This window comes from Pseudomonas sp. COW5 (assembly GCF_026240005.1).
GTDB classification, from domain to species: Bacteria; Pseudomonadota; Gammaproteobacteria; order Pseudomonadales; family Pseudomonadaceae; genus Aquipseudomonas; species Aquipseudomonas kribbensis.
Window position 1 is genome coordinate 3,427,699 of record NZ_JAPHVP010000001.1, and the last position, 57,186, is coordinate 3,484,884.

Annotated in this window: 51 protein-coding genes, 1 other RNA gene and 1 riboswitch (2 of these 53 cut by a window edge); of the genes, 38 read left to right on the forward strand and 14 right to left on the reverse strand. The window is 60.7% G+C overall.

What is annotated here, in order from left to right; all coding sequences use genetic code 11:
* Positions 1–722, forward strand: partial view of a M48 family metallopeptidase gene (locus tag OQ248_RS15710; protein ID WP_119426448.1) — the 3' portion only. 97 nt of this gene lie to the left of the window's left edge; only the last 722 of its 819 coding nucleotides appear in the window; the start codon falls outside the window, past its left edge; the stop codon is at positions 720–722.
* Between the two features lie 44 nt (positions 723–766).
* On the opposite strand, the gene OQ248_RS15715 is transcribed toward OQ248_RS15710, so the two are convergent.
* The 3 genes from OQ248_RS15715 to OQ248_RS15725 form a co-directional block, all read right to left on the reverse strand.
* Positions 767–1,351 carry a TMEM165/GDT1 family protein gene (locus OQ248_RS15715; protein ID WP_085709323.1) on the reverse strand — a complete coding sequence of 195 codons (585 nt, stop codon included), beginning with the start codon at positions 1,349–1,351 and terminating at the stop codon, positions 767–769.
* An 88-nt stretch (positions 1,352–1,439) separates the two neighbouring features.
* A riboswitch (yybP-ykoY riboswitch) is annotated at positions 1,440–1,562 on the reverse strand.
* A 40-nt stretch (positions 1,563–1,602) separates the two neighbouring features.
* Positions 1,603–2,601 (reverse strand): class I SAM-dependent methyltransferase, encoded by a 999-nt coding sequence (locus OQ248_RS15720; RefSeq protein WP_085709324.1) that lies wholly within the window; start codon positions 2,599–2,601, stop codon positions 1,603–1,605.
* A 33-nt stretch (positions 2,602–2,634) separates the two neighbouring features.
* The gene (locus OQ248_RS15725) at positions 2,635–3,600 is read right to left on the reverse strand and encodes a 2-hydroxyacid dehydrogenase (RefSeq protein WP_265813270.1); all 966 of its coding nucleotides are present in this window, start codon (positions 3,598–3,600) and stop codon (positions 2,635–2,637) included.
* A gap of 91 nt (positions 3,601–3,691) precedes the next feature.
* Between OQ248_RS15725 and OQ248_RS15730 the strand changes: the two genes are divergently transcribed.
* Positions 3,692–4,321, forward strand: a complete 630-nt coding sequence (locus OQ248_RS15730; RefSeq protein ID WP_114885453.1) for a LysE family transporter — start codon at positions 3,692–3,694, stop codon at positions 4,319–4,321.
* Here OQ248_RS15730 and OQ248_RS15735 read toward each other — a convergent pair.
* The gene (locus OQ248_RS15735) at positions 4,305–5,078 is read right to left on the reverse strand and encodes a helix-turn-helix transcriptional regulator (RefSeq protein WP_265813271.1); all 774 of its coding nucleotides are present in this window, start codon (positions 5,076–5,078) and stop codon (positions 4,305–4,307) included. The two genes, OQ248_RS15730 and OQ248_RS15735, sit on opposite strands and share 17 nt — an antisense overlap.
* Before the next feature lie 96 nt (positions 5,079–5,174).
* Here OQ248_RS15735 and OQ248_RS15740 point away from each other — a divergent pair, with 96 nt between their 5' ends.
* The 5 genes from OQ248_RS15740 to OQ248_RS15760 all read left to right on the forward strand — a co-directional run bounded on the left by OQ248_RS15740 (position 5,175) and on the right by OQ248_RS15760 (position 14,694).
* The gene (locus OQ248_RS15740) at positions 5,175–6,359 is read left to right on the forward strand and encodes an MFS transporter (protein WP_265813272.1); all 1,185 of its coding nucleotides are present in this window, start codon (positions 5,175–5,177) and stop codon (positions 6,357–6,359) included.
* Positions 6,360–6,506: 147 nt separating this feature from the next.
* Entirely contained in the window at positions 6,507–8,189 is a 1,683-nt protein-coding gene (locus tag OQ248_RS15745; protein WP_265813273.1) for a fatty acid--CoA ligase, read from the forward strand.
* Between the two features lie 319 nt (positions 8,190–8,508).
* Positions 8,509–10,398 carry a DUF1302 domain-containing protein gene (locus tag OQ248_RS15750; RefSeq protein WP_119426442.1) on the forward strand — a complete coding sequence of 630 codons (1,890 nt, stop codon included), beginning with the start codon at positions 8,509–8,511 and terminating at the stop codon, positions 10,396–10,398.
* Positions 10,399–10,426: 28 nt separating this feature from the next.
* The gene (locus tag OQ248_RS15755) at positions 10,427–11,791 is read left to right on the forward strand and encodes a DUF1329 domain-containing protein (protein ID WP_085733654.1); all 1,365 of its coding nucleotides are present in this window, start codon (positions 10,427–10,429) and stop codon (positions 11,789–11,791) included.
* A 170-nt stretch (positions 11,792–11,961) separates the two neighbouring features.
* A complete protein-coding gene (locus tag OQ248_RS15760) occupies positions 11,962–14,694 on the forward strand; it encodes a LuxR C-terminal-related transcriptional regulator (RefSeq protein WP_265813274.1) in 2,733 nt (910 codons plus the stop codon).
* 108 nt (positions 14,695–14,802) lie between these two features.
* Here the strand turns inward: OQ248_RS15760 and OQ248_RS15765 are convergent, their stop codons facing one another.
* Positions 14,803–17,931, reverse strand: a complete 3,129-nt coding sequence (locus tag OQ248_RS15765; RefSeq protein ID WP_265813275.1) for a M10 family metallopeptidase — start codon at positions 17,929–17,931, stop codon at positions 14,803–14,805.
* A gap of 212 nt (positions 17,932–18,143) precedes the next feature.
* Between OQ248_RS15765 and OQ248_RS15770 the strand changes: the two genes are divergently transcribed.
* Complete coding sequence (locus tag OQ248_RS15770) at positions 18,144–18,788, forward strand: MBL fold metallo-hydrolase (RefSeq protein ID WP_265813276.1); 645 nt, start codon at positions 18,144–18,146, stop codon at positions 18,786–18,788.
* Positions 18,789–18,904: 116 nt separating this feature from the next.
* A complete protein-coding gene (locus OQ248_RS15775; protein WP_085709335.1) occupies positions 18,905–19,642 on the forward strand; it encodes an OmpA family protein in 738 nt (245 codons plus the stop codon).
* A 67-nt stretch (positions 19,643–19,709) separates the two neighbouring features.
* Here the strand turns inward: OQ248_RS15775 and OQ248_RS15780 are convergent, their stop codons facing one another.
* Positions 19,710–20,144: a DUF1043 family protein gene (locus tag OQ248_RS15780; protein ID WP_114885437.1), complete on the reverse strand. Its 435-nt coding sequence runs from the start codon at positions 20,142–20,144 to the stop codon at positions 19,710–19,712.
* A gap of 144 nt (positions 20,145–20,288) precedes the next feature.
* On the opposite strand from OQ248_RS15780, the gene OQ248_RS15785 reads away from it, so the two are divergent.
* The 3 genes from OQ248_RS15785 (at position 20,289) to zapE (ending at position 23,483) form a co-directional block, all read left to right on the forward strand.
* Complete coding sequence (locus OQ248_RS15785; protein ID WP_265815099.1) at positions 20,289–20,918, forward strand: alpha/beta fold hydrolase; 630 nt, start codon at positions 20,289–20,291, stop codon at positions 20,916–20,918.
* Positions 20,919–20,942: 24 nt separating this feature from the next.
* Positions 20,943–22,298, forward strand: a complete 1,356-nt coding sequence (locus OQ248_RS15790; RefSeq protein ID WP_265813277.1) for a tryptophan--tRNA ligase — start codon at positions 20,943–20,945, stop codon at positions 22,296–22,298.
* Between the two features lie 90 nt (positions 22,299–22,388).
* On the forward strand, positions 22,389–23,483 hold the full coding sequence (gene zapE, locus OQ248_RS15795) for a cell division protein ZapE (protein ID WP_085606932.1): 1,095 nt from the start codon (positions 22,389–22,391) through the stop codon (positions 23,481–23,483).
* Positions 23,484–23,545: 62 nt separating this feature from the next.
* Here the strand turns inward: zapE and OQ248_RS15800 are convergent, their stop codons facing one another.
* Positions 23,546–24,442: a GlxA family transcriptional regulator gene (locus OQ248_RS15800; RefSeq protein ID WP_170931599.1), complete on the reverse strand. Its 897-nt coding sequence runs from the start codon at positions 24,440–24,442 to the stop codon at positions 23,546–23,548.
* Positions 24,443–24,687: 245 nt separating this feature from the next.
* Between OQ248_RS15800 and OQ248_RS15805 the strand changes: the two genes are divergently transcribed.
* Positions 24,688–25,824: an acyl-CoA dehydrogenase family protein gene (locus tag OQ248_RS15805; RefSeq protein ID WP_085709339.1), complete on the forward strand. Its 1,137-nt coding sequence runs from the start codon at positions 24,688–24,690 to the stop codon at positions 25,822–25,824.
* Positions 25,825–25,930: 106 nt separating this feature from the next.
* Here OQ248_RS15805 and OQ248_RS15810 read toward each other — a convergent pair whose 3' ends face one another.
* A complete protein-coding gene (locus OQ248_RS15810; protein WP_265813278.1) occupies positions 25,931–26,971 on the reverse strand; it encodes an NADP(H)-dependent aldo-keto reductase in 1,041 nt (346 codons plus the stop codon).
* A 244-nt stretch (positions 26,972–27,215) separates the two neighbouring features.
* Between OQ248_RS15810 and rplM the strand changes: the two genes are divergently transcribed.
* The 7 genes from rplM to OQ248_RS15845 all read left to right on the forward strand — a co-directional run bounded on the left by rplM (position 27,216) and on the right by OQ248_RS15845 (position 32,102).
* Entirely contained in the window at positions 27,216–27,644 is a 429-nt protein-coding gene (gene rplM / locus OQ248_RS15815) for a 50S ribosomal protein L13 (RefSeq protein ID WP_007928449.1), read from the forward strand.
* 14 nt (positions 27,645–27,658) lie between these two features.
* Complete coding sequence (gene rpsI / locus OQ248_RS15820; protein WP_119427677.1) at positions 27,659–28,051, forward strand: 30S ribosomal protein S9; 393 nt, start codon at positions 27,659–27,661, stop codon at positions 28,049–28,051.
* Positions 28,052–28,320: 269 nt separating this feature from the next.
* A complete protein-coding gene (gene petA, locus OQ248_RS15825) occupies positions 28,321–28,914 on the forward strand; it encodes a ubiquinol-cytochrome c reductase iron-sulfur subunit (RefSeq protein WP_003228055.1) in 594 nt (197 codons plus the stop codon).
* Positions 28,914–30,125 carry a cytochrome bc complex cytochrome b subunit gene (locus OQ248_RS15830; protein ID WP_119427678.1) on the forward strand — a complete coding sequence of 404 codons (1,212 nt, stop codon included), beginning with the start codon at positions 28,914–28,916 and terminating at the stop codon, positions 30,123–30,125. The genes petA and OQ248_RS15830 overlap by 1 nt, the downstream gene beginning before the upstream one ends.
* Positions 30,125–30,907, forward strand: coding sequence for a cytochrome c1 (locus OQ248_RS15835; RefSeq protein WP_064383969.1), 783 nt, complete (start codon positions 30,125–30,127; stop codon positions 30,905–30,907). Before OQ248_RS15830 ends, OQ248_RS15835 begins: the two co-directional genes overlap by 1 nt.
* Positions 30,908–31,054: 147 nt before the next feature.
* The gene (locus OQ248_RS15840) at positions 31,055–31,672 is read left to right on the forward strand and encodes a glutathione S-transferase N-terminal domain-containing protein (RefSeq protein ID WP_265813279.1); all 618 of its coding nucleotides are present in this window, start codon (positions 31,055–31,057) and stop codon (positions 31,670–31,672) included.
* A 16-nt stretch (positions 31,673–31,688) separates the two neighbouring features.
* Positions 31,689–32,102 carry a ClpXP protease specificity-enhancing factor gene (locus tag OQ248_RS15845; RefSeq protein WP_065261496.1) on the forward strand — a complete coding sequence of 138 codons (414 nt, stop codon included), beginning with the start codon at positions 31,689–31,691 and terminating at the stop codon, positions 32,100–32,102.
* Between the two features lie 99 nt (positions 32,103–32,201).
* Here OQ248_RS15845 and OQ248_RS15850 read toward each other — a convergent pair whose 3' ends face one another.
* The 4 genes from OQ248_RS15850 to OQ248_RS15865 form a co-directional block, all read right to left on the reverse strand.
* Positions 32,202–32,780 (reverse strand): BON domain-containing protein, encoded by a 579-nt coding sequence (locus tag OQ248_RS15850; protein WP_085709343.1) that lies wholly within the window; start codon positions 32,778–32,780, stop codon positions 32,202–32,204.
* Positions 32,777–33,370, reverse strand: coding sequence for a phosphoheptose isomerase (locus tag OQ248_RS15855; protein WP_007928463.1), 594 nt, complete (start codon positions 33,368–33,370; stop codon positions 32,777–32,779). Before OQ248_RS15855 ends, OQ248_RS15850 begins: the two co-directional genes overlap by 4 nt.
* Before the next feature lie 102 nt (positions 33,371–33,472).
* On the reverse strand, positions 33,473–33,835 hold the full coding sequence (locus OQ248_RS15860; RefSeq protein ID WP_039766259.1) for a YraN family protein: 363 nt from the start codon (positions 33,833–33,835) through the stop codon (positions 33,473–33,475).
* The gene (locus tag OQ248_RS15865) at positions 33,835–35,646 is read right to left on the reverse strand and encodes a penicillin-binding protein activator (RefSeq protein WP_265813280.1); all 1,812 of its coding nucleotides are present in this window, start codon (positions 35,644–35,646) and stop codon (positions 33,835–33,837) included. Before OQ248_RS15865 ends, OQ248_RS15860 begins: the two co-directional genes overlap by 1 nt.
* Positions 35,647–35,823: 177 nt before the next feature.
* Between OQ248_RS15865 and rsmI the strand changes: the two genes are divergently transcribed.
* From rsmI to lpxC, 18 genes are all read left to right on the forward strand, one after another.
* Complete coding sequence (rsmI, locus tag OQ248_RS15870; protein ID WP_265813281.1) at positions 35,824–36,729, forward strand: 16S rRNA (cytidine(1402)-2'-O)-methyltransferase; 906 nt, start codon at positions 35,824–35,826, stop codon at positions 36,727–36,729.
* Positions 36,730–36,802: 73 nt separating this feature from the next.
* Positions 36,803–37,156, forward strand: an RNA gene (rnpB, locus tag OQ248_RS15875) — RNase P RNA component class A.
* Between the two features lie 403 nt (positions 37,157–37,559).
* Positions 37,560–38,015, forward strand: coding sequence for a division/cell wall cluster transcriptional repressor MraZ (gene mraZ / locus OQ248_RS15880; protein WP_003205355.1), 456 nt, complete (start codon positions 37,560–37,562; stop codon positions 38,013–38,015).
* A 2-nt stretch (positions 38,016–38,017) separates the two neighbouring features.
* Positions 38,018–38,959, forward strand: a complete 942-nt coding sequence (rsmH, locus tag OQ248_RS15885) for a 16S rRNA (cytosine(1402)-N(4))-methyltransferase RsmH (RefSeq protein ID WP_265815100.1) — start codon at positions 38,018–38,020, stop codon at positions 38,957–38,959.
* A complete protein-coding gene (ftsL, locus tag OQ248_RS15890; protein ID WP_007956777.1) occupies positions 38,956–39,249 on the forward strand; it encodes a cell division protein FtsL in 294 nt (97 codons plus the stop codon). The genes rsmH and ftsL overlap by 4 nt, the downstream gene beginning before the upstream one ends.
* Positions 39,249–40,988, forward strand: a complete 1,740-nt coding sequence (locus tag OQ248_RS15895; protein ID WP_170929662.1) for a penicillin-binding protein 2 — start codon at positions 39,249–39,251, stop codon at positions 40,986–40,988. The genes ftsL and OQ248_RS15895 overlap by 1 nt, the downstream gene beginning before the upstream one ends.
* Entirely contained in the window at positions 40,988–42,451 is a 1,464-nt protein-coding gene (locus OQ248_RS15900; RefSeq protein WP_248739347.1) for a UDP-N-acetylmuramoyl-L-alanyl-D-glutamate--2,6-diaminopimelate ligase, read from the forward strand. The genes OQ248_RS15895 and OQ248_RS15900 overlap by 1 nt, the downstream gene beginning before the upstream one ends.
* A complete protein-coding gene (gene murF / locus OQ248_RS15905; RefSeq protein WP_265813282.1) occupies positions 42,444–43,811 on the forward strand; it encodes a UDP-N-acetylmuramoyl-tripeptide--D-alanyl-D-alanine ligase in 1,368 nt (455 codons plus the stop codon). The genes OQ248_RS15900 and murF overlap by 8 nt, the downstream gene beginning before the upstream one ends.
* Entirely contained in the window at positions 43,811–44,893 is a 1,083-nt protein-coding gene (gene mraY, locus OQ248_RS15910; protein WP_015096766.1) for a phospho-N-acetylmuramoyl-pentapeptide-transferase, read from the forward strand. Before murF ends, mraY begins: the two co-directional genes overlap by 1 nt.
* A gap of 5 nt (positions 44,894–44,898) precedes the next feature.
* A complete protein-coding gene (gene murD / locus OQ248_RS15915; protein ID WP_265813283.1) occupies positions 44,899–46,245 on the forward strand; it encodes a UDP-N-acetylmuramoyl-L-alanine--D-glutamate ligase in 1,347 nt (448 codons plus the stop codon).
* 2 nt (positions 46,246–46,247) lie between these two features.
* On the forward strand, positions 46,248–47,459 hold the full coding sequence (gene ftsW, locus OQ248_RS15920) for a putative lipid II flippase FtsW (protein WP_170931601.1): 1,212 nt from the start codon (positions 46,248–46,250) through the stop codon (positions 47,457–47,459).
* Positions 47,449–48,519: an undecaprenyldiphospho-muramoylpentapeptide beta-N-acetylglucosaminyltransferase gene (murG, locus tag OQ248_RS15925; RefSeq protein ID WP_085709352.1), complete on the forward strand. Its 1,071-nt coding sequence runs from the start codon at positions 47,449–47,451 to the stop codon at positions 48,517–48,519. Before ftsW ends, murG begins: the two co-directional genes overlap by 11 nt.
* Complete coding sequence (murC, locus tag OQ248_RS15930) at positions 48,512–49,972, forward strand: UDP-N-acetylmuramate--L-alanine ligase (RefSeq protein ID WP_085709353.1); 1,461 nt, start codon at positions 48,512–48,514, stop codon at positions 49,970–49,972. The genes murG and murC overlap by 8 nt, the downstream gene beginning before the upstream one ends.
* The gene (locus OQ248_RS15935; protein ID WP_192552343.1) at positions 49,969–50,943 is read left to right on the forward strand and encodes a D-alanine--D-alanine ligase; all 975 of its coding nucleotides are present in this window, start codon (positions 49,969–49,971) and stop codon (positions 50,941–50,943) included. Before murC ends, OQ248_RS15935 begins: the two co-directional genes overlap by 4 nt.
* A gap of 4 nt (positions 50,944–50,947) precedes the next feature.
* Positions 50,948–51,814 carry a cell division protein FtsQ/DivIB gene (locus OQ248_RS15940; protein WP_248742697.1) on the forward strand — a complete coding sequence of 289 codons (867 nt, stop codon included), beginning with the start codon at positions 50,948–50,950 and terminating at the stop codon, positions 51,812–51,814.
* 15 nt (positions 51,815–51,829) lie between these two features.
* Entirely contained in the window at positions 51,830–53,089 is a 1,260-nt protein-coding gene (gene ftsA, locus OQ248_RS15945; protein ID WP_065261511.1) for a cell division protein FtsA, read from the forward strand.
* Positions 53,090–53,156: 67 nt separating this feature from the next.
* The gene (ftsZ, locus tag OQ248_RS15950; RefSeq protein ID WP_085709356.1) at positions 53,157–54,353 is read left to right on the forward strand and encodes a cell division protein FtsZ; all 1,197 of its coding nucleotides are present in this window, start codon (positions 53,157–53,159) and stop codon (positions 54,351–54,353) included.
* A gap of 112 nt (positions 54,354–54,465) precedes the next feature.
* Positions 54,466–55,377, forward strand: a complete 912-nt coding sequence (gene lpxC, locus OQ248_RS15955) for a UDP-3-O-acyl-N-acetylglucosamine deacetylase (RefSeq protein WP_065261513.1) — start codon at positions 54,466–54,468, stop codon at positions 55,375–55,377.
* Positions 55,378–55,467: 90 nt separating this feature from the next.
* Here the strand turns inward: lpxC and OQ248_RS15960 are convergent, their stop codons facing one another.
* Positions 55,468–56,973, reverse strand: coding sequence for a sensor domain-containing diguanylate cyclase (locus OQ248_RS15960; RefSeq protein WP_265813284.1), 1,506 nt, complete (start codon positions 56,971–56,973; stop codon positions 55,468–55,470).
* A 112-nt stretch (positions 56,974–57,085) separates the two neighbouring features.
* Positions 57,086–57,186: the end of an OprD family porin gene (locus OQ248_RS15965; protein WP_265813285.1), read on the reverse strand. 1,216 nt of this gene lie beyond the right edge of the window; the window shows 101 of its 1,317 coding nt (coding positions 1,217–1,317); the start codon falls outside the window, past its right edge; the stop codon is at positions 57,086–57,088.

Here is a 57,186-nt window from a genome sequence, read left to right on the forward strand (position 1 = left end):
AACGCAAGCAGTACATGTTCAGCATGCTGTCCTCGCAAGAGGTCGACCAGATGTATGCCCAGTCCTATCAGAAGACCGTTGGCGAGGCCTCCAGCAAAGGTGTGCTGGACAAGACCAGCAACGAAGCCAAACGGGTTCAGGCGATTGCCAACCGCTTGATCGCCCAGGCGCCGAACTTCCGTCCGGATGCCGCGCAATGGCAGTGGGAAGTGAACCTGATCAAGAGTGACGAGCTCAACGCCAACTGCGGTCCTGGCGGCAAGATCATTTTCTACACCGGGCTGATCGACAGCCTGAAACTGACCGACGATGAAATCGCCGCGGTCATGGGCCATGAAATCGCCCACGCCCTGCGCGAGCACGGTCGTGAAGCGATGTCCAAGGCCTATGGCATCGAGATGGCCAAGCAGGGCGCCGGCGCGTTGCTCGGCCTGGGTCAGGACAGCCTGGCGCTGGCCGATACCGTGGCCAACTACGGCATGACGCTGCCCAACAGCCGCGCCAACGAGAACGAAGCCGACCTGATCGGCCTGGAGCTGGCGGCTCGCGCCGGTTACAACCCGAACGCCGCGATCACCCTGTGGAACAAGATGAGCAAGGCGTCCGAAGGCGCGCCGCCAGAGTTCATGAGCACTCACCCGGCGTCGTCCAGCCGGATCGCCTCGTTGCAGGCGGCAATTCCGAAGGTCATGCCGCTGTACGAAAAAGCGCCCAAGTCCTGAAGCAATGACCGCTCCCGCACCGAGCGTGGGAGCGGTCTGCCGGATCAGACCCAGCCGCTGCTCTGCATCGCCTTGTACACCGCGACGATTGCCAGAATCATGAATGCCGAAGCCGCGAGGCGACGGATCAGGGTCAGCGGCAGTTTCTCCGCCGCAAAATTACCCGCCAGAACCACCGGCACGTTGGCAATCAGCATGCCCGCCGTGGTACCGATGATCACCAGCCACAGTTCCGGGTATTGAGCCGCCAGCATCACGGTGGCGATCTGGGTCTTGTCGCCGATTTCCGCGAGGAAGAACGCGATCAGGGTGGTCAGGAATGGCCCGAACTTGCGGGCGGTGCTGGCTTCATCGTCATCCATCTTGTCCGGCACCAGCGTCCACAGGGCGGTGGCGGTGAAGCTCGCGGCGAGAATCCAGTGCAGGACAGCATCGGAGAAGAAACTGCCGAACCAGGCGCCTACCGCACCGGCTGCCGCGTGGTTGGCCAGGGTCGCCGCGACGATACCGGCAATGATCGGCCAGGGTTTGCGAAAGCGAGCGGCGAGAATCAGCGCGAGCAGTTGCGTCTTGTCGCCGATTTCGGCCAAGGCAACGATTGCGGTGGGAACGAGTAACGAGTCCAGCATCAGGATTTCCTAAGGGGCGGGTCGACACGGCTATGACACGTACAGCCTTCCCGCCCCGGGTAAGGTGTGCGTGTCATAGGTCTTGTCAAACCCTGCGATCCGTCTGCTGCGGACGCTTGGGTCGCATACGCCATGATCTGAGGATCAAGTATGTTGACGTATGCCGGACGAGCATGGCGCTCGTGGGAGACTACTCCCCTAGGACGGAGCGGATTCTGCCTAGGCGCAATCCATTCGGCAAGTGCTAATTTTCAGCCGCGCTTGGCCCGGTAAATCCGGAAACCGTTGCCTTCGGCCTTGATCGCACACACGCCAAGATGCTCTTCAATCAACGGCTGGTACTTCAGGAAGCTGTTCGCCACCAAGCGAAGTTCGCCGCCGTTTTTCAGATGTTTGGCAGCTTTTCGCAGCAAATTCTCGGTGGCGAAATAATCGGTGTGAACGCCGACATGGAACGGCGGATTGCTCAGAATTGCGTTCAGGCCCATCGGTGCAGCGTCGATGCCGTCACCGGTCAACACTTCGGCTTCCAGACCGTTGGCCGCCAAAGTCAGGCGACTGCTGGCGGCAGCGAATGCGTCGACGTCCAGCAAAGTGACCTGATTGTGCGGGTAACGACGTTTGACCGCCGCGCCAAGCACCCCGGCACCGCAACCGAAGTCCAGCAGGTGACCGCTCGGCAGTTTGTCCAGATGCTCCAGCAACAGGGCACTGCCGCGATCCAGTCGGCCATGGCTGAACACGCCCGGCAGGCTGATGACTTTCAGCGGGCCTTCGGCCAGCGGCAGTTCGTAAGTCTGCGCCAGGCTTTCCAGGGATTTGGCTTCAGGTGCGTTGGCCACAGTCACTTGCCACAGTTGGCAGTGACGCGCGCTGTCGAGCTTGCGCGGCTTGCCAAACGGGTTGAGCTGCTTGGATGCACCCTCAATGCCGCTGCGCTTTTCCCCGACCAGAAACACTTCGCGCCCGGCCAGACGCGAGGCCACGGCATTGAGGATGTAGTCGGTCAGATCCTTGGACTTGGGCAGGAACACCACGGCGCTGTCGAACTCGCGCTCCGGCACATTCACGCCGAAATGGCTGCGGCCTTCGAAGCGTGCATCGAGCGCCGCCTGATCGCCGGCATGCCAGCACCAGCCGAAGGCGTTGGGCAGGCGCCCGAGCAAGTCGTCGGCGGGCAGACCGGCCAGCAACAGCGAACCCTGGAATAACTCGACCTGACGAAGCAGTACTTCACTGCGCGGATCCATAACTGCTCCTGTGAAAAAAAGTGCCGCAGTTTATCAACTGACGACCCGCAGCGCCTTACCGCTGTAGAACGCCTGGGTGTTTTCCACCAGTTGGCCGACGATTCGCTGCCGCGCTTCACGACTGCCCCAGGCGTTGTGCGGGGTGACGATCAGGCGCGGGATGTCGGCGGCCAGCAGCGGATTGCCCTGGGTTGGCGGTTCGACGCTCAACACATCGGTCGCCGCGCCACCCAGATGACCGTTGCGCAAGGCATCGGCCAGGGCCTCTTCGTCGATCAGCCCGCCACGGGCGGTGTTGACCACGAAAGCCCCCGGTTTCATCGACGCCAGCTCGCGGGCACCGATGAAGTGGCGGGTGTGTTCGTTGAGCGGGCAGTGCAGGGTGAGGGCGTCGATCTGCGGCAGCAGTTCCTCCAATGGCAAGCGGTCCGGACGGGCCGGACGCCCCGGAATCTGCCCCAGTAATACGCGCATGCCAAAGGCTTCCGCCAGGCGAGCAACCGCGCTGCCGAGTTCACCATGCCCGAGCAGCCCAAGGGTTTTGCCTTCCAGTTCGACAATCGGGTAATCCAGCAGGCAGAACTGTTTCGCCTGCTGCCAGCGGCCTTCGCCGACGGCTTTTTGATAATCGGTCAGACGCGTCGCGAGATTGAGCAGCAGCATGATCGTGTGTTGCGCCACCGACGGCGTGCCGTAACCCTGGCAGTTGCACACGGTGATGCCGTGGGCGCGGGCGGCGGCCAGATCGACGTTGTTGGTGCCGGTGGCGGTGATCAGGATCAGCTTCAGTTGTGGATTGGCAGCCATGGCGGCGGCATCGATCAGGATCTTGTTGCTGATGGCCACGGTCGCGCCTTGCAGACGTTCGGCAACCTGCGCAGGCAGTGTCCGGGCGAACAGTTGCAGGTCGCTGAAGCACGCACGCAACGGCGCGAGGTCAAGGTCACCGAGGTCCAGGGAAGGGTGATCGAGGAATACGGCGCGGTGGGCGTTCGTCATCAACTGTACCTGTTGTGCTTTGAAGGGAAGGCGTAATCTGCCGAGCCTAACAGATGAAACAAAACGTTACGCCTGGCCGAAAGGAGCCCCCATGTACTGGACCGAGTTCTTGACCGTTGCACTGATCCACCTGCTGGCCGTCGCCAGCCCCGGCCCGGACTTTGCCGTGGTGGTGCGCGAGAGCGTGACCCACGGGCGCCGCGCCGGCACCTGGACGGCACTGGGCGTGGGCACGGCGATTTTCCTGCACGTTGGTTATTCGCTGCTGGGCATCGGCCTGATCGTTTCCCAATCGATCGTGTTGTTCAACGCTTTGAAATGGGCCGCCGCCGCTTACCTGCTGTACATCGGCTACAAGGCCCTGCGCGCGCAACCGGCCAAGACTGTGACCGACGATCTGCACAAAGAGGCCGGCGAGCGCACTGCCCGTGGCGCGTTCACTTCAGGCTTTGTGACCAATGGTTTGAACCCGAAGGCCACGCTGTTCTTCCTGTCGCTGTTCACCGTGGTGATCAACCCGCACACGCCACTGGCAGTGCAGGCCGGTTACGGGATTTACCTTGCCGCCGCGACTGCAACCTGGTTCTGTCTGGTGGCGATGTTGTTCAGCCAACAGCGCGTGCGCGCCGGTTTCGCCCGCATGGGCCACTGGTTCGACCGCACCATGGGCGCTGTACTGATCGCCATCGGCGTGAAGCTCGCGTTCACCGAGATGCATTGATCGAACTGAGCTGATTCAGGGCGTTGAGGTACTCCCGGGGATTGTCCCCGAGCAAACGGCGAAACATCGCGCTGAACGCCCGCGCGCTGCCGTAACCCAGATCCCGCGCCACGCTCTGCACGCTGTCCCCGGCGAGCAGGCGGGGCAGGGCTTCCATCAGGCGCAGTTGCTGGCGCCAGGCATTGAAGTTCATCTGCAATTGTTGCTGGAACTGCCGCGCCAACGTGCGTGAGCTGGCACCGACCTGCTGCGCCCAGTCTTCCAGGGTGTTGGGGTGATCGGGTTCGCGCAGCAGCGCCAGGCAAATGTTCTGCAGGCGTCGGTCGCTCGGCATCGGGATGTGCAGCGGCAGGTTTTCGAGGCCGGCCAGTTCCTCCAGCATCAACTGCTGGATCAGTGGATTGTCGGCGTGGGGCGGGCCCTGCACCGCACGCAGGATCAGTTCGCGCAGCAATGGCGTCACCGCCAGCACGCAACAGTGTTGCAGGCTGGCCGGCGACAGTTCGGGCGCGATGAACAATGAACGCATCTGCACATCGCCGGACATGAAGATTTCATGACCGATCTCCGGCGGAATCCACACCGCGCGGGTCGGGGGAATCACCCACGCACCTTGCGCCGTGACTACTCGCATCACCCCGCTCACCGCATACAGCAACTGCGCCTCGCGATGCAGGTGCAATGGCTGGTGTGCGCCGTCCAGATAATCCCGGGGATAGGCACTCACCGGGCCGTGTTCGAAATGACTGATCAACATGTCCGGTTCACTGACTTGTATGGCAGGAATGCGCTTTTTTGCCAACTTAGCATAAGCGCTCACCCTCATCTGTTCACCACAAGAAAGCGTGCCGCGATGAATCAATCCAGAAATGTCATCCGCTACATCAACGCAGCCCATGTGATCGATCACATGTTCATGCTGATTTTTCCCGCCGCCGTGCTCGGCATGACCCAGGCCTTCGCCCTCGACTACGCCGCGCTGATCGGCCTGTCGCTGGGTGGCTTCATCGCGTTCGGCGCGTGTTCGCTACCGGCCGGTTGGTTGGGCGATCACTGGAGCCGGCGGCAGATGATGCTGGTGTTTTTCTTCGGTATCGGTGCCTCGGCGATTTTCACTGGCCTCAGTAACAGCCCGACGATGCTGGTCATCGGCCTGACCCTGATCGGCATTTTTGCCGCGATCTATCACCCGGTCGGCACGGCGATGCTGGTGGCCTATGCGCAAAATCGTGGCCGCGAAATCGGCATCAACGGCATGTGGGGCAATCTCGGCGTGGCGTTCTCGGCGCTGATTACGGGGTTGCTGGTGGCGCAGTTCGGCTGGCGTTCGGCATTCCTGATTCCGGGGGCCGTGGCCATCGTGCTGGGGATCGGTTTTGCCTTGCAGGTGCGTGAGGAGCCGATCCCCAAACGCCCGCACAACGTGCTCAAGGGCACCGGCGGCCAGCGTATTTCGATGGTCATGGTGTTCGGCGTGCTGGCACTGGCCACGGCCACCGGCGGCGTGGTGTTCAACGCCACCACCATGACTTATCCAAAGCTGTTCCAGGAGCGCCTGCATGACCTGTTCGCCTCGCCGCAGACCCTCGGCGTGGTGGTGAGCCTGGCATACGCGTTCGGTGCGGTGGCGCAGTTGAGCATCGGGCAATTGCTGCACCGGGTCAGTCTGAAATGGCCATTTGTGGTGCTGACGCTGTTTCAGGCACCGCTGCTTTATGCCATGGCTTACGTCGATGGCTGGGCGGTGATCGCGCTCGGTGCGGCGTTCATGTTCGTGGTGTTCGGCCAGGTGACGGTGAACGATTCGATGGTCGCCAACTTCGTTGCGCCGCAATGGCAGTCCCGGGTGTTTGCCTTGCGTTACTGTTTATCGTTCGGTGCCAGCGCGACGGCGATTCCGCTGATTTCCTATGTCGAACCGCGCCATGGTTTTGTGGGCCTTTACCTGATTCTGGCCGGATTTGGCGCTTTGACGTTCCTGGCGGCGGTGGTTTTCCCACGCACGCCTTCCGAAGCGGCTGTAGGGCAAACGGCCTGACCGGTGACGAAATCCGACAAATGCTGGCGCAAAGCTAGCATTTGTACGGCTCTGCAAATCATTCCTTTGGCTGATTTGGCTGGCGTATAAGGGTTCTAGAGTACAAAACTCCAACGCCAACACCGTGCAGTCAGAAAAGGGATTCTTATGTTGCAGACTCGCGTTATTCCGCCCGCCGAAGGGGCCTACCAGTATCCATTGCTGATTAAACGGCTGCTGATGTCGGGCGCCCGTTACGAGAAAACCCGCGAGATCATCTACCGTGACCAGTTGCGCTACAGCTATCCGACGCTGATCGAGCGGGTCGCGCGACTGGCCAACGTACTGACGGCAGCCGGCGTAAAGGCCGGCGATACCGTGGCGGTGATGGACTGGGACAGCCATCGCTACCTCGAATGCATGTTTGCCATTCCGATGATCGGCGCGGTGATTCACACCATCAACGTGCGCCTGTCGCCGGAACAGATCCTCTACACCATGAACCACGCCGAGGACCGCTTCGTGCTGGTCAACAGCGAGTTCGTCGGGCTGTACCAGGCCATCGCGCCGCACCTGACCACGGTGGAGAAAACCCTGCTGCTGACCGATCTCCCGGAAAAAACCGCGGAGCTGCCGAATCTGGTGGGCGAGTACGAGCAATTGCTGGCGGCCGCGAGTCCGCAATACGACTTCCAGGATTTCGACGAAAACTCGGTCGCCACCACCTTCTACACCACGGGCACCACCGGCAATCCGAAAGGTGTGTATTTCACCCACCGGCAACTGGTGCTGCACACCATGGGCGTGTCGACCATCATGGGCGCCATCGACAGCGTACGGCTGCTGGGCACCAACGACGTGTACATGCCGATCACCCCGATGTTCCATGTTCATGCGTGGGGTCTGCCGTATGTCGCGACCATGCTCGGGCTCAAGCAGGTTTATCCGGGACGTTACGACCCGGAGTTCCTCGTCGAGCTGTGGCGCAAGGAGAAGGTCACGTTCTCCCATTGCGTGCCGACCATTTTGCAAATGGTGCTCAACGCCAAGGGCGCGCAGGGCACCGATTTCGGCGGCTGGAAAATCGTCATCGGCGGTAGTGCGCTAAACCGCACGCTGTATGAAACGGCCAAGAGCAAGGGCATCCAGTTGACGGCGGCCTATGGCATGTCGGAAACCGGGCCGTTGGTTTCCTGCGCACATCTGAACGACGAGCTGATGGCGGGCACCGAAGACGAACGCACCACCTACCGGATCAAGGCCGGCGTGCCGGGGCCGCTGGTCGAAGCAGCGATCGTCGATGGCGAGGGCAACTTCCTGCCCGCCGATGGTGAAACCCAGGGCGAGCTGGTGCTGCGCGCACCGTGGCTGACCGAGGGCTATTTCAACGAACCGCAGAAGGGCGCCGAGCTGTGGGCCGGTGGCTGGCTGCACACCGGGGACGTCGCCACGCTGGACAGCATGGGCGTGATCGACATCCGCGACCGCATCAAGGACGTGATCAAGACCGGTGGCGAATGGATTTCCTCGCTGGACCTCGAAGACCTGATCAGTCGTCACGTCGCGGTACGTGAAGTAGCAGTGGTGGGGATCGCCGATCCGCAGTGGGGCGAGCGCCCGTTTGCCCTGCTGGTGATCCGCGAAGGGCACGCCATCGGGGCGCGCGAGCTCAAGGAACACCTCAAGCCGTTCGTGGAACTGGGGCACTTGAGCAAGTGGGCGATTCCGAGCCAGATCGCGCTTGTTACTGAAATTCCCAAGACCAGTGTCGGCAAGCTCGACAAGAAGCGCATCCGCCTCGACATCACCGAATGGCAGGCCAACAACAGCACCTTCCTCTCGACGCTCTGAGTGTCCTCTGGCGCGCCGAAAACGGCGCGCCAGCCCCACCAAGCAAGCGCTTGGCTTGTGAAATCGGAAAAATCAGCCATCCTTGCCGGGCCGACATGTGTCGGACTGGCGAAAGGACTGTTCCAGAGTGGCCGGCAGCTGCAAATCACACTTTAGAGGGATCAAGCAGTACCACCTGCTGGCTATAGTCCGCTCAAGGATTTTTAAGAACGGGGCAATGCAACATTGAAGCGATTTCGGGAGGCCTCTGGCGCCCGGTCCTTCAGGCGTTTTTAAAAGTACTCACTGCCATAACAATAATGCACATGGAGTAGCGTCGATGACCTCAGTAAACCAGTTCTGGCGCCGGGCGAAACTGCCTCTGGCGGTCAGTCTTGCCTCCACGCTCGCCGGGCCCGCATTCGGCGTCAGCTTCAACGTCGGTGAAATCGAAGGCCAGTTCGACTCCTCGCTCTCCCTGGGCATGAGCGTGTCGACCCAGCAGCCGAACAAGGATCTTATTGGTGTCAACAACGGCGGCCGGGGCCTGTCCCAGACCTCCGACGACGGTCACTTGAATTTCAAGAGCGGGCAAGCGTTCTCGAAGATCTTCAAGGGCATCCATGACCTCGAACTGAAATACGGCGACACCGGTGTCTTCGTCCGGGGCAAGTACTGGTACGACTTCGCGCTGCAGAACCAGGACCTGGAATACAAGGACGTCAGCAACCACAACCGCGACGTGGCAGCCCGCTCTTCGGGCGGCCAGATCCTCGATGCGTTCATCTACCACAACTACGCCATTGCCGATGAGCCGGGTTCGGTGCGTCTGGGCAAGCAGGTGGTGAACTGGGGTGAAAGTACCTTCATCGGTGGCGGCATCAACTCGATCAACCCGATCGACGTTTCCGCCTTCCGCCGTCCGGGCGCCGAGATCAAGGAAGGCCTGATCCCGGTCAACATGTTCTACCTGTCCCAGAGCATCACCGAAAACCTGTCGGCCGAAGGTTTCTACCAGATCGACTGGCAGAAGACCGTGACGGACAACTGCGGCACCTTCTTCTCCCAGCCTGACATCGTCACCACCGGTTGCGACGACAACCTGCGCGTGCTGAACAAGCGCTCGACCATTCCAGGTGTTGCCCTCGGCCCGTTGGCTGCCGCCGGTGTCGACGTCAACGAAGAAGGCGTGCTGGTACGCCGTTCGCCGAACCGCAATGCGCGGGACAGCGGGCAGTGGGGCGTGTCCGCCAAGTACATGTTCGATCCGCTGGCCACCGAGTTCGGTGCCTACTTCATGAACTACCACAGCCGTGCGCCGATCTTCAGCGCAACCGGCGCGCCACAGTCGATCTATAACGGCGTCAAGGCACTGCCAGGTCCGTTCCAGGCTCTGGGGCCGCTGGTGGTAGCGGGTAACTCCGAGTACTTCATCGAGTACCCAGAGGATATTCGCCTCTACGGTCTGAGCTTCTCCACCACCCTGCCTACCGGCACGGCGTGGAGCGGTGAGGTCAGCTACCGGCCGAACGCGCCGGTGCAACTGAACTCCACCGACATCCTGTTCGCCGGTGTGCGTCCATTGGGTGGCGCTCTGACCAACGCCTCGATCCTCAATGGCGTTCCTGGCCAGGACCTGCACGGTTACAACCGTAAAGAAATCACCCAGCTGCAAACCACCCTGACGCACTTCTTCGATCAGGTGATGGGCGCCAACCGTCTGACCCTGGTGGGTGAAGTCGGCGTGACCCACGTCGGTGGGCTGGAAAGCAAGTCCGAGGCCCGTTACGGCCGCGATCCGGTCTTCGGTCCGGGTGAACTGCCATCCACTGGCGGCCTGAACACCTGCTCGCAGATCCTCAACACCTCGACCATCAACGGTGCCGGCCCTGGTGCTTCGACCAGCAACCGCTCCAGCAATTGCGACAACAACGGCTTCACCACCGCTACTTCCTGGGGCTATCGCGCTCGTGCCATCTGGGATTACAGCGACGTGTTCGCCGGCGTGAACCTGAAGCCGAACGTGGCCTGGTCCCACGACGTCAAGGGTTACTCCCCTGGCCCTGGCGGCAACTTCGAGGAAGGTCGCAAGGCCATCAGCCTCGGGCTGGATGCCGAATACCAGAACACCTACACCGCAAGCCTGGCCTACACCAACTTCTTTGGTGGCGAATACAGCACGGTGGATGATCGCGACTTCGTTGCCCTCAGTGTTGGCGTGAACTTCTAAGCGCAGTTTTTTCAGGACGAACAAACCTATGAAAATAACAAAGAATCTGTTCCACGCCGGTGTTCTGGGGCTTTCGCTGCTGGCGACCAGCGTGATGGCGGCGGTCCCTGCCGCCGAAGCCGACAAACTGGGCAAGAGCCTGACCCCGATGGGCGCCGAGATGGCGGGCAATGCCGACGGTTCGATCCCGGCCTGGAAGCCGCTGGCGAAGAACGCCGGCACCGTCGACAGCAAAGGTTTCCTCTCCGATCCGTACGGCAGTGAGAAACCGCTGTTCACCATCACCGCGCAGAACGTCGACCAGTACAAGGACAAGCTTGCGCCGGGCCAGTACGCGATGTTCAAGCGTTACCCGGACACCTTCAAGATGCCGGTCTACCCGTCCCATCGCGGTGCCACCGTGCCGGATGACGTGTTTGCCGCCATCAAGAAAAACGCCACGACCACCACACTGGTGGCCGGTGGCAACGGTCTGGAAAACTTCCAGACCGCCATCCCGTTCCCGATCCCGAAGGACGGTCTGGAAGTCATCTGGAACCACATCACCCGCTATCGCGGTGGCAGCGTGACCCGTCTGGTGACCCAGGCGACGCCGCAGACCAACGGCTCGTTCAGCCTGGTGTATTTCCAGGACCAGTTCGTGTTCCGCGACAAGATGAAGGATTACGATCCGGCCAACCCGGGCAACGTGCTGTTCTACTTCAAGCAGAAAGTGACCGCGCCGGCTCGTCTGGCAGGTACCGTGCTGCTGGTGCACGAGACCCTCGACCAGGTGAAGGAACCGCGCAAGGCCTGGGTCTATGCGACCGGTCAGCGCCGTGTGCGCCAGGCACCACAAGTGTCCTATGACGGTCCGGGTACTGCGGCGGACGGTCTGCGTACCTCCGACAACCTCGACATGTACAACGGCGCCCCGGATCGTTATGACTGGAAGCTCGAAGGCAAGAAAGAGATGTACATTGCCAACAACAGCTACAAGATCGACTCGCCGACGCTGAAGTACGCCGACATCATCAAGGCCGGCCACATCAATCAGGACCTGACCCGTTACGAGCTGCGTCGCGTCTGGCATGTGGTAGCTACCCTGAAACCGGGCCAGCGTCACATCTACGCCAAACGTGACTTCTTCATCGATGAAGATACCTGGCAGGCAGCGGTCATCGACCACTACGACGGTCGCGGTCAGCTGTGGCGCGTCGCCGAGGCCCATGCCGAGGACTACTACGACAAGCAAGTGCCGTGGTACGCGCTGGAAACCCTGTATGACCTGCAATCGGGTCGTTACCTGGCACTGGGCATGAAGAACGAAGAGAAACAGGCTTATGACTTCGGCTTCTCTGCCACCAAGAGCGAATTCCAGCCGGGCAATCTGGGCCAGGACGGTATCCGCTAAGCTGTAACCCGAGGCCGCATCCTCGAAAAAACGCCCCGACTGGTTCGGGGCGTTTTTTTTGCGTGGTGATTTTGTAGCCATTTGTAGCAACAACTTCATATGTACGCCGTTTAAGGCTAGTCTGCGGACATCTGCTACGCCGCCAACAGCCATTCGAACAAGAGCCGGCCATGACTGATCTGTCCCCACTTCCGGGTCCTGCAAGCGTTGCCGTCGCGGCACTGGACGGACGTTTCTTTCGTCCCCCGCTGCCTGACGGATACGTATTGCGGCCACGACTTTGCGAGCGACTGCAGGCCGGGCTCGGTGGACGTCTGTTGCTGGTCTGCGCGCCAGCCGGGTTTGGCAAGAGTTCACTGGCGGTGGAGTTCTGCCAGAGCCTGCCGGCGCACTGGCAAAGCCTGTGGCTGGGCCTGAGCCCGCGAGACAACGATCCGGGGCGGTTTCTCGAGCGCCTGCTCGAAGGGCTGCAAGACTATTTCCCGCAACTGGGCAGCCGTGCACTCGGCCTGTTGAAGATGCGCCAGCGTCATCAGCCGTTCGCCTTCGAAGAATGGCTCGACGGCCTGCTCGATGAGCTGGCACTGCACCTGCAACCGACCTCGCCGCTGTTATTGGTACTGGACGACTACCACCTCGCCCAGGGCCCGGTGCTCGACCGCTGCCTGCAATTTTTCCTCAATCATTTGCCCGATGGCCTGTTGGTCATGGTCACCAGCCGCCAGCGGCCCGACTGGCATCTCGCCCGTCTGCGCCTTTCGCGACAGTTGCTGGAGCTGCATGAACAGGATCTGCGCCTGACCCACGACGAAGCGCTGGCATTGCTCGATCGGCACAGCAGCTCGCTACGCGGCGAGGCCCTGGAGAACCTGATCCAGCGCAGTGAAGGCTGGGTGGCGGGGCTGCGCTTCTGGTTGCTGGCGGTGGCCGAGGCCGGGAGCGATGCCGCATTGCCGCAGGCCTTGAACAGCGGGGAAGGGCTGATCCGTGATTACCTGCTGGAAGAAGTCATCGACTGCCTGCCGGCCGAGGTGCAAGCGTTTCTCTACGACACCGCACCGCAGGAACGCTTTTGCAGCGAGCTGTGCGACGCGGTGCGCGAATCCCACGACAGTGCCGAGATTCTGCGCTTCCTGCTGGCCCATCAGGTGTTTCTGGTGCCGCTGGATGAACACGGGCACTGGTATCGCTATCACCATCTGTTTTCCGATCTGTTGCGCAGCAGGCCGATCGCCCGGGCGATCGTCCCCGCGGCAACACTGCACCTGCGCGCCTGTCGCTGGTTCAATGCCCAGGGCCTGCTGGATGAGGCCGTGGAGCAGGCGTTGCGGGCTGGGCATCTGGACGTGGCGGCGAACCTGGTGCAGAACCTGTCCGAGGAACAACTGCTTGCCGAGCAGAACGTCGGCATGTTGTTGCGCTGGAAAATGGACTTGCCCGATAGCTTGCTGATCAGCACGCCGCGCCTGATCGTGCTGTACAGCTGGGCGCTGGGGCTGGCCTGCCAGCTCGATGCGGCCGAAGAGCTTGCCAGTCACCTGAGCCGGTTTCTGCCGGCACCATCGGCCACCGCACAGAAATCCATGCTCGCCCAGTGGCTGGCGCTCAAGGGCATCATCGCCCGAGGCCGGGGCCATCGCGAGCAGACCATCGAGTATTGCAGCGAAGCGTTGGAGAGCCTGCCGGCCAAGCGCTACGGCCAGCGCCTGATGTGCCTGTCGACCTTGTCCAACCTGGCGATTGCCGATGGTGATCTGTGGCGCGCCCGCGGATTGAATCGCGAGTCCCTGGAATTGGCTCAGCGGGTCGGCAATCCGTTGTTCGAGGCTCTGGCTCATTATGACCGTGCCCGGGTCCTGCAGGCGCGAGGGGAAATCCAGCGCTCGCTCGAAGAGGTGCACCAGGGCCTTGAGCGTCTACGCGGATTATCGGCACAGCGTCTGTACGCCGTACGTGCACGTTTGACGCTCTATGAGGGATTTTTGCTGGCCATGCGCTTGCTGCCGCAGGCGGCACGTTTGCGATTGCAGGCGGGCCTGACTGAAGCGCGGGCCTGTCGTGATATCAGTGTGTTGATCGGCCACTGCGTGATTGCCCGGCTTGACGGCAGCAGTGGCGATTACGCCAGGGCCTTTGCCGAACTGTCTGAAGCCGAGCGCCTGATGCACATCTGGGACGTTCCGCCGATCTACTACCTGGCGATGATTACCTTGGTCAAATGTGAGTTGTGGCTGGCCCAGGGGCGCATTGACCTGGCGCAAGCCTGGCTCGGGCGATTGGGCCAGACCTATACCGGTGAGCGCGCCGCTGCACCTCCGGAGTTTCATCCGCAATTGCCGCTGCATGTCGAGTTACAGCAGGCGCTGCTGGACGTCATTCAGGGGCAACCCATGCTCGCCGAGGGGCGGCTGAACGTGTTGCTGGAAAACGGTCAGCAGACCGGGCGTCAGTTGTTGAGCGTGATGGCGTTGACTCAGAAGGTGGCGTTGCTGTTGGCCGGTGGTCGCGAACCCGAGGCCCGCAAGGCTTTTTCCCAGGCGCTGGAGGCCGCGGCAGGCGGGGTGTTGCAGCCATTTGATGTTCTGGCGCGAGAGCATTCGGACTGGTTGCGCGGCCAATTGACGGGCGCGGCGAATCCGGTATGCCAACACTTGCTGGACTGCTTTGCACTGTCGGCCACTCGTCCGGTTACCGAAGTTTCGGCAACAGAGCAACTCAGCACTCGAGAGCTGGCAGTACTGCGGCTTATCGCTCAAGGGTGTTCAAATCAGGAAATCAGCGAGCAGTTGTTCATTTCACTGCATACCGTGAAAACCCATGCCAGCCATATCAACAGCAAGCTGGGAGTGGAGCGACGAACTCAGGCTGTGGCGCGGGCAAAGGAACTGGGCATGCTGAGTTGACAGCGGCAATCGTCGAACAAGAAAAACAAAACGCCCCGAACCAGTCGGGGCGTTTTGTTTTCTGTTGAAACGGCCTGCAAACACAGGCCGGGTATTTCGGTGAAGATGTCAGGCCACCAGATCGTTGGCGCTGAAGCTGTTGACACCGACCAGCTGGATTTCGAAGTCAGCACCGATGTTGCCGCTGACATTACCCGACAACACGTGGTCGACGAACCGCAGTTGACCTGCACCCGTGAAGTCATTTGCACCAATGAAGGTGAAGCCGTTGAAACCGGCGGACAACAGGTTGGCATCGAAGTGAGTCAGGTCGATTTTATCGCCCTGCAAACTGTTGAAGTCGGTGATGACGTCACGGTTGTTCCCCAACCCCATCTCGTTGACAGCACCGAAGACGAAGGTGTCGGCACCGCCACCACCCGTCAGCGTGTCTGAGCCTGCACCACCGTTCAGCACGTTGTTGGAGGCGTTGCCGATCAGGACGTTGTTCTGCGCGTTACCCAGCAGGGTGAATGCGCCAGTGCTGTACACAGTGATGTTCTCGACGTTCTGCAGGTTGCTCAGATTCAGGTCGATCACGTTGTTCTGCGCGGTGGCAGTGTAAACGATGGCCAGGGTGTCGTTGCCTTCGTTGGCGTTTTCCTGAACCAGGGCCAGTTCGCCGGCCTGATCGATGCCGTAGGCGTCATCGCCCTTGCCGCCGATCATGGTGTCCAGACCTGCGCCGCCGTTGAGCTGGTTGTTGCCGTCGTTGCCGATCAGCACGTTGTTCAGCGAGTTGCCGATGCCGTCGATGTTGGCGGTGCCGGTCAGGGTCAGGTTTTCGACGTTGGCGCCCAGGGTGTAGGTGATCGACGCTTTGACGGTATCGATCTCGCTGGCCAGGGTGCTGGTCTCGACCACGACATCACCGACGTTGTCGACGATGTAGGTGTCGTTGCCGGTGCCGCCGGCCATGTAGTCGGCGCCCAGGCCGCCATCGAGGATGTTGTTGCCGGAGTTGCCGGTGATGCGGTTGTCCAGCGAGTTGCCGGTGCCGTTGAGGTTGGCACTGCCGATCAGGTTCAGCCACTCGACGTTGGCACCGAGGGTGTAGTCGATCGAAGCGTTGACGGCGTCGATTTCCGAGGCCGAGGTGCCGGTTTCAATGACCACGTCGCCGATGTTGTCGACGTAGTAGCTGTCGTTGCCGGCGCCGCCGTTCATGATGTCGGCACCCGCACCGCCGTCGAGGACGTTGGAACCGCTGTTGCCGGTCAGTACGTTGTCCAGGTTGTTACCGGTCAGGTTGATGTGAGCGGAACCGGTCAGCACGCCGTCTTCGACGTTGGCGCTCAGGGTGTAGCTGACGGAGGCCTGGACCAGGTCGTGGCCTTCGTTGAGGTTTTCCACCACGGTGTCGCCGACGTTATCGACGATGTAGGTGTCGTCACCGGTGCCGCCGATCAGGGCGTCAGCACCTGCGCCGCCGTTGAGTACGTCGTTGCCGGCGCCGCCTTGCAGGGTGTTGGCATCGGCGTTGCCGATCAGCACGTTGTCCAGCGCGTTGCCCAATACGGTGAAGGCACCGGCGGCATACAGGCTGACGTTCTCGACGTTCTGCAGGTTGCTCAGGTTCAGATCGATCACGTTGTTCTGCGCGGTGGCAGTGTAAACGATGGCCAGGGTGTCGTTGCCTTCGTTGGCGTTTTCCTGAACCAGGGCCAGTTCGCCGGCCTGATCGATGCCGTAGGCGTCATCGCCCTTGCCGCCGATCATGGTGTCCAGACCTGCGCCGCCGTTGAGCTGGTTGTTGCCGTCGTTGCCGATCAGCACGTTGTTCAGCGAGTTGCCGATGCCGTCGATGTTGGCGGTGCCGGTCAGGGTCAGGTTTTCGACGTTGGCACCCAAAGTAAATGAAACCGAAGACCTGACTGTGTCGATTTCGCTGGCAATGGTGCTGGTTTCAACGACGTAATCGCCGACGTTATCAACGATGTAGGTGTCATTGCCGGTGCCACCCGCCATGTAATCGGCACCTGCGCCACCGTCGATGATGTTGTTGCCCGAGTTGCCGGTAATGCGGTTGCCCAGTTCGTTGCCGGTGGCATTGAGATTGGCGCCGCCGATCAGGTTAAGGTTTTCTACGTTGGCACCCAGGGTGTAGTCGATCGAGGAGTTGACCGTGTCGATTTCCGAGGCCAGGGTACTGGTTTCGACGACTACGTCGCCGACATTGTCGACATAGTAAGTGTCGTTGCCGGCACCGCCGATCATGGTATCGGCGCCCTCGTTGCCAACCAGCAGGTTATCCAGCGCGTTACCGGTCAGCACGTCGTCAAACGCAGAACCGACGGCGTTTTCAATCTTGGTACCCCAGGCGATGGTCAGACCATTGTTGATGGCCGTCAGCGTGTTGAGGTCGAGGAAGCTCTTGCCGATGTTGCTGAACTGGCCTTCATTCAGGTTGATTTTCACCCCGGCCAATTGGTTGCTGCCGTCGATGGTATCGATACCGCCCGAATCCCAGATTGTCTCGAACACCGACTGGGTAGGCGCCCAGCTGTAAGTTGTGTTGCCGGCCTGCCAGTGAGTATTGGCGCCATAAAGGTTCTGGATCGCGAGGATGTCCAGAAGCATCGGAGTGGTCGGCTGGTACGAATAGGAGTCGTTGTAGCTCATGATGGTGTAACGGACATCGTCCACGGACGGGTCGATGACCGTCGGGTTCAAGGCGCTCGCCGAGAAGGGGTGTTTGAGGCCGATCGCATGGCCGATCTCGTGCATGAACGTTAGGTAATCGTACGACCCCTTGACCGGCGACAGGCTGTTGGTCTCCGGGCCAATCCACACGTCCCCGCCCTTTGGGGTCTCGTCAGGCAGGTAAGCCCACGCGGCCGTTTTTTCGTCCATGGACGCGTAACCGCCGAAACGCAGGTCACCGACGTTGACGATGTTGTCACTGGTCTTGCTGAACAGGATGTTGGCGACGGAACTCCAGGAATCGAGTGCATTGGAAACGGCGGTCTGCTGAGCGGCTGTCAGCGAGTACGAATCCAGATACTCGTTTTTCGAGCTGTAGTTGATCGCGAAATACGAAACACCCGGCGTCATGAAACTGTAGGTCAGCGAAGTGACGGCGGTGGGATCGCTCCACTTGACGCTCTCCCATTTTGTACCGCCAATGAGGCTGTTGACGGGGGCAGAGCCAGTCAGGGACGCGGACCAAGTATCGGTGTAACCAGTAGGACGAGGCATGTGGATTTCCTGGATGGGCTGCGGTCCTTCCTGAATGCGACCGCTACAAAAAAAGGCGATTCTGCACCAGAAACGTTACGTTTGACATCATCTGGCCACTACTTTCTGATCGATGGCGTCAAATAACTGACCGGGCGAACTGTATCGGCGAGTCGAGTAGAATCCTGAAGCCCGTTTCACTGCATTTTGTCTATTACAGGCCATCCATATCCATGACCGTTCCCAGTTCCATACTGATCCGTGAAACCTTCCCCGTCGGTCCTTTGCAGTGCAACTGCACGATCATCGGCGACCCGATCACGAAGAAAGCCATCGTCGTCGACCCGGGCGGTAACCCTGATCTGATCATGGCCCGTCTCGATGCCCTGGGGCTGAAGGTGGTGAGCATCATCCACACCCACGCGCACCTCGATCACTTCCTCGCCTCCGGTCAGATGAAAGAGAAAACCGGTGCAACCCTGCACCTGCATAAAGAGGATCAGTTCCTGTGGGACAACCTGGAGATGCAATGCCAGATGTTCGGTGTGCCCTACACCCCGGTGCCATCGCCGGATCGCTGGCTGAGCGATGATGAAGAACTCGCCTGCGGCTGCGGCGTAGCGCTGCACACGCCGGGGCATACACCCGGTTCCATGAGCTTTTGGTTTTCCGAGGCTAAGCTGTTGATTGCCGGTGACACATTGTTCCGGCGCGGAGTAGGGCGCACGGATTTGTGGGGCGGCGATCAGGCGACCATCGTGCGATCGATCAAGCAGCGGCTGTACACACTGGATGAGGACGCGACCGTTGTGGCCGGACATGGCCCGGACACGCGTCTGGGCGATGAAATGCGGGAAAATCCGTTCGTGCGCGCCTAAACATTTTGTCACGAGTGCCCGGCGGAATTTTTGTGCATTGTCATGATCCAACGCCCGCAAAGGTCCAATGCCAAACGGCCGTTGCACCACAGAATGCAAAAAAGTAGGAGCTCTCCATGTTCACCACGCGTCGTTTGATTATTGTCGCTACTGCCGTAGCCGTACTGTCCGGCTGCGCCTCGCCCAACCCCTATGACAATCAGGGTCAGGCCGACGGTGGCTCCCAGGGCATGAGCAAAACCGCCAAGTACGGCGGCCTCGGTGCACTGGCCGGTGCGCTGGCCGGCGCCGCCATCGACCACAACAACCGCGGCAAGGGCGCCTTGATCGGCGCTGCCGTCGTCGGTGCTTCCGCTGCCGGTTATGGTTACTACGCCGACCAGCAGGAGAAGAAACTGCGCGCCAGCATGGCCAATACCGGTGTCGAAGTGCAGCGTCAGGGTGACCAGATCAAACTGATCATGCCGGGCAACATCACCTTCGCCACCGATTCGGCGAATATCGCGCCAAGCTTCTATCAACCGCTGAACAACCTGGCGGGCTCGCTCAGGGAGTTCAACCAGAACCAGATCGAAATCGTCGGCTACACCGACAGCACCGGCAGCCGTCAGCACAACATGGACCTGTCCCAGCGTCGTGCGCAGAGCGTGGCGACCTACCTGACTTCGCAAGGCGTCAGCGGTGCCAACCTGTCGGCCCGTGGCGCCGGCCCGGATAATCCTGTTGCCAGCAACGGTGACGTCAATGGCCGGGCGCAGAACCGCCGCGTTGAAGTCAACCTGAAGGCGATCCCGGGCCAGCAGTACGGTGGTCAGCAGCAACAGCAGCCGGGTACGGTTCAGCAGTATCCGTAACCGTCAGGTACAAAAAAGCCCCCGGACAAGTGATTGTCCGGGGGCTTTTTGTTGGTGCGAAGGCTGATTACTTCTTCAGACCGTAGTGCTCATCCAGCATGCCAGGTGAGTTAGGGGTCTTCGGCGCGTAGTCACGCGGCGGCTCCTGGCTGCGTGGTGGCGTCAGGCGCTCACGTGGAGCCTGAACCGCTTCGGAGTGCAAAGAGGCCAGCAGACGCTGACGGGTCTGTTCGTCCAGGGCCAGACGATTGGCGCCCTCGGCGAGGTGATCCTGCACTTCCTGGTAGCTCTGGGTCAGTTTCTTGACCAGATTGGCGGTGCTGTTGAAGTGGGTCACCACCTCATTCTGATAACTGTCGAAACGTTCCTGGATATCGTCCAGTTGACGCTGTGTGCGGCTGGGCGCGGCATTCGGCGCAACGCGTGCGATCAGGAAACCAATGGCGACACCCACAACCAGGGCAAGAGTCGGTAACAACCAAACTAAGAGCGAGTGTTCCACGAGTCCTTCCTCTATAAACGGCTTTGCTTTACGTTAACGGCTCGAACCTGCGCTGTATACCGCGATTCACTCGCAATAGATTGGCACAGACAATTTGCTAGACGAGTCGACCCGATTCGAGGTCACGGAGTTCCTTCCTTGCTGATGCGTGAAACCCCTGTAGTGATTGATGGCCCGGTGGGTCAACTTGAATCCCTGTATCTGGATAACGAGCAGCCACGCGGCATCGCGCTGATCTGCCATCCCAACCCGGTGCAGGGCGGCACCATGCTCAACAAGGTCGTCTCGACCCTGCAGCGCACCGCGCGTGACGCGGGCCTGATCACCCTGCGTTTCAACTATCGTGGCGTCGGTGCCAGCGAAGGTTCCCATGACATGGGCAGCGGTGAAGTCGATGACGCCCATGCCGCCGCCGCGTGGTTGCTGGAAAAGCACCCGGATCTGCCGTTGACCCTGTTTGGTTTCTCCTTCGGTGGATTTGTTGCAGCAAGTCTCGGCGGTCGTCTTGAGGCACAAGGCGTGGCGCTCAAGCATCTGTTCATGGTCGCGCCTGCGGTCATGCGCCTGGGCGATCAGGATCAGTTGCCGCAGCACGGTGAGCTGACCGTGATCCAGCCGGAAACCGACGAAGTGATCGATCCGCAGCTGGTCTACGAATGGTCCGACAAACTCCAGCGCCCCCATGAGCTGCTGAAAGTGGCAGAATGCGGACACTTTTTTCATGGCAAGCTGACCGATCTCAAGGATCTGATCCTGCCGCGTCTCTCGAATTGATTGCAGTCTGACAAGCGATTACCCATGACGAACCGTACCCGCATCCTCACCGGCATCACCACCACCGGCACCCCGCACCTGGGCAACTACGCCGGTGCCATCCGCCCGGCGATCGTCGCCAGCCGTGACACGAACGCCGATTCGTTCTACTTCCTGGCCGACTACCACGCCCTGATCAAGTGCGATGACCCGCTGCGCATCCAGCGCTCGCGTCTGGAAATCGCCGCGACCTGGCTGGCCGGTGGCCTGGATGTGGATCGCGTGACCTTCTACCGCCAGTCCGACATTCCGGAAATCCCCGAGCTGACCTGGCTGCTGACCTGTGTCGCCGCCAAGGGCCTGCTCAACCGCGCCCACGCTTACAAGGCTTCGGTGGACAAGAACGTCGAGACCGGCGAAGACCCGGATGCTGGCATCACCATGGGCCTGTACAGCTATCCGGTACTGATGGCGGCGGACATCCTGATGTTCAACGCGCACAAGGTGCCGGTCGGTCGCGACCAGATCCAGCACGTGGAAATGGCCCGCGACATCGGCCAGCGCTTCAACCACCTGTTTGGCCAGGGCAAGGAGTTCTTCACCATGCCCGAAGCGCTGATCGAGGAAAGCGTCGCCACGTTGCCGGGCCTGGACGGTCGCAAGATGTCCAAGAGCTACGACAACACCATCCCGCTGTTCACCAGCGCCAAGGATATGAAGGACGCGATCTCGCGGATCGTTACCGACTCCCGTGCGCCGGGCGAAGCGAAAGATCCGGACAACTCGCACCTGTTCACCCTGTTCCAGGCGTTCGCCACCCCGGCGCAGGCCGATGAGTTCCGCAGCGAGCTGCTGGGCGGTCTGGGTTGGGGCGAAGCGAAGAACCGTCTGTTCCAGTTGCTCGACAACGAGCTGGGTGAGTCCCGCGAGCGTTACCACCAGTTGATCGAGCGTCCGGCGGATCTGGAAGACATCCTGCAACACGGCGCCAAGAAGGCCCGTGCGGTGGCGACGCCGTTCCTTAATGAGCTGCGCGAAGCGGTCGGCCTGCGCTCGTTCGTCAATCAGGTTCAGGTGGCCGCGACCACCAAGAAGAAGGCTGCGAAAGCCGCACGTTTCGTCAGCTTCCGCGAAGACGACGGCAGCTTCCGTTTCCGTCTGCTGGCGGCCGATGGCGAGCAACTGCTGCTGTCGCGCAACTTCGCCGACGGCAAGACCGCCGGCCAGGTGACCAAACAACTGCAATCGGGTCAGGCGCTGGATGTACGCAACGAAGACCTGAGCTTCAGCGTCTGGCTGGAAGGCGAGTGTGTCGGTGACAGCCCGGCGTTCGCCGACGTTGCTGTGCGGGATGCGGCCATTGAGGCCTTGCGGATCGCTCTGACACCGGTTCAGGAATAATCAACGGGCCGGCCCGACCAAGGGCCGATTGCCATTCCCACGGGCCATCGCTACAGTGACGGCCCGTTTTTGTTGCCTTGCTAACGAATTATGACGCCCCTAGAACGATATCAAGCTGATCTGAAACGCCCGGACTTCTTCCATGATGCGGCGCAGGAAACTGCCGTGCGTCACTTGCAACGCCTGTACGACGATCTGATCGCGGCCGAGCAGAACAAGCCGGGTTTGCTGGGCAAGCTGTTTGGCAAAAAGGATCAGACGCCGGTCAAGGGCCTGTACTTCTGGGGCGGCGTGGGTCGCGGCAAGACTTACCTGGTGGACACCTTCTTTGAAGCGCTGCCATTCAAGGAAAAGACCCGTACCCACTTCCACCGCTTCATGAAGCGCGTGCACGAAGAGATGAAGACCCTCGGCGGCGAGAAAAACCCGCTGACCATCATCGCCAAGCGTTTTGCGACTGAATCGCGGGTCATCTGCTTCGATGAATTCTTCGTTTCCGACATCACCGACGCCATGATCCTCGGCACGCTGATGGAAGAACTGTTCAAGAACGGCGTGACTCTGGTCGCCACTTCGAACATCGTGCCGGACGGTCTGTACAAGGATGGCCTGCAACGCGCGCGCTTCCTGCCGGCCATTGCGCTGATCAAGCAGAACACCGAAATCGTCAACGTCGACAGCGGTGTCGATTACCGTCTGCGTCACCTTGAGCAGGCAGAGCTGTTCCACTTCCCGCTCGACGAAGCCGCTCATGAAAGCCTGCGCAAGAGCTTCCGTGCGCTGACGCCTGAATGCACGGCCGCCGTAGAAAACGATGTGCTGATCATCGAGAACCGCGAAATCCGCGCCCTGCGCACCTGCGATGACGTGGCGTGGTTCGACTTCCGCGAACTGTGCGACGGCCCGCGTAGCCAGAACGACTACATCGAACTGGGCAAGATCTTTCACGCCGTGTTGCTCAGTGGCGTGGAGCAGATGAGCGTCACCACCGACGACATCGCCCGCCGCTTCATCAACATGGTCGACGAGTTCTACGACCGTAACGTCAAGCTGATCATTTCTGCCGAAGTCGAGTTGAAGGACCTGTACACCGGCGGGCGCCTGACATTCGAATTCCAGCGGACCCTCAGCCGCCTGCTGGAAATGCAATCCCACGAGTTCCTGTCCCGGGCACACAAGCCTTAAGCGGATTCGGCAAACAAAAAGGGCCTGCAGATGCAGGCCCTTTTTTGTGTCTGGTCGAATTGTCAGGCAGCTTGCTGGAACTGCTGTCGATACTGGTTCGGCGACAGTTCGGTGTGCTGGCGGAACAGGCGTGCGAAGAAGCTCGCATCGTCGTAGCCGACTTCGTAACTGATGGTCTTGATGCTCTTGCGGCTGCCGGAGAGCAAGCCTTTGGCGGTCTCGATGCGCAGCCGTTGCAGGTAATGCAGCGGCTTGTCACCGGTGGCGGTCTGGAAGCGGCGCATGAAGTTGCGAATGCTCATGCCGTGCTCGCGGGCCACGTCTTCGAAGCGGAACTTGTCGGCGAAATGTTCTTCGAGCCAGTGCTGGATCTGCAGGATGATCACGTCCTGGTGCAGTTTCTGCCCGCCGAAACCGATGCGGCCCGGTGAGTAGCTGCGCTGCACTTCATAAAGAATGTCGCGGGCCACGGCTTGCGCCACATTGGCGCCGCAGAAGCGTTCGATCAGATAGATATAGAGGTCGCAGGCCGAGGTGGTGCCGCCGGCGCAGTACAGGTTGTCGGCGTCGGTCAGGTGCTTGTCCTGATTGAGATAGACCTTGGGGAAGCGCTCGGCGAAAGCATTGAAGAAGCGCCAGTAGGTGGTCGCTTCCTTGCCGTTGAGCAGACCGGCCTCGGCCAGCCAGAACACCCCGGTGGCCTCGCCGCAGAGCACGGCGCCACGGGCGTGCTGTTCACGCAACCACGGCAGCACCTGTGGATAACGTTGGCACAGCGTGTCGAAGTCATCCCAGAAGGCCGGGAGGATGATGACATCGGCGTTTTCCAGGCCACCGTCCACCGGCATGACCACGTCACTGAAGCTGTTCACCGGTTTGCCGTCGGGGCTGACCAGGCGGGTTTCGAACGCCGGAGTCAGGCCGTGGCCCAGTTGTTTGCCGTAACGCAGGCTGGCCAGATGGAAGAAATCCTTGGCTTGCATGAGGGTGGAAGCGAAAACCCGGTCGATCGCCAGGATGCTGACGCGCCGCAAGGGCGTGGAGACTTGCTTGGACATAATTCAACTTTTGTTTTTATAAGGGAAAGTGGTCACCAGACGGCTGGATCGTCTTATTTTTTGTCGGATGTGTCCAGTGTCCTGTAACGGGTGTGCGGCTTAGTCTCTGAAGGTCTGTTCCCTCCAACAAGAACGAAAGGTGACGCATGATTCCCAGAACCCTGTTCAGCTCCGAGCACGAATTGTTCCGCGACAGCGTGCGGACTTTCCTTGAAAAAGAGGCGGTGCCGTTCCACGGGCAATGGGAAAAACAAGGCTACATCGACCGTAAACTCTGGAATAAGGCGGGGGAGGCGGGGATGCTCTGTTCGCATCTGCCGGAGGAATACGGCGGGCTGGGGGCGGACTTCCTGTACAGCGCCGTGGTGATCGAGGAAGTGGGGCGACTGGGCCTGACCGGCATCGGTTTCTCGCTGCATTCGGACATCGTTGCGCCGTACATCCTGCATTACGGCAGCGAGGCGCTGAAGCAGAAATACCTGCCGAAACTGGTGTCTGGCGAGATGGTCAGCGCCATCGCCATGACCGAGCCGGGTGCCGGTTCCGACCTGCAAGGTGTCAAGACCACGGCGGTGCTGGATGGCGACGAATATGTGATCAACGGCTCGAAGACTTTCATCACCAACGGTTTTCTGGCTGATCTGGTGATCGTCGTGGCCAAGACCGATCCGAAGGCGGGTGCGAAGGGCACCAGTCTGTTTCTGGTAGAGGCGAACACACCGGGCTTCGACAAGGGCAAGCGCCTGGAGAAGGTCGGAATGAAGGCCCAGGACACGTCGGAGTTGTTCTTCCAGGACGTGCGAGTGCCGAAGGAAAACCTGTTGGGTCAGGCCGGTGCCGGTTTTGCCTATCTGATGCAGGAACTGCCGCAGGAGCGGCTGACGGTGGCGATTGGCGGGTTGGCTTCAGCCGAGGCAGCACTGCAATGGACGCTGGATTACACCCGTGACCGCAAGGCGTTCGGCAAGGCGATTGCCGACTTCCAGAACACGCGCTTCAAACTGGCGGAGATGGCCACCGAGATTCAGATCGGCCGGGTGTTCGTTGATCGCTGCCTGGAGCTGCACCTGCAAGGCAAGCTCGACGTACCGACTGCCGCGATGGCTAAGTATTGGGGCACCGACCTGCAATGCAAGGTGCTCGACGAGTGCGTGCAGTTGCATGGTGGCTACGGCTTCATGTGGGAGTACCCGGTGGCCCGGGCGTGGGCGGATGCGCGGGTGCAGCGGATCTATGCCGGTACCAATGAAATCATGAAAGAGATTATTGCGCGGTCGCTTTGAATTTTGCAGTGAATTGACTGGCCCCTTCGCGAGCAAGCTCGCTCCCACAGGTGATCACCATGCCTGTGGGGAGCGAGCTTGCTCGCGAAAGCGTTTTTTCTGCCAATCAAGGAGCCGGGTTCGGATGGTCCTTGTGAATCGCTTCAATCCCTTCAAGCACTTCGTCTGAAAGATTCAGATAGAAACTGGCAATGTTGCTGTCCAGTTGCTCCAGCGTTGTCGCCCCGATGATGTTGCTGGTGACGAACGGTTGCCGATTGACGAAGGCCAACGCCATTTGCGCCGGATCCAGGCCATGCTCCCGGGCGAGTGCCACGTAACGGCTGCACGCCGCTTCCGATTGTGCGTTGAAGTAGCGGCTGAAGCGGCTGTAGAGGCTCAGGCGACCTTTTGGTGGACGGGCGCCACCTTCGTACTTGCCCGACAGGAAACCGAATGCCAGCGGCGAATAGGCGAGCAGGCCGCACTGTTCGCGAATGGCGATCTCGGCCAGACCGACTTCGAAGCTGCGGTTGAGCAGGTTGTACGGGTTCTGGATCGATACCGCGCGCGGCCAGCCACGGGCTTCGGCCAGGGCGAGGAAGCGCATGGTGCCCCACGGGGTTTCGTTGGACAGACCGATGTGGCGGATCTTGCCGGCCTTCACTTGCTCATCGAGGGCTTCGAGGGTGTCTTCGAGCGGGGTGAGGTTGGCTTCGATCTTGTGCTTGTAGCCCAGTTGTCCGAAAAAGTTGGTGCTGCGCTCCGGCCAGTGCAGTTGATACAGGTCGATGTAATCGGTCTGCAGGCGCTTGAGGCTGGCATCCACGGCTTCGCTGATGTGCTGGCGGTTGTGACGCAGGTTTTTGTCGCGGATGTAATCGATGGTGTTGCCGGGGCCGGCGATCTTGCTGGCGAGGATCCAGTCGCCGCGGTCGCCGCGGCTCTTGAAATAATTGCCGATGTAGCGCTCGGTGGTGGCGTAGGTTTCGGCTTTCGGCGGCACCGGGTACATCTCGGCGGTGTCGATGAAATTGATCCCGGCGCCCTTGGCCCGCTCGATCTGGGCGAAGGCTTCAGCTTCAGTGTTTTGCTCGCCCCAGGTCATGGTGCCGAGGCAGATTGCACTCACGTTCAGGTCGGTACGGCCTAGCTGGCGATAGTCCATCGGGTGCTCCTTGGGCAAAACAAGCATAAAAGCAGGTTGAAATTTTTTTCGCAATCTGCATAATTGCCGACCTCTTTCTGCAGTGGAAGTGATGCCCCGCCGCCGAAGAATCTTGCCGTTGAACGGACGCGCCGACCCGAGCCCCCGAAAGCGTCTGTATCCGGCTGCCTTTGACTTGTCAAAGTACGCACTATTCAGTAAGATCCGCCGTCTTATTTACAGGCGGCCCCTGAGGCTATAAAGAATGAAAACTTTTACTGCTAAACCGGAAACAGTAAAGCGCGACTGGTTTGTCGTCGACGCTGCTGGTCAGACCCTGGGTCGTCTGGCCACCGAAATCGCGAGCCGTCTGCGTGGCAAGCACAAGCCTGAGTACACTCCTCACGTTGACACCGGCGACTACATCGTCGTGATCAACGCCGAGCAAGTTCGTGTAACCGGTGCTAAAACCACTGACAAAATGTACTACTCCCACTCCGGTTTCCCGGGCGGTATCAAGTCGATCAACTTTGAAAAACTGATCGCCAAGGCCCCTGAGCGCGTGATCGAGACCGCGGTTAAAGGCATGCTGCCTAAGAACCCGCTGGGTCGCGACATGTACCGTAAGCTGAAAGTCTATGCGGGCGCTGCACACCCTCATACTGCTCAGCAGCCCCAAGAACTGAAGATTTAACGGAATAGTTCATTATGTCGGCGACTCAAAATTACGGCACTGGCCGTCGCAAGACCGCAACCGCACGCGTTTTCCTGCGTCCGGGTACTGGTAACATCTCCATCAACAACCGTTCGCTGGAAACCTTCTTCGGCCGCGAAACTGCCCGCATGGTAGTTCGTCAGCCGCTGGAGCTGACCGAGACTGTCGAGAAGTTCGACATCTACGTCACCGTGATCGGCGGTGGTGTAAGTGGTCAGGCTGGCGCAATCCGCCACGGTATCACTCGCGCTCTGATGGACTACGACGAAACCCTGCGTAGCGCTCTGCGCAAAGCTGGCTTCGTTACCCGCGACGCCCGTGAAGTTGAACGTAAGAAAGTTGGTCTGCGTAAAGCGCGTAAGCGTCCGCAGTACTCGAAGCGTTAATTCCGCTTCCACGTTCAAAAAGAACGCCCGATTCCTCACGGAACCGGGCGTTTTTTTATGCGTGCGATTTCTCGAATAATTGCGCTGTGACAACTTGCCACATTCGTAGACCCCCTATACTACAAGGCTTGAGGGCCAGCCCTCCGGGTAATTACCTTGTCAGAATTGGGGGTTTTCATTACCATTCGGCAAAATTTTTATAAGTACATTGTTTCATATTTAGTAGATGCCTGATTTAACAGGCCACAAAGCTGATGGGAGAGGACTGAATGAGCAATGACGGCGTGAATGCAGGCCGGCGTCGCTTCTTGGTAGCGGCCACATCCGTGGTGGGTGCTGCAGGAGCGGTGGGGGCTGCGGTCCCGTTCGTGGGGTCATGGTTTCCCAGTGCCAAGGCGAAGGCTGCCGGCGCACCGGTGAAAGTGAATGTCAGCAAGATCGAGCCCGGACAGCAGATGATTGCTGAATGGCGCGGCCAGCCGGTATTCATTGTTCGCCGTACTGCGGAAATCCTGGGGAATCTCAAGAAGATCGAGGGCCAGCTCTCCGATCCGACCTCCAAAAACTCCACGCAACCCACCTATGTCGACCCTGAAGTGCGTTCGATCAAGCCGGAAATCCTGCTGCTGATCGGGATCTGCACTCACCTGGGTTGCTCACCAACCTTCCGTCCCGAAGTGGCACCCGCGGATCTGGGCAAAGACTGGGTAGGCGGCTATTTCTGCCCTTGCCACGGTTCCCACTACGATCTGGCTGGCCGCGTCTACAAGTCGCAACCTGCGCCTTTGAACCTGCCAGTACCCCCGCATTCCTATGAGACCGATGACCTGATTGTCATTGGCGTCGATACGGAGAAAGCGTGATGAGCAAGTTCATGGATTGGGTTGATGCGCGCTTCCCCGCCACCAAAATGTGGGAAGACCATCTCAGCAAGTATTACGCGCCAAAAAACTTCAACTTCTTCTACTTCTTCGGCTCGCTGGCACTGCTCGTTCTGGTCAACCAGATCGTCACCGGTGTCTGGCTGACCATGAGCTATACCCCGTCGGCGGAAGAGGCGTTCGCCTCCGTCGAATACATCATGCGCGACGTCGAGTACGGCTCGATCCTGCGTTTGCTCCACTCCACCGGCGCTTCGGCGTTCTTCATCGTGGTCTATCTGCACATGTTCCGTGGCCTGCTTTACGGTTCGTACCAGAAGCCGCGTGAGCTGGTGTGGGTGTTCGGCATGCTGATCTACCTGGCGCTGATGGCTGAAGCCTTCATGGGTTACCTGCTGCCATGGGGTCAGATGTCCTACTGGGGCGCCCAGGTGATTATCTCGCTGTTCGGTGCGATTCCGGTCATCGGCAACGACCTGACTCAGTGGATCCGTGGTGACTACCTGATTTCCGGGATCACCCTGAACCGCTTCTTCGCCCTGCACGTGGTGGCCTTGCCGATCGTGATTCTCGGTCTGGTGGTGCTGCACATTCTGGCGTTGCACGAAGTGGGTTCGAACAACCCGGATGGCGTGGACATCAAGAAGCACAAAGATGAAAACGGTATCCCGCTGGATGGCATTGCCTTCCACCCGTACTACACCGTGAAGGACATTGTCGGTGTTGTGGTGTTCCTGTTCATCTTCTGCTTCATTGTGTTCTTCTTCCCGGAAATGGGCGGCTACTTCCTCGAAAAACCAAACTTCGAGCAAGCCAACCCGTTCAAGACGCCAGAGCACATTGCACCGGTCTGGTACTTCACACCGTTCTACGCAATCTTGCGTGCGGTTCCTGACAAACTCATGGGCGTTATCGCCATGGGAGCGGCCATCGCGGTGCTGTTCGTTCTGCCGTGGCTCGACCGCAGTCCCGTCAAGTCGATGCGCTACAAAGGCTGGATGAGCAAAATCTGGCTAGTGGTGTTCTGCATTTCCTTCGTGATCCTCGGCATTCTGGGGGTTCTGGCTCCGACGCCGGAGCGCACGCTGGTGTCGCAGATCTGCACCTTCCTGTACTTCGCCTACTTCATTCTGATGCCGTTCTACACCAGGCTCGAGAAGACCAAACCGGTTCCGGAAAGGGTGACTGGCTGATGAAAAAGTTATTTTTTGCTCTGATTTTTGCTGCTCTGCCTGTGCTGTCCTTTGCTGCGGAACACGGTGGTCCGGAACTGGAAAAAGTCGACATTGACGTTTCCGACAAGGCCGCCCTGCAGGATGGCGCGCGTACCTTTGCCAACTATTGCATGGGTTGCCACAGCGCCAAGTTCCAGCGTTACGAGCGTGTTGCCGATGACCTCGGCGTTCCGCACGAAATGATGCTGGAGAAACTGGTGTTCACCGGTGCCAAGATCGGCGATCACATGAACATCGGCATGCAGCCGGCCGACGCCAAGACCTGGTTCGGTGCGGCGCCGCCGGACCTGACCCTGGTGGCGCGTGTTCGTGGTACCGACTGGCTGTATGGTTATCTGCGTTCGTTCTATGAAGATCCGGCGCGTCCATGGGGCGTGAACAACAAGGTCTTCCCGAACGTCGGCATGCCTAACGTGCTGGTCGGCCTGCAAGGTCGTCAGGTCGTGGGTTGCAAACAGGTGCAGATCGTCGAGGATGGCAAGAAGCAGTACGATCCTCTGACTGGTACGCCTTTGACCCATGAGGCCTGCGATCAGCTGACCATCGTGCCGAAAACCGGCACCCTGAACGAAGAGCAGTTCGATGAGAAGGTCAAGAATCTGGTAACCTTCCTGGCTTACTCGGCTAACCCGGTTAAGCTGCAACATCAGCGCATCGGTACTTACGTCTTGCTGTACCTGGCGTTCTTCTTTGTGTTCGCCTACCTGCTCAAGCGTGAATACTGGAAAGACGTGCACTGATACGCTTCAAGCAATTGCTGTTAATCGCGCGCGCCCAAGGGCGCCTCTGAAAACGCAAGGCCTGGTCAGCCAGGTTTTGCGGGAGGCGCCCTCTGGGCGCGCGCGTTTTTCCGGCTCCGACTATTTCAACAAGCGAGGAGGATCGCCATGGGCGTGACCAATCGGTTGGCCTGTTACTCCGACCCCGCCGACCACTATTCCCACCGAGTGCGCATCGTGCTTGCAGAGAAGGGTGTCAGCGCCGAAATCATTTTTGTGGAGGCTGGTCGTCAGCCGCCTAAACTGATTGAGGTGAACCCTTACGGCAGTCTCCCGACACTGGTCGATCGTGACCTGGCGTTGTGGGAGTCGACCGTGGTGATGGAGTACCTGGATGAGCGTTACCCGCATCCGCCATTGATGCCGGTGTACCCGGTGGCGCGTGCCAACAGCCGTCTGTTGATACACCGTATCCAGCGTGACTGGTGTGGTCTGGTGGATCTGATTCTGGATCCACGCACCAAGGAGGCTGCGCGCGTGGTGGCGCGAAAGGAATTGCGCGAAAGCCTGACTGGCGTGTCGCCGCTGTTCGCCGACAAGCCGTTTTTCCTCAGTGAGGAACAAAGTCTGGTGGATTGCTGCCTATTGCCAATACTCTGGCGTTTGCCGATTCTGGGTATAGAACTGCCGCGGCCGGCCAAGCCGCTGCTTGATTATATGGAGCGTCAATTTGCGCGTGAGGCTTTCCAGGCGAGTCTGTCTGGTGTCGAACGCGACATGCGCTAAGGCTTAAGGAGCCGCTATGAACTCCAGTCGACCTTATCTGGTCCGCGCGCTCTACGAGTGGATTGTGGATAACGATTGCACCCCGCACATGCTGGTCAATTCCGAATACCCGGCAGTGCAGGTACCACAGGGATTTGCCAGTGACGGGCAGATTGTCCTGAATATTTCACCGAGTGCCGTGCGTCACTTGCACATGGACAACGACGTCGTGACCTTCGAAGGTCGCTTCGGTGGTGTCCCGCACAGCCTGTACGTGCCGATTGCTGCGATTCTGGGTATCTATGCCCGGGAGAACGGTCAGGGCATGGTGTTCGATCTGGAGTCGCCGATGGATGACGAAGACGAGATCGAGCAGGATGACGATATTCCGCCACCAGACAGCGAACCACCGCGCCCAAGCGGCCGGCCAAGCCTGAAAGTGGTGAAGTAATAAAAAAGGCGATCCAACCGGATCGCCTTTTTTTGTGCCCGTGGGAGCGAGCCTGCTCGCGATAACGCTTTCGTAAGTGCCACCGAGGGCAGATCGTACTCAGTCGATGTATTCGAACAACTTCACAATCTTCTGCACGCCGGACACACCCTGTACCAGATTGGTGGCCTGGGCCGCTTCCTGCTTGGTCAGCAGGCCGAGCAGATAAACGATACCGTTCTCGGTCACGACTTTGATGCGCGAGCCGGGGATGCTGGCGTCGGTGAGCATCTGGGTCTTGATCTTGGTCGTCAGCCAGGAATCGTTCTGGCGGGCGAGGAAGCTCGAAGGCGCAATCACTTGCAGTTCGTTGTGCACCTTCTTCACGCGTTGCACGTTGGCGGCAGCCTGTTCGGCCTTGGCCTTGAGGTCTTCGCGCGGGGTCTGGCCGGCCAGCAGCACAATGCCGTTGAAGCTGGTAACGACGATGTGCGAGTCATTGTCCAGGCCCGGATCGGCCTTGGCTACGTTGACGCCGACTTTGGTTTCGATCAATGAATCGTCGATCTTGCTGCCGAAGGTGCGGGTGCCGCGATCGTCTTCGATCGGTGCCTCGCGGCTGGCATTCACCACGGAGGTGCAGCCAGTAATGCCGAGGCACAGGGTCAAGGCCAGAAGGCCAAGGCGATTAGGGGTCATTCTTCACTCCCGAACAGTTGGCTGTCGATCAGATCACAAAGGCAATGGATCGCCAGCAAGTGGACTTCCTGAATACGTGCGGTGACATTGGCCGGTACGCGAATCTCGACGTCCTCGGGCAGTAGCAGTGACGCCATGCCGCCGCCATCGCGTCCGGTCAAAGCTACGACAATCATTTCGCGATCATGTGCGGCCTGGATCGCCTGAATAATGTTCGCCGAGTTACCGCTGGTCGAAATTGCCAGCAACACATCACCCGGCTGGCCGAGTGCACGGATCTGCTTGGAGAACACTTCGTTGTAGCTGTAGTCGTTGGCGATCGAGGTGATGGTCGAGCTGTCGGTGGTCAGGGCGATGGCCGGCAGGCTCGGACGCTCGCGCTCGAATCGGTTGAGCAGTTCCGAGGAGAAGTGCTGGGCATCGCCGGCCGAGCCGCCGTTGCCGCACGAGAGCATTTTCCCTTCGTTGAGCAGGGCGTTGACCATTACCTGGCTGGCTTGCTCGATGTGCGGTGCAAGTACGTCCATCGCCTGTTGCTTGGTGTCGATACTGGCCTGAAAAAGCTGGCGAATTCGGGATTGCATGTCCATCTGTGTGACCTTAATTAGCGCGGCTGTCCGGCACGTGAATGTGCAGCCCGCAAAGCAAAGAGCAAAAGTGTTGAGTGAAAATGTCCAGGTCGGCGCAGGCGCTCAACTGTCGAACGCATTCTGCAACCAGTTCAGCTGACCCTGGTGGCTGTCGATGGCCACCACGTCGAAGCGGCAGGGGGAATTGGCCCAACGCGACTCGCGCTGAAGAAAATACTGTGCGGCGAAAATCAGTTTCTGCCGTTTGCGCTCGTCGATACTGTCGAGCGCTCCACCCCATTGAGTGTTCTTTCGGTAACGTACTTCGACGAATACTACTGTATCGCCATCAAGCATGACCAGATCAAGCTCGCCGCGTTTACATAACCAGTTCTGCGCCAGCAGGCGCAGACCCTGGTGTTGCAGATGCTCGAGCGCCTGGCGCTCGGCATCCTTGCCGCTTTGCAGGTGTGACCTGTCGGGCATCAGCGCGGGGTGTCCGGCAGGCGCTGGATCTGGCCGCTGACAAACTGGGCCCATGGCAGCTGACGTACGACGCGTTGGCTCTGGGTCATGCCCAGGCTGCCCGACAGACCGTCGATGCGGCTGTCCGGCAGGGTCTTGAGCTGGCTCAGGCGTGGTGCCAGGCGGTAGGCGTCAACACCCATCGCGTACAGACGGCCGAGGCTGCCGGCGGCTTGTGGCCACTGAGCAGTGACCTGTTTGCGCAGTGGGTCGTTGGCATCCAGCAGCCATGGGGTTTCGCAGAAGCGCACGCCGTTCATGTCGTTGTACTGGTTCACGTCGCCGCTGGCGCTGAACACGTGGGAGGTCGCGTAGACCGGAACGTCGCCGGCGTACTGGAAGTTCAGGGTCGGCTTGATCTGCTGCGCCTGCTGCGGAGTGGCAGCCAGGAAGATGAACTCGATGTCCTGGCGACGCGAAGGCTGGGCGGCGACGTTGGTGCCGGCAGCATTCTGCAGGCTCTTGGCGCGGGCTTCGCTCTGGCGCAACTGGAACATGTCGGCGATCTGCTGGGCCAGTTGCACAGGTTGATCGACACGCTCGGTGGCGACAATGCTGCCGCCGTTGGCTTGCCAGTCCTGGCTGAATGCGCGCAGGACGCGGTCACCCCATTCGCCTTTCGGCACCATGATCGCAGCGCGGTGCAGGCCGTCGGCGCGGGCGCGACGGGACACTTCGCGGGCTTCGTCTTCAGCCGCCAGGCCGAACTGGAACAGTTGCGCCGGGCCCTGGTCGCCTTCGCTGTAGTTCAGCGCCAGCGTGGTGATCGGCAGTTGCGGGCGGGTGCTCAGCTGTTTGACCAGTGGTTTTTCCAGCGGCCCGACTACCAGTTGTACACCGTCGGTCTGGGCCTTGCGGTAGAACTCGTCCATGCTGGTCAGGTGCGAGCTGTCGTAGAACACGATGGCCGGTGGTTTCTGGCCGGCTTGCTGGGCCTGGTAGTGCGCGGCCATGAAACCGTCACGCAGGGCCTTGCCGACCGAGGCCAGCTGGCCGTCCTGTGGCAGCAGCAGGGCAATCTTGCTCAGGGGTTGGCTGGCCAGTTCCTTGAGTTTGGTCAGAGGCAGCGGCAGATTGATCGCGGCCGGGTGTTTCGGGTGCTGCGAGCGCCAGTCGTCGATTGCCGCCTGTTGCTGTTCCAGGGTGCCGGCGGTTTTCACGGCCAGGGCCAGGCTCATCCAGCCTGCGAGGTCGTCGGTCCCGTTGGGTTGCAGTTGATCGGTCGGCAGCGACGCAATCAGGGTCCAGATCGCTTCGTGGTTCTTGCTGGCGGCTTCACCTTCCAGCATCGGTGCGATGAAGATGCGCTCGCGAGCGGCAGCCAGTGTCTGGCCATCGGCTTCAAGGGCGCGGGCGTGAACGGTGCCGGCGCGAACCTGCAGTGGAATCGACATTTCGCTCAGGCGCTGCAGGCTTGGATGGTTCAAGGCTGCCAGCGCGGCTTTCGGCTGGTTGCGGGTCATCGCCAGCTCGGCAGACAAAGTGCTGGCGAATGCCTGCTGGCCTGGCTGGAGTTGTTCCATCGGCACTTGTTGCAGGATTTGCGCGGACTGTCCGGCATTGCCCTGGCGGTAAGCCATGTCCGCCGCGCTCAGGCGCAGCAGTGCAGCCTTGTCCGGCGATTTGGCCTGGGCGGCCTGTTCGAGCAGTTGCTCGATGCTGGCATCCGGAGTCCGTGGAAGTTCGCCAAGGCTGGAGGAAGGGGAGCTGGCGCAAGCCGCCAGCAAGGCAGCGAGGCAGAGGGCAGTGAACAGCCGCAGGCAAGCGATCATGTAAGTGTTCCTGATACTCGATCAAATTAGCGTCGAATTGTACCCAAGCGCTGGCCGGGGCGCGATGTTACTGGTGTGAAACCGTCAATTTAGCTGATGTAAATGTTGCGCGACCGCACAATGGTGCGACAAACCGTGTCTGCCGCGAGCGCATCGCCGGGCGCGTGACGCGCTACAATGGCGGCTTTTACCGATCATGAGGTGTGCGCTTTGACTGCTCCAGGTGCTTTGAATTCCGCTGCGGGCTCGCTTTATGTGGTGGCGACGCCCATCGGCAACCTGGATGACATCAGCGCCCGGGCGTTGAAGATCCTGCGCGAAGTGGCGCTGATTGCCGCCGAAGACACGCGCCATTCCCAGCGTCTGATGCAACACTTTGGCATCTCCACGCCGCTGGCGGCCTGTCATGAGCACAACGAACGTGATGAAGGCAGTCGTTTCATCACTCGCCTGATGGCTGGCGACAACGTCGCGCTGATTTCCGATGCCGGTACGCCGTTGATTTCCGATCCGGGTTATCACCTGGTGCGCCAGGCGCGTGCCGTCGGGATCAACGTGGTGCCGGTGCCGGGTGCCTGTGCGTTGATCGCGGCGCTGTCGGCGGCCGGTCTGCCATCCGACCGTTTCATCTTTGAAGGCTTTCTGCCGGCCAAGGCTGTTGGTCGCAAGGCGCGCCTGGAAGCCATCAAGGAAGAGCCGCGCACGCTGATTTTCTACGAGGCGCCGCATCGTATTCTTGAGTGTCTGCAGGATATGGAAGCTGTGTTCGGTGCAGATCGTCCGGCATTGCTCGCCCGTGAAATCACCAAGACCTTTGAAACCCTCAAGGGCCTGCCACTGGCCGAGTTGCGGGCATTCGTCGAGGCGGACAGCAATCAGCAGCGTGGCGAATGTGTTGTTGTGGTGGCTGGCTGGACTGCGCCGGAATCCGAAGATGCCGTCAGCAGCGAGGCGATGCGCATCCTCAATCTGTTGCTTGAAGAGATGCCGCTCAAGCGCGCCGCAGCTTTGGCGGCGCAAATCACCGGTGAGCGCAAAAACGTGCTGTATCAGGTGGCGCTGGATCAGCAAAAAGGCGCGTAACCCGTCGCGCAGACCGGTTTGAGGGCTATTAGCGCTTGTTCTTCGGGCGCTCTGCCGTTAACCTGCGCGGCGGAGAGTCGATCGGACAGTCGCTGCCCTCTATGAAAATTAGAGGGGGGAGGAAAGTCCGGGCTCCATAGGGCGAAGTGCCAGGTAATGCCTGGGAGGCGTGAGCCTACGGAAAGTGCCACAGAAAATAACCGCCTAAGCGCTTCGGCGCCGGTAAGGGTGAAAAGGTGCGGTAAGAGCGCACCGCACGTCTGGCAACAGTTCGTGGCTAGGTAAACCCCACTTGGAGCAAGACCAAATAGGGTCCCAAGGCGTGGCCCGCGCTGGGACCGGGTAGGTTGCTAAAGATGTCCAGTGATGGCCATCGTAGACGAATGACTGTTCAAGACAGAACCCGGCTTACAGATCGACTCTCCACCTTTTTCTTTTCCCTGCTTGAATTAAAGGCGACAGGGCTGTTTATTATCAGCAGGCCTGCTCTGGAAATCCGGCAGCGGCAACCGCAGTAATAGCCATTTCCCACCTTGCTTCAATCAACAGCAGAAGCGCTTTTGTAATACCGAAAAAATCTTACTCTTAACAAATTACTTTAACTTTCGAGCGCAGCTTTCAGTGCTGCATCAAGTTATTGGATAAAAGCATCCGCCAGATTCTCGTTGCTCCTCCCTTTATGCTCCTAAATCTCCGTTCTGTAAGGGTTTTCCTTTGATCCGCGCCTTGACGGTGTGGTGGGCGCATTCCTATAGTGTGCGCAAGTGGCGGAAAGTGGCATGAAGTGGGTTTTTTGAGCTCAAAACGATAAAAATTGGAGAAACGCAGACGTGTTTCGCGGAGCTAACGCTATCAGTCTCGACGCAAAGGGCCGTCTCGCCATGCCGAGCCGGTACCGTGACGAGCTCGTTTCGCGTAGTTCCGGCCAGTTGATCGTGACCATTGATGCCGTTGATCCGTGCCTGTGTGTCTACCCGCTCGATGAGTGGGAAATTATTGAAACCAAGTTGCGCGCGCTTCCTTCGCTCCGCGAAGAGAACCGTCGTCTGCAACGTTTATTGATTGGTAACGCCGTCGACCTCGAACTCGATGGCAGTGGTCGTTTTCTGGTGCCGCCGCGCCTGCGCGAATACGCAAAGCTGGACAAGCGCGCGATGCTGGTCGGTCAACTGAACAAGTTCCAACTGTGGGACGAAGATGCCTGGAACGCGGTTTCTGCCGCTGACCTGGCTGCCATACAACAACCGGGCGCCATGCCTGATGAACTGCGTGATCTGATCCTGTGACTATTGATAGCGGCTTTAACCACATCACCGTACTGCTTGACGAAGCCGTCGAGGCTCTCGCCGTACGTCCTGATGGCTGCTATCTGGACGGTACGTTCGGGCGCGGCGGGCACAGCCGGTTAATCCTCAGCAAGCTCGGGCCTGATGGCCGGCTCATCGGATTCGACAAAGATCCACAAGCGATTGCCACCGGGCAAACGCTAGCGGCCGAAGACGGCCGCTTTGTCGTTGTGCAGCGCAGCTTTGCCGAGCTCGGCTCGGTGGTTGCCGAACGTGGTCTGGCCGGCAAGGTCAGCGGCATTCTGCTCGACCTCGGCGTGTCTTCGCCGCAGCTCGATGATGCCGAGCGCGGTTTCAGTTTCCTCAACGATGGCCCGCTGGACATGCGCATGGATCCGTCCCGTGGCATCAGCGCAGCCGAATTCGTCAACACCGCGCCGGTGGAAGAAATCGCCCGGGTGTTCAAGGAATATGGCGAAGAACGTTTCTCCGGTCGCATGGCCCGTGCCGTGGCCGAGCGCCGTGACATCACGCCGTTCGAGCGCACCGCCGATCTGGCTGAAGTGCTGAAAGTCGCCAATCCGGCGTGGGAAAAGGGCAAGAACCCGGCCACCCGTGCATTCCAGGGGCTGCGCATTCACGTCAACAACGAACTGGGCGATCTGGAAGCGGGCCTTGAAGCCGCGCTCGAATGCCTGGAAGTGGGCGGCCGTCTGGTCGTGATCAGCTTCCACTCGCTGGAAGACCGCATCGTCAAACTGTTCATGCGCAAGCTGGTGAAAGGCGAAGCCGACAACCTGCCGCGCAACCTGCCGGTTCGCCACGTTGCGTTCGAACCGAAAATCAAGATCCATGGCAAAGCGCAGACGGCCTCCGACGCCGAACTCAAAGCCAACCCACGTTCCCGTAGCGCCGTCATGCGCGTCGCGGAGAAGTTGCGGTGAGCAAGCTTTTCGCCAAGCCACTGCCTGGCGGCAGCTTTTTCATGCTGCTGCTGTTCATCGGCGTGCTCGTGTCGGCCATTGGCGTGTCCTATAGCGCCCACTGGAACCGGCAGTTGCTCAATACCCTTTATAACGAACTCAGCGTGCGCGACAAGGCGCAGGCCGAGTGGGGGCGCCTGATCCTGGAACAAAGTACCTGGACCGCCCACAGCCGGATCGAAGTGCTGGCCACCGAACAACTGAAGATGCACATCCCCGGCGCAGCTGACGTGAAGATGGTGGCGCCATGATGAAACTCGAAGGCGCACTGTTCCCGTGGCGCTTCCGTCTGGTCGTCGGTTTGCTCGGCGTGATGGTTGCCGCGATCTGCTGGCGGATCATCGACCTGCAGGTTATCGACCGTGACTTCCTCAAGGGTCAGGGTGATGCGCGCAGCGTTCGTCACATTCCGATCCCGGCACACCGTGGCTTGATCACCGACCGCAATGGCGAGCCTCTGGCCGTGAGTACGCCGGTGACCACCCTGTGGGCCAACGCCAAGGAAATGCAGCTGGCCAAGGAAAAGTGGCCGGCACTCGCCGCTGCCCTCGGTCAGGATCCGAAAGCCCTGGCCGAACGTCTTGAGGCCCAGGCCAACAAGGAATTCATTTATCTGGTGCGCGGGCTGACCCCCGAGCAGGGCCAGGCCGTGCTCGACCTTAAAGTACCGGGCGTCTACGGCATCGAAGAATTCCGCCGGTTCTATCCGGCCGGTGAAGTGACCGCGCACATGGTCGGGTTTACCGACATCGATGACCATGGCCGTGAAGGTGTCGAACTGGCCTACGACGAGTGGCTGGCCGGCGTACCCGGCAAGCGGCAGGTCATCAAGGATCGGCGCGGTCGGCTGATCAAGGATGTCCAGGTCACCAAGAACGCCAAGGCCGGCAAGCCCTTGGCGTTGTCCATTGACCTGCGTCTGCAATACCTGGCCAACCGCGAGCTGCGTAACGCGATCATCGAGAACGGCGCCAAGGCCGGCAGTCTGGTGATCATGGACGTGAAGACCGGCGAGATCCTCGCCATGGTCAACCAGCCGACCTACAACCCGAACAACCGTCGCAACCTGCAACCGGCGATGATGCGTAACCGCGCGATGATCGACGTGTTCGAGCCGGGTTCGACCATGAAAGCGATCTCGATGAGCGCCGCGATCGAAACCGGCCGCTGGAAACCGAGCGACACCGTCGAGGTGTATCCGGGCTCCCTGCAGATCGGCAAATACACCATCAAGGACGTATCGAAGACCGAAGGCCCGGTACTCGACCTGACCGGGATTCTGATCAATTCCAGTAACGTCGGCATGAGTAAGGTTGCGTTCGATATCGGTGGCGAAACCATTTTCCGCCTCGCGCAGAAAGTCGGCCTCGGCCAGGACACCGGCCTCGGTTTCCCGGGCGAGCGTGTCGGCAACCTGCCGAACTACCGCGAGTGGCGCAAGGCTGAAACCGCAACGCTGTCCTACGGCTACGGTGTTTCGGTGACTGCGATCCAGCTGGTGCACGCGTTCTCGGCACTGGCCAACAACGGTCGTCTCGCACCGCTGACCCTGATCAAAACCGACAAGGCGCCGCAGACCACCCAGGTACTGCCGGAAGCCGTGGCGAAAACCATGCAGGGCATGTTGCAACAAGTGATTGAAGCTCCGCGCGGGGTATTCCGTGCACAGGTTCCGGCCTATCACGTGGCTGGCAAGTCGGGTACGGCGCGCAAGACCTCGGTGGGCACCAAGGGTTATGCCGAGAACTCTTATCGCTCGCTGTTCGCCGGTTTCGGCCCGATGAGCGATCCGCGTTATGCCATCGTCGTGGTGATCGATGAACCGACCAAGGCCGGTTACTTCGGTGGTCTGGTTTCGGCGCCGGTGTTCAGCCGTGTGATGTCCGGCACCCTGCGCCTGATGAACATCACCCCGGACAACCTGCCGAATACCCAGCAGGCCAATGCCACCCCGGCTGTTCCGCTGAAAGCCAATGGAGGGCGCGGCTGATGTCTCTTAGTCTGAACAAGATTTTCCCCCACGCCGGCCACGATCTGTTGATCCGTGAACTGGCACTCGACAGCCGCAACGTGCGCGCGGGCGACCTGTTCCTCGCGGTGCCGGGCGGCAAGTTCGATGGTCGTGCCCACATTGCCGACGCACTGGCTCGTGGCGCAGCAGCGGTCGCTTATGAAGTGGAAGGCGCCACCGTGCTGCCGATCACTGATGTGCCCTTGATTCCGGTCAAGGGTCTGGCAGCGCAGCTGTCGGATATCGCCGGTCGTTTTTACGGTGAACCGAGTCATCACCTGAACCTGGTGGGCGTGACCGGTACCAACGGCAAGACCAGCGTGACGCAGCTTGTTGCCCAGGCGCTGGACCTGCTTGGTCAACACTGTGGCATCGTCGGCACCCTGGGTTCCGGTTTCCATGGCTCGCTGCAAAGCGGCCTGCACACCACGCCGAACCCGATCGCCATGCAAGCGACCCTGGGCGACCTGAAAAAGGCCGGCGCCAAAGCCGTGGCCATGGAAGTTTCGTCGCACGGTCTGGATCAGGGCCGGGTCACTGCGCTGGCGTTCGATGTGGCGGTGATGACCAACCTGTCCCGCGATCACCTCGATTACCACGGCACCATGGAGGCCTACGCCGAAGCGAAGGCCAAACTGTTTGCCTGGAATGACTTGAAGTGCCGCGTGGTCAATCTGGATGACGATTTCGGCCGGCAACTGGCCGCCGAAAAACGTGAGTCGCGCCTGATCACCTATAGCCTGCTCGACAGCAGCGCCTATCTGTATGTCCGCGAAGCACAGTTCGATGACCATGGCGTGCGCGCCACGCTGGTCACGCCGCAGGGCGAACATCATCTGCGCAGCACATTGCTGGGTCGTTTCAACCTGAGCAACGTGCTGGCTGCCGTCGGTGCCTTGCTCGGTCTGGACTACGCCCTCGACGAAATTCTCAAAGTGCTGCCGAAGCTCGAAGGCCCGGCCGGACGCATGCAGCGTCTCGGCGGCGGCACCCAGCCGCTGGTGGTGGTCGATTACGCCCACACCCCGGATGCGCTGGAAAAAGTTCTCACTGCGTTGCGTCCGCACGTCAAAGGCCAGTTGCTGTGCCTGTTCGGTTGTGGCGGTGATCGCGATCGCGGCAAGCGCCCGCTGATGGCCGAAGTGGTCGAGCGTCTGGCCGACCGCGTGCTGGTCACCGATGACAATCCGCGTACCGAAGACCCAGCGGTGATTTTCGATGACATCCGCGCCGGCTTCACGGCTGTGGATAACGTGACATTCGTGGCCGGGCGCGGCCAGGCCATCGCACAACTGATCGCCAGTGCCTCGGCGGATGACGTAGTCGTCCTGGCCGGCAAAGGTCACGAGGACTATCAGGAAATCAACGGCGAGCGCCACGCGTTCTCTGATCTGGTCGAGGCCGATCATGCCCTGACCGCGTGGGAGGTGGCCCATGCTTAAGGCCCTGAAACTCAGCGAACTGACCAATGCACTCGATGCGCGGCTGATCAGCGCGGACGCAAGCTTCGACGGCGTGAGCATTGACAGCCGCGCCATCAAGGCCGGCCAGCTGTTTATCGCCCTGACCGGTCCGCGTTTCGACGGTCATGACTATCTGAATGAAGTCGCCGCCAAAGGTGCCGTTGCTGCATTGGTCGAGCGCGAAGTCGCCGACAGCACGCTGCCGCAATTGCTGGTCAAGGACACCCGCCAGGCCCTCGGCCAGTTGGGGGCGTTGAACCGTGCCGCGTTCACCAAACCGGTCGCGGCCGTCACCGGTTCCAGCGGCAAGACCACGGTCAAGGAAATGCTCGCGAGCATCCTGCGCACACGCGGCTCGGTGCACGCGACCCGTGGCAACCTGAACAACGACCTCGGCGTACCGCTGACCCTGCTCGAACTTGCCCCGGAACACAGCGCGGCGGTAATCGAACTGGGTGCTTCGCGTCTGGGTGAAATCGCCTACACCGTCGGGCTGACCAAGCCGCACGTGGCGATCCTCAACAACGCCGGTACTGCTCACGTTGGCGAGTTCGGCGGGCCGGATAAAATCGTCGAAGCCAAAGGCGAAATCATCGAAGGGCTGGCCGCCGATGGCGTCGCCGTGCTGAATCTCGATGACAAGGCGTTCGGTATCTGGAAGACCCGCGCTGCCGGTCGCAAGGTGCTGACCTTCGCCCTGAGCAACGCGCAAGCGGATTTCCACGCCAGCGATCTGGCCACCGATGCCCGTGGCTGCCCGGCGTTCAACCTGCACAGTCTTGAAGGTGTGGAACGGGTTCAACTGAACCTGCTCGGCACCCATAACGTCGCCAATGCCCTGGCCGCCGCCGCTGCCGCTCACGCCCTGGGCGTGTCGCTGTTCGGCATCGCCACCGGGCTTGGCGCGGTACAACCGGTCAAGGGTCGCACCGTCGCGCAACTGGCGAAAAACGGCATGCGCGTGATCGATGACACTTACAACGCGAACCCCACCTCCATGTGCGCGGCCGTTGATATACTCGCCGGCTTTTCCGGCCGCACCGTCCTGGTGCTCGGGGATATCGGCGAGTTGGGCGACTGGGCGGAGCAGGGGCACCGCGACGTGGGCGAATACGCCCGGGGCAAGGTTTCCGCGCTTTACGCCGTCGGGCCGAACATGGTCCACGCCGTGAACGCATTCGGCCAAGAGGCGCATCACTTCGGCACGCAGGCCGAACTGATCCAGGCCCTCGGTGCCGAGCAGGACAAAAACACCACCATTTTGATCAAGGGTTCGCGCAGCGCGGCGATGGAAAACATCGTTGCGGCCCTGTGCGGGTCCAGTCTGGAGAAACATTAATGCTGCTGCTGCTAGCGGAGTATCTGCAACAGTTCTACAAAGGCTTCGCGGTCTTCCAGTACCTGACCCTGCGCGGGATCCTCGGTGTGCTGACCGCGCTGGTCCTGTCGCTGTGCTACGGCCCGTGGATGATCCGCACCCTGCAGAACCGTCAGATCGGCCAATCGGTTCGTAACGATGGTCCGCAATCGCACCTGTCCAAATCCGGTACGCCGACTATGGGGGGCGCGCTGATTCTGTCTTCCATCGGCGTCAGCACCCTGTTGTGGGCTGACCTGAGCAACCGTTACGTGTGGGTCGTGCTGCTGGTGACCCTGCTGTTCGGCGCCATCGGCTGGGTCGACGACTACCGTAAGGTGATCGAGAAGAACTCCCGTGGTCTGCCAAGTCGCTGGAAATATTTCTGGCAGTCGGTGTTCGGCCTCGGTGCGGCGATCTTCCTTTATATGACCGCTGCCACGCCGGTGGAAACCACCCTGATCCTGCCGATGCTCAAGGACTACAGCATTCCGCTGGGCGCCGGCTTCATCGTGCTGACCTACTTCGTGATCGTCGGCTCGAGCAACGCGGTCAACCTGACCGACGGCCTCGACGGTCTGGCGATCATGCCGACGGTGATGGTCGGCGGTGGCCTGGGCATCTTCTGCTACCTGTCGGGTAACGTGAAATTCGCTGAATACCTGCTGATCCCGTATGTACCGGGCGCGGGCGAGCTGATCGTGTTCTGCGGCGCATTGATCGGTGCCGGCCTGGGCTTCCTGTGGTTCAACACCTACCCGGCACAAGTCTTCATGGGTGACGTCGGCGCACTGGCGCTGGGCGCAGCCCTGGGCACCATCGCGGTGATCGTCCGTCAGGAAATCGTCCTGTTCATCATGGGCGGCGTGTTCGTGATGGAAACCCTGTCAGTCGTCATTCAGGTGGCTTCCTTTAAGCTGACCGGTCGCCGTGTGTTCCGCATGGCGCCGATACACCACCACTTTGAACTCAAGGGCTGGCCCGAGCCGCGCGTGATCGTCCGTTTCTGGATCATCACCGTGATTCTCGTGCTGATCGGCCTTGCCACCCTGAAGCTGAGGTAGAACGAGTGTCTCTGATCGCTTCTGACCACTTCCGCATCGTTGTCGGCCTCGGCAAGAGCGGCATGTCCCTGGTTCGCTTCCTGGCGAACCGGGGCGTGGCGTTTGCTGTGGCCGATACGCGGGAAAATCCACCGGAACTGGCCACGCTCCAGCGTGACTATCCGCACGTGGAAGTGCGTTGTGGCGAGCTGGACGTCGAGTTCCTGTGCCGTGCCGACGAGCTCTACGTGAGCCCCGGTCTGGCGCTGGCGACCCCGGCCCTGCAAGCCGCCGCGGCCCGTGGCGTGAAGCTGTCCGGCGACATCGAGCTGTTCGCGCGTAACGCGAAGGCGCCGATCGTGGCCATCAGCGGTTCCAACGCGAAAAGCACCGTCACCACCCTGGTCGGCGAGATGGCGGCTGCGGCCGGCAAGCGCGTGGCGGTCGGCGGCAACCTCGGTACGCCGGCGCTGGATCTGCTCAGCGATGACGTCGAGCTGTACGTGATGGAGCTGTCGAGCTTCCAGCTGGAGACCACCGATCAGCTCAACGCCGAAGTGGCGACCGTGCTCAACATCAGCGAAGACCACATGGATCGCTACAGCGGTCTGCCGGCCTATCACCTGGCCAAGCACCGGATCTTCCGTGGCGCGAAGCAGTTCGTGGTCAACCGTCAGGATGCGTTGACCCGGCCGCTGATGGGCGAGGGCCAGCCATGCTGGACCTTCGGCCTGACCAAGCCCGATTTCAAGGCGTTCGGCCTGCGCGAAGAGAACGGCGAGAAATACCTGGCCTTCGAATTCCAGAACCTGATGCCGGTGCGTGAACTGAAGATTCGCGGCGCCCACAACCAGTCCAACGCCCTGGCGGCACTGGCGCTCGGGCATGCGGTCGGTCTGCCGTTCGACGCCATGCTCACGGCCCTGCGCAACTTCGCCGGCCTCGAACACCGCTGCCAGTGGGTGCGTGACCTGGATGGCGTCGGTTACTACAACGATTCCAAAGCCACCAACGTCGGCGCCGCGCTGGCCGCCATCGAAGGCCTGGGCGCGGACATCAGCGGCAAGGTCGTGCTGATCGCCGGTGGCGACGGCAAGGGTGCCGAGTTCAAGGACCTGCGTGACCCGGCGGCGGCCCATTGCCGTGCCGTGATCCTGATGGGCCGCGATTCCGACAAGATCGGCGAGGCCATCGGCGATGCGGTGCCGCTGATTCGCGCCACCACACTGATCGACGCCGTCGAGAAATGCCGTGCCGCCGCCCAGCCGGGTGACGTAGTGCTGCTGTCTCCGGCCTGCGCCAGTTTCGACATGTTCAAGAATTACGAAGACCGTGGTCACCAGTTCGTCCGCGCCGTGGAGGATCTGGCATGAGCCTGCGAAACATCATCAAGCCGTATCCGTCGCCGATCATTACCGGGCGCGGGATCGACCTCGATTTCCCGATGCTCGCCGGTTGCCTGGCGCTGCTCGGCCTGGGCCTGATCATGATCGCCTCGGCATCGACAGAAGTCGGTGCAGTGCAGTCGGGCAGCGCGCTCTACTACATGACCCGTCACCTGATCTACGTGGTGCTGGGCCTGGGCGCGTGCATCGTCACCATGATGATTCCGATCGCCACCTGGCAACGCCTGGGCTGGATGATGCTGATCGGCGCGTTCGGTCTGTTGGTGATGGTGATCGTCCCGGGGATCGGTCGTGAAGTGAACGGTTCGATGCGCTGGATCGGCTTCAGCTTCTTCAACGTGCAACCGTCCGAGATCGCCAAGGTGTTCGTGGTGATTTACCTCGCCGGTTATCTGGTACGTCGCCAGAAGGAAGTGCGCGAAAGCTGGATGGGCTTCTTCAAGCCATTCATCGTGCTGCTGCCGATGGCCGGTCTGTTGCTGATGGAGCCGGACTTCGGTGCCACCGTCGTAATGATGGGCGCTGCGGCGGCGATGCTGTTCCTCGGCGGGGTCGGACTGTTCCGGTTCTCGCTGATGGTGGTGCTGGCGGTGGCGGCGGTGGTGTTGCTGATCCAGATGCAGCCGTACCGGATGGCGCGTCTGACCAACTTCGCCGACCCGTGGGCCGACCAGTTCGGCGCCGGTTATCAATTGTCCCAGGCCTTGATCGCCTTCGGTCGCGGCGAGTGGCTGGGTGTCGGTCTGGGCAACAGCGTGCAGAAGCAGTTCTACCTGCCGGAAGCCCACACCGACTTCGTGTTCTCGGTACTGGCCGAAGAGCTGGGCGCTGTGGGCTCGCTGTGCACCGTGGCGCTGTTCGTGTTCGTGTGTATTCGCGGCATGTACATCGGCCTGTGGGCCGAGAAAGCCAAACAGTTTTTTGCCGCTTATGTTGCCTACGGGCTGTCGTTCCTGTGGATCGGTCAGTTCCTGATCAACATCGGCGTGAACGTCGGCCTGCTGCCGACCAAGGGCCTGACCTTGCCGTTCCTCAGTTATGGTGGCAGTTCCCTGGTGATCTGCTGCGCCTGTCTTGGCCTGTTGCTGAGGATCGAGTGGGAGAGCCGGACCCACCTGGGCAGTGAAGAGATGGAATTCCATGAGAGCGACTTCGCCGAGGAGCCGAACCATGGGCGCTAACGTATTGATCATGGCCGGCGGTACCGGCGGCCACGTGTTCCCGGCACTGTCCTGTGCCCGTGAGTTCCAGGCGCGGGGCTACACCGTGCACTGGCTCGGCACGCCACGGGGGATCGAGAACGATCTGGTGCCGGCCGCCGGCCTTGAATTGCATCGCATCAACGCCACCGGCCTGCGCGGCAAGGGCAAGCTGTCGCTGCTCAAGGCGCCGTTCATGCTGCTTAAATCGGTGTGGCAGGCGCGGGCGATCATTCGCCGTCTGCGTCCGGTGTGCGTGGTCGGTTTTGGTGGTTATGTGACCGGTCCTGGTGGCATCGCCGCCAAACTGGCCGGCGTACCGGTGATCGTTCACGAGCAGAACGCCGTGGCCGGCACCGCCAATCGGTTGCTGGTGCCGTTCGCCGCCCGGGTGTGTGAAGCGTTCCCCGACACCTTTACCCTGTCGGACAGCCGCCGTACCACCGGCAACCCGGTGCGCAGCGAGCTGTTCCTCGAAACACCGCGTGCGGCCCTGGCCGGACGCAAGGCGCGTTTGCTGATCCTGGGCGGAAGCCTGGGCGCAGAACCGTTGAACAAGTTGCTACCTGAAGCCCTGTCGCAAGTCGCTGCCGATTTGCGTCCGGAAGTGTTTCATCAGGCTGGCAAAAATCACGATGAAGTGACTGCAGAGCGCTACCGCGCCGCCGGCGTGGACGCGCAGGTGCAGCCCTTCATCAAGGACATGGCTCAGGCCTATGGCTGGGCTGACATCGTGGTGTGCCGTGCCGGCGCACTGACCGTCAGCGAGCTGGCCGCCGCCGGTCTGCCGTCGATGCTGGTGCCTTTGCCCCACGCGATCGACGATCACCAGACCCGCAACGCCGATTATCTGGCCCGCGAAGGCGCTGCCTTCCTGATGCCGCAAAGAACGACTGGTGCCGCGGACCTTGCCGCGCGCCTGACAGAGGTCTTGATGCAACCGCAACGACTCGAAGAAATGGCCCGTGCGGCCCGCCGTCTGGCAAAACCCGAAGCCACCCGCAGCGTGGTCGATACCTGTCTGGAGGTGGCCCATGGTTGAGAATCAGAAAGCCATGCCGCAACCGGAAATGCGCCGCATCCGTCGCATCCACTTCGTCGGGATCGGCGGCGTGGGCATGTGCGGTATCGCTGAAGTGCTGCTGAACCTGGGTTACGCCGTGTCCGGCTCCGACCTCAAGGCTTCGCCGGTCACCGAGCGCCTGGAATCCTTCGGTGCACAGATCTTCATCGGCCACCGAGCCGAGAACGCCGCTGCCGCCGACGTGCTGGTGGTGTCGAGTGCCGTGAACACTTCCAACCCGGAAGTCGCGACCGCGCTGGAACGCCGTATTCCGGTGGTGCCGCGTGCCGAGATGCTCGCCGAGCTGATGCGCTACCGCCACGGCATCGCCGTCGCCGGTACCCACGGCAAGACCACCACCACCAGCCTGATTGCTTCGGTGTTCGCCGCCGGTGGCCTGGACCCGACGTTCGTCATCGGTGGCCGTCTGAATGCTGCGGGCACCAATGCCCAGCTCGGCACCAGCCGCTACCTGATCGCCGAGGCCGACGAGAGCGACGCCAGCTTCCTGCACCTGCAACCGCTGGTGGCTGTGGTGACCAACATCGACGCCGACCACATGGCGACCTACGACGGTGACTTCAACAAACTGAAGAAAACCTTCGTCGAGTTCCTGCACAACCTGCCGTTCTACGGTCTGGCGGTAATGTGCCTGGACGATCCGGTGGTGCGTGAAATCCTGCCGCTGGTGAAGCGTCCGACCGTGACCTACGGCTTCAGCGAAGACGCCGACGTGCGCGCCATCAATGTGCGCCAGCAGGGCATGCAGACCTTCTTCACCGTGCTGCGCCCTGATCGCGAGCCCCTGGATGTGTCCGTGAACATGCCGGGCAACCACAACGTGCTCAATTCCCTGGCGACCATCTGTATCGCTACCGACGAAGGCGTCAGTGACGAAGCCATCGTCCAGGGTCTTTCCGGATTCCAGGGCGTCGGCCGACGCTTCCAGGTCTACGGCGAACTGCCGGTGGACGGCGGCAACGTGATGCTGGTCGACGACTACGGTCACCACCCGACCGAAGTCGCGGCCGTGATCAAGGCTGTGCGCGGTGGCTGGCCTGAGCGCCGTCTGGTGATGGTCTACCAGCCGCACCGCTACAGCCGTACTCGTGACCTGTACGACGATTTCGTCAATGTACTGGCCGACGCCAACGTGCTGTTGCTGATGGAAGTCTATCCGGCTGGCGAAGAGCCGATCCCGGGCGCCGACAGCCGCAAGCTGTGCAACAGCATCCGTCAGCGCGGTCAGCTGGACCCGATCTACATCGAGCGTGGTGTCGATCTGGCGCCGCTGGTCAAGCCGCTGCTGCGTGCCGGCGACATTCTGCTGTGCCAGGGCGCCGGTGATATCGGCGGTCTCGCACCGAAACTGTTGAAAAGCGAGTTGTTCGCCGGTGCCGTGGCCGCACCGGTCGAGGGGAAGTTGAAATGACTGCTGCCTACGCCAATCTGTTCTCCACCATCGCCCCGAAAGACTTCGGCCGTGTCGCCGTGCTGTTCGGTGGCCTGAGTGCCGAACGTGAAGTCTCGCTGAAGTCCGGCAACGCCGTGCTCTCTGCGCTGCAAAGCGCCGGTGTGGATGCGTTCGGGATCGATGTGGGCGCCGATATTCTGCAGCGTCTGCTGAGCGAGAAGATCGACCGCGCGTTCATCATCCTCCACGGTCGTGGTGGTGAAGACGGCAGCATGCAGGGCCTGCTCGAAGTGGCCGGGATTCCCTACACCGGCAGCGGCATCCTCGCGTCGGCGCTGGCGATGGACAAACTGCGCACCAAGCAGGTCTGGCACACGCTGGGGATTCCGACGCCGCGCCACGCCGTGCTGCGCAGCGAGGCCGATTGTATTTCCGCAGCGACGGAACTGGGCTTCCCTTTGATCGTCAAACCGGCGCATGAAGGTTCAAGTATCGGGATGGCCAAAGTGAGTTCTGCGTCCGAGTTGATCGACGCATGGAAAGCGGCCAGTACCTACGATTCGCAAGTGTTGGTCGAGCAATGGATCCACGGTCCGGAGTTCACCATCGCCACTCTGCGTGACCAGGTGTTGCCTCCTATCGCCCTGGGTACGCCACACACGTTCTACGACTACGACGCCAAGTACATCGCCAACGATACCCAGTATCGGATTCCGTGCGGGCTCGATGCCGCCAAGGAAAAAGAACTCATGGACCTCACGGCGCGAGCCTGCGAGGCGCTGGGTATCGCCGGTTGGGGCCGGGCGGACGTCATGCAGGACGCCGACGGCAAATTCTGGTTCCTGGAAGTCAACACGGCTCCCGGCATGACCGACCACAGCCTGGTACCGATGGCGGCGAAAGCGGCCGGTCTGGATTTCCAGCAACTGGTCCTGGCCATCCTGGCCGCCAGTGTCGATGCCGATGGCCATAAAGAGGCGCGAGGTTAAGACCATGCAAGGCGCACAGCTCAGACATCAGCCACCCGCTCCCGGCCGCAAGCCGGTGCCGCGGGGTGCCAGCCGAATGGTGGCCAAAGAGCCGATGTCCGCGCGCCTGCCGAAAGCCAATTTCGGCTTTCTGAAAAGCCTGTTCTGGCCGGTGCTGCTGGTGGTGCTCGGGTTCGGTACCTACGAAGGTGCGCAGCGTCTGTTGCCATACGCCGACCGGCCGATCACCAAGATCGCCGTGCAGGGCGACCTGAGCTACATCAGCCAGCAGGCGGTGCAGCAGCGAATCGCCCCGTACGTGGCGTCGAGCTTCTTCACCATCGACCTGGCCAGCATGCGCTCGGAACTGGAGCAGATGCCGTGGATCGCTCACGCCGAAGTCCGTCGCGTGTGGCCGGACCAGGTGGTGATCCGCCTCGAAGAGCAATTGCCGGTGGCCCGTTGGGGCGACGAGTCGCTGCTCAACAACCAGGGCCAGGCGTTCACGCCCAAGGAACTGGCGAACTACGAACACTTGCCACAACTGTTCGGTCCGCAGCGGGCCCAGCAGCAAGTGATGCAGCAATACCAGGTACTGAGCCAGATGCTCCGGCCGTTGGGCTTCTCGATCGCGCGCCTGGAACTGCGTGAACGTGGCAGCTGGTTCCTGACCACCGGTGCCGGCAGTTCCGGCCCCGGCATCGAGTTGCTGCTGGGACGCGGCAACCTGGTGGAAAAGATGCGCCGCTTCATTGCCATCTACGACAAGACGCTTAAAGACCAGATTACGAACATTGCGCGTATCGATCTGCGCTACGCCAACGGCCTCGCTGTTGGCTGGCGGGAACCAGTAGCGCCGACGACAGCCCAACCCGCTGTCGCAAAGAATTAAGAAGAGGCAGGACCCATGGCAAACGTGCAAAGCGGCAAAATGATCGTCGGTCTCGATATCGGCACCTCCAAGGTGGTGGCGCTGGTCGGCGAGGTTGCGGACGATGGCACGCTCGATATCGTCGGGATCGGTACCCATCCGTCCCGCGGCCTGAAGAAAGGCGTGGTGGTGAACATCGAGTCCACCGTGCAATCGATCCAGCGCGCGATCGAAGAAGCCCAGCTGATGGCGGGCTGCCGCATTCACTCGGCGTTCGTCGGCGTGGCGGGCAATCACATCCGCAGCCTGAACTCCCACGGCATCGTGGCGATCCGCGACCGCGAAGTCAGCTCGGCTGACCTGGAGCGCGTACTCGACGCCGCCCAGGCCGTGGCGATCCCGGCTGACCAGCGCGTGCTGCACACCTTGCCGCAGGACTACGTGATCGATAACCAGGAAGGCGTGCGCGAGCCGCTGGGCATGTCCGGCGTGCGTCTGGAAGCCAAGGTCCACGTGGTCACCTGCGCCGTCAACGCCGCACAGAACATTGAAAAATGCGTGCGTCGCTGCGGTCTGGAAATCGACGACATCATTCTCGAGCAACTGGCTTCGGCCTACTCGGTCCTGACCGACGACGAAAAAGAACTGGGCGTGTGCCTGGTCGACATCGGCGGCGGCACCACCGACATCGCGATCTTCACCGAAGGCGCGATCCGTCACACGGCCGTGATCCCGATTGCCGGCGATCAGGTGACCAACGACATCGCCATGGCGTTGCGCACTCCGACCCAGTACGCCGAAGAGATCAAGATCCGCTACGCCTGCGCCCTGGCCAAACTGGCCGGTGCCGGCGAAACCATCAAGGTGCCGAGTGTCGGCGACCGTCCGCCGCGCGAACTGTCCCGTCAGGCCCTGGCCGAAGTGGTCGAGCCGCGTTACGACGAGCTGTTCACCCTGATCCAGGCCGAACTGCGTCGCAGCGGCTACGAAGACCTGATCCCGGCCGGCATCGTGCTGACCGGCGGTACGTCGAAGATGGAAGGCGCCACCGAACTGGCCGAGGAAATCTTCCACATGCCGGTACGCCTCGGTGTACCGCATGGCGTGAAGGGCCTGGACGACGTGGTGCGCAACCCGATCTATTCCACTGGCGTGGGCTTGTTGATGTACGGCCTGCAGAAGCAGTCCGACGGGATCTCGTTCTCGGGCATCGGCAGCCGCGACAGCTACAGCAACGATGAGCCGCAGGCACCGTTGCTGGACCGTTTGAAGAAGTGGGTTCAAGGCAACTTCTAAAGCTTTACCGCAACACCGCAACAAAATGCAGTAGGCGAAAAAACTAGAGAATGTAAGGAGAGGGAAAATGTTCGAACTCGTAGACAACATCCCCGCAAGCCCGGTAATCAAAGTTATCGGTGTTGGCGGTGGCGGCGGCAACGCTGTCAACCACATGGTCAAGAGCAACATCGAAGGCGTCGAGTTCATCTGCGCCAACACCGATGCTCAGGCGCTGAAAAACATCGGCGCGCGTACCATCCTGCAACTGGGTACCGGCGTGACCAAAGGCCTGGGCGCCGGCGCCAACCCGGAAGTCGGCCGTCAGGCTGCGCTGGAAGATCGCGAGCGCATCGCTGAAGTGCTGGCCGGCACCAACATGGTGTTCATCACCACCGGCATGGGCGGCGGTACCGGTACCGGTGCAGCGCCGATCATCGCCGAAGTGGCCAAGGAAATGGGCATCCTGACCGTTGCGGTCGTGACCCGTCCGTTCCCGTTCGAAGGCCGCAAGCGTATGCAGATCGCCGACGAAGGCATCCGCATGCTCTCCGAAAGCGTCGACTCGCTGATCACCATTCCCAACGAGAAGCTGCTGACCATCCTCGGTAAAGACGCAAGCCTGCTGTCGGCTTTCGCCAAGGCTGACGATGTACTGGCCGGTGCCGTTCGCGGTATCTCCGACATCATCAAGCGTCCGGGCATGATCAACGTCGACTTCGCCGACGTACGCACCGTGATGAGCGAAATGGGCATGGCGATGATGGGCACTGGCTGCGCCAGCGGTCCGAACCGTGCACGTGAAGCCACCGAAGCGGCCATCCGCAACCCGCTGCTGGAAGACGTGAACCTGCAAGGCGCACGCGGCATCCTGGTGAACATCACCGCCGGTCCTGACCTGTCCCTGGGTGAGTACTCCGACGTGGGTTCGATCATCGAAGCCTTCGCTTCCGAGCACGCGATGGTCAAGGTCGGTACCGTTATCGATCCGGACATGCGCGACGAGCTGCACGTGACTGTGGTTGCCACTGGTCTGGGCGCGAAAATCGAGAAGCCTGTGAAGGTCATCGACAACACCGTTCACACCACCATGGCTTCCGCTCCGGTGCAACAACAGGCCCCTGCGCGTCAGGAACAACCTGCTGTGAACTACCGTGACCTGGACCGTCCGACCGTCATGCGCAACCAGGCTCAGGCCGGTGCTGCGACTGCCGCGAAGATGAATCCGCAAGATGACCTGGACTACCTGGACATCCCGGCTTTCCTGCGTCGTCAGGCTGATTGATGGAATGTATCAGGGCTATGAAGGTGATTGGTGTTCAGCAAAGGCTCGGTCTGCTATTATCGCCAGCCTTTGTTGATACCAGTTCGCAATTTGCGCTGAAGCGGCCCAAGCCATGATTAAACAACGCACACTGAAAAATATTATCCGTGCCACAGGTGTAGGCCTGCACTCCGGGGAGAAGGTCTACCTGACCCTCAAGCCTGCGCCTGTCGACACTGGCATTGTGTTTTGTCGCGCTGACCTCGACCCTGTGGTGCAGATTCCTGCCCGCGCGGAAAACGTCGGTGAAACCACTATGTCGACGACGCTGATCAACGGCGACGTCAAAGTGGACACGGTAGAGCACTTGCTCTCGGCCATGGCTGGCCTGGGCATCGATAACGCCTACGTCGAGCTCTCCGCGTCCGAAGTCCCGATCATGGACGGTAGCGCAGGACCTTTCGTATTCCTGATTCAATCGGCAGGCCTGGAAGAACAGGACGCCGCCAAGAAATTCATCCGCATCCTGCGTGAAGTGACAGTGGAAGACGGCGACAAGCGCGCCACTTTCGTCCCTTTCGACGGATTCAAGGTGAGCTTCGAGATCGATTTCGATCACCCGGTTTTCCGGGACCGCACCCAAAGTGCAAGCGTGGATTTTTCCAGCACTTCGTTCGTAAAAGAAGTCAGCCGCGCCCGTACTTTCGGTTTCATGAGTGACATCGAGTACCTGCGCAAGCACAACCTCGCACTCGGCGGCAGCGTTGAAAACGCAATCGTGGTCGATGCCGATGGCGTACTGAACGAAGACGGCCTTCGCTATGAAGACGAATTCGTGAAGCACAAGATCCTCGATGCAATTGGCGACCTGTACCTGCTGGGCAACAGCCTGATTGGTGAGTTCAAGGGCTTCAAGTCCGGCCACGCACTGAACAACCAGCTTCTGCGCAAACTGATTGAGCAGAAAGATGCCTGGGAAGTCGTGACGTTCGAAGACGCCAGCACTGCACCGATCTCTTACATGCGCCCGGTTGCGGCAGTGTAAGTAAAAAACCTCTCTAGTTTTTTGAAGGCCACCTTTGGGTGGCCTTTTTTTATGTCTGCAGGTTTTGCATTGGCTGTACCGGCCCCGGCATCAAGCCATGACAACCCGGTTCCGGCCACCTTCCTTGGCCTGATACAGCGCCCGGTCCGCCGCGAACAACAGTTGTTCCAGACTGATTTCACTCGCCACCGTCCAGGTGCTGATACCGATGCTCACCGTCATCGGCATTTCATCGCCCGCCATCCGCGGCAATTGCTCGACGGCGGCCCGCACATGCTCGGCTATCTGTTGCGCGCCGACGCTGTCGGTCTCGGCCAGGACCACAGAGAACTCTTCACCGCCATAACGCGCCACGAGATCTGCCGGGCGCCGCACATTGGCGGTAATGACCCTGGCCAGTTCACGCAGCGCCTGATCCCCGGCCTGATGGCCGTGCCGGTCGTTGAAGGCCTTGAAGTGATCGGCGTCGATCATCAGCAACGAAAGGGATTTGCCCGAGCGTTGGGCGCGAAACCACTCGTGCCGCAACGACTGATCAAGCATGCGCCGGTTGGCGACGCCGGTCAGCGCATCGGTGGCGGCCAGTTGCGCCAGTTCTCGTTCGGCCCGTTGCCGCAGGCGCAGCTCCCGGGCCAGCAGCCAGGTCAGCCATAGGAGGCCGAGGCAGAGCACGCCAGTGGCGCCGCTGATCAGAATTGCCGTGCGTTTCCATGCGCCGAACACTTCCTCACTTGATAGCGCAACGATCACTGTCAGTGGCAGGTTGCCGACCTGGGAGTAGGTGTACAGCCGCTGCTGGTGATCCATGCTCGAAATGCTGTTGAAACTGCCATTGCCGCTGCGGTCGCGCAGAATCCGTATCACATTGGGACGGGCGGCGAAGCTCTTGCCGATCGAGTCGCTCTGCAGATATGGCTTCTGGGCCAGCAGGATGCCGTCGTTGTTGATGATGTTCAGGGTGCTGTCGACGCCGATGTCGAGGCTGTTGAACAACTGGTCGAAGTAATCGAGCTTCATTGACGCCACCGCTACGCCCAGGAATTCACCAGTGTCCGAGGAAATGCGCCGGCTGAAACTGATGCGCCACTGGTTGGCGTCGTCGCAATCGCAACGGGGTTTGAACGGGCGGCTGATGAACATGCCGGCGTCGCGGTTGAAGGCGTGGGCGAGGAAGTAGTCGCGGTCGGCAAAATTGCCCGGCAGCGGTTCGACCCGCGAGGAATCGGCGATGACCTCGCCGTGTTTGTCGAGCAGCAGGATGTCGCCCTTGAAGCGCGCGGTGGTGGAGCGGTCGAACAGCGCCAGGTGACGGATCTGCGGCGACACGTTTTTCAGGTCGTCGCGCTGGGCGGCGGCGATCAGCCCTTGCAGCGTCAGGTCGTACAGTTCGACGGTACGCAGCACGTCGGCGTCGATCAGTTGGGCGATGGTCGTGGCGCTGCGAGTCGCCGACTCCTGAGCATTGGCGTGCTCGCGAATCAGCAGAAAAGTCACGATGCACACAATCGCGAACACGCTCAGCAGACTGCCGAGAATCAGCAGCAGCTCGGGACGTCCGGTCTTGCCCGCAGCGGGTGGGGTACGGCTCGCGATCATGGTTGGGTTATCGGTTGAAGAGTCTTATAAGCGTAGTTGTACAAACGTCGCTGCCGCACACGCAAGAAAAAGGCCAGCGCATAAGGCTGGCCTTTCAACTGTAGCGCCGATCTTAGAAGACGTTGATCGGGTAGTCGATGATCACTCGGTATTCATCTGTGTCGGTGTCCAGCGCGCCGTAACCGTTGCCGCCGCGGTTGGTGGCCCACTGCA

What these genes read in the sequence shown, in the direction of transcription:
- ftsA (WP_065261511.1), top strand. Translation starts at nt 51,830, where the DNA reads ATGGCAAACGTGCAAAGCGGCAAAATGATCGTCGGTCTCGATATCGGC.
- OQ248_RS15835 (WP_064383969.1), top strand. Translation starts at nt 30,125, where the DNA reads ATGAAAAAGTTATTTTTTGCTCTGATTTTTGCTGCTCTGCCTGTGCTG.
- rplM (WP_007928449.1), top strand. Translation starts at nt 27,216, where the DNA reads ATGAAAACTTTTACTGCTAAACCGGAAACAGTAAAGCGCGACTGGTTT.
- OQ248_RS15745 (WP_265813273.1), top strand. Translation starts at nt 6,507, where the DNA reads ATGTTGCAGACTCGCGTTATTCCGCCCGCCGAAGGGGCCTACCAGTAT.
- OQ248_RS15810 (WP_265813278.1), bottom strand. Translation starts at nt 26,971, where the DNA reads ATGGACTATCGCCAGCTAGGCCGTACCGACCTGAACGTGAGTGCAATC.
- OQ248_RS15720 (WP_085709324.1), bottom strand. Translation starts at nt 2,601, where the DNA reads ATGGATCCGCGCAGTGAAGTACTGCTTCGTCAGGTCGAGTTATTCCAG.
- OQ248_RS15725 (WP_265813270.1), bottom strand. Translation starts at nt 3,600, where the DNA reads ATGACGAACGCCCACCGCGCCGTATTCCTCGATCACCCTTCCCTGGAC.
- murC (WP_085709353.1), top strand. Translation starts at nt 48,512, where the DNA reads ATGGTTGAGAATCAGAAAGCCATGCCGCAACCGGAAATGCGCCGCATC.
- petA (WP_003228055.1), top strand. Translation starts at nt 28,321, where the DNA reads ATGAGCAATGACGGCGTGAATGCAGGCCGGCGTCGCTTCTTGGTAGCG.
- OQ248_RS15760 (WP_265813274.1), top strand. Translation starts at nt 11,962, where the DNA reads ATGACTGATCTGTCCCCACTTCCGGGTCCTGCAAGCGTTGCCGTCGCG.
- OQ248_RS15830 (WP_119427678.1), top strand. Translation starts at nt 28,914, where the DNA reads ATGAGCAAGTTCATGGATTGGGTTGATGCGCGCTTCCCCGCCACCAAA.
- OQ248_RS15785 (WP_265815099.1), top strand. Translation starts at nt 20,289, where the DNA reads ATGCGTGAAACCCCTGTAGTGATTGATGGCCCGGTGGGTCAACTTGAA.
- OQ248_RS15750 (WP_119426442.1), top strand. Translation starts at nt 8,509, where the DNA reads ATGACCTCAGTAAACCAGTTCTGGCGCCGGGCGAAACTGCCTCTGGCG.
- OQ248_RS15715 (WP_085709323.1), bottom strand. Translation starts at nt 1,351, where the DNA reads ATGCTGGACTCGTTACTCGTTCCCACCGCAATCGTTGCCTTGGCCGAA.
- murF (WP_265813282.1), top strand. Translation starts at nt 42,444, where the DNA reads ATGCTTAAGGCCCTGAAACTCAGCGAACTGACCAATGCACTCGATGCG.
- OQ248_RS15940 (WP_248742697.1), top strand. Translation starts at nt 50,948, where the DNA reads ATGCAAGGCGCACAGCTCAGACATCAGCCACCCGCTCCCGGCCGCAAG.
- OQ248_RS15895 (WP_170929662.1), top strand. Translation starts at nt 39,249, where the DNA reads ATGAAACTCGAAGGCGCACTGTTCCCGTGGCGCTTCCGTCTGGTCGTC.
- OQ248_RS15775 (WP_085709335.1), top strand. Translation starts at nt 18,905, where the DNA reads ATGTTCACCACGCGTCGTTTGATTATTGTCGCTACTGCCGTAGCCGTA.
- OQ248_RS15860 (WP_039766259.1), bottom strand. Translation starts at nt 33,835, where the DNA reads ATGCCCGACAGGTCACACCTGCAAAGCGGCAAGGATGCCGAGCGCCAG.
- mraY (WP_015096766.1), top strand. Translation starts at nt 43,811, where the DNA reads ATGCTGCTGCTGCTAGCGGAGTATCTGCAACAGTTCTACAAAGGCTTC.
- rsmI (WP_265813281.1), top strand. Translation starts at nt 35,824, where the DNA reads ATGGCGGCTTTTACCGATCATGAGGTGTGCGCTTTGACTGCTCCAGGT.
- OQ248_RS15755 (WP_085733654.1), top strand. Translation starts at nt 10,427, where the DNA reads ATGAAAATAACAAAGAATCTGTTCCACGCCGGTGTTCTGGGGCTTTCG.
- OQ248_RS15805 (WP_085709339.1), top strand. Translation starts at nt 24,688, where the DNA reads ATGATTCCCAGAACCCTGTTCAGCTCCGAGCACGAATTGTTCCGCGAC.
- OQ248_RS15865 (WP_265813280.1), bottom strand. Translation starts at nt 35,646, where the DNA reads ATGATCGCTTGCCTGCGGCTGTTCACTGCCCTCTGCCTCGCTGCCTTG.
- OQ248_RS15935 (WP_192552343.1), top strand. Translation starts at nt 49,969, where the DNA reads ATGACTGCTGCCTACGCCAATCTGTTCTCCACCATCGCCCCGAAAGAC.
- OQ248_RS15735 (WP_265813271.1), bottom strand. Translation starts at nt 5,078, where the DNA reads ATGTTGATCAGTCATTTCGAACACGGCCCGGTGAGTGCCTATCCCCGG.
- OQ248_RS15730 (WP_114885453.1), top strand. Translation starts at nt 3,692, where the DNA reads ATGTACTGGACCGAGTTCTTGACCGTTGCACTGATCCACCTGCTGGCC.
- rpsI (WP_119427677.1), top strand. Translation starts at nt 27,659, where the DNA reads ATGTCGGCGACTCAAAATTACGGCACTGGCCGTCGCAAGACCGCAACC.
- OQ248_RS15855 (WP_007928463.1), bottom strand. Translation starts at nt 33,370, where the DNA reads ATGGACATGCAATCCCGAATTCGCCAGCTTTTTCAGGCCAGTATCGAC.
- ftsZ (WP_085709356.1), top strand. Translation starts at nt 53,157, where the DNA reads ATGTTCGAACTCGTAGACAACATCCCCGCAAGCCCGGTAATCAAAGTT.
- lpxC (WP_065261513.1), top strand. Translation starts at nt 54,466, where the DNA reads ATGATTAAACAACGCACACTGAAAAATATTATCCGTGCCACAGGTGTA.
- OQ248_RS15790 (WP_265813277.1), top strand. Translation starts at nt 20,943, where the DNA reads ATGACGAACCGTACCCGCATCCTCACCGGCATCACCACCACCGGCACC.
- OQ248_RS15960 (WP_265813284.1), bottom strand. Translation starts at nt 56,973, where the DNA reads ATGATCGCGAGCCGTACCCCACCCGCTGCGGGCAAGACCGGACGTCCC.
- murG (WP_085709352.1), top strand. Translation starts at nt 47,449, where the DNA reads ATGGGCGCTAACGTATTGATCATGGCCGGCGGTACCGGCGGCCACGTG.
- OQ248_RS15765 (WP_265813275.1), bottom strand. Translation starts at nt 17,931, where the DNA reads ATGCCTCGTCCTACTGGTTACACCGATACTTGGTCCGCGTCCCTGACT.
- OQ248_RS15850 (WP_085709343.1), bottom strand. Translation starts at nt 32,780, where the DNA reads ATGACCCCTAATCGCCTTGGCCTTCTGGCCTTGACCCTGTGCCTCGGC.
- OQ248_RS15840 (WP_265813279.1), top strand. Translation starts at nt 31,055, where the DNA reads ATGGGCGTGACCAATCGGTTGGCCTGTTACTCCGACCCCGCCGACCAC.
- OQ248_RS15740 (WP_265813272.1), top strand. Translation starts at nt 5,175, where the DNA reads ATGAATCAATCCAGAAATGTCATCCGCTACATCAACGCAGCCCATGTG.
- OQ248_RS15770 (WP_265813276.1), top strand. Translation starts at nt 18,144, where the DNA reads ATGACCGTTCCCAGTTCCATACTGATCCGTGAAACCTTCCCCGTCGGT.
- zapE (WP_085606932.1), top strand. Translation starts at nt 22,389, where the DNA reads ATGACGCCCCTAGAACGATATCAAGCTGATCTGAAACGCCCGGACTTC.
- OQ248_RS15900 (WP_248739347.1), top strand. Translation starts at nt 40,988, where the DNA reads ATGTCTCTTAGTCTGAACAAGATTTTCCCCCACGCCGGCCACGATCTG.
- OQ248_RS15845 (WP_065261496.1), top strand. Translation starts at nt 31,689, where the DNA reads ATGAACTCCAGTCGACCTTATCTGGTCCGCGCGCTCTACGAGTGGATT.